56 protein-coding genes, 2 tRNA genes and 3 pseudogenes (2 of these 61 running past the window's edge) are annotated in these 55,413 nt (G+C 67.3%); 37 read left to right on the top strand and 24 right to left on the bottom strand.

Annotation, left to right across the window (positions count from 1 at the left end; genetic code table 11):
* The 3 genes from lptE to LV780_RS11940 form a co-directional block, all read left to right on the top strand.
* A protein-coding gene (lptE, locus tag LV780_RS11950; protein WP_011910079.1) for an LPS assembly lipoprotein LptE crosses the window boundary here: on the top strand, positions 1-428 show its 3' portion. It extends 61 nt beyond the left edge of the window; 428 of the gene's 489 nt are visible here — the last part of the coding sequence; its start codon lies beyond the left edge, outside the window; the stop codon is at positions 426-428.
* Positions 425-1,417: a DNA polymerase III subunit delta gene (gene holA, locus LV780_RS11945; RefSeq protein ID WP_108221427.1), complete on the top strand. Its 993-nt coding sequence runs from the start codon at positions 425-427 to the stop codon at positions 1,415-1,417. Before lptE ends, holA begins: the two co-directional genes overlap by 4 nt.
* Positions 1,418-1,524: 107 nt before the next feature.
* Positions 1,525-2,220: a hypothetical protein gene (locus LV780_RS11940; RefSeq protein WP_108221426.1), complete on the top strand. Its 696-nt coding sequence runs from the start codon at positions 1,525-1,527 to the stop codon at positions 2,218-2,220.
* Here the strand turns inward: LV780_RS11940 and LV780_RS11935 are convergent.
* From LV780_RS11935 to LV780_RS11905, 7 genes and pseudogenes are all read right to left on the bottom strand, one after another.
* Positions 2,180-3,388, bottom strand: coding sequence for a TIGR03862 family flavoprotein (locus LV780_RS11935; RefSeq protein WP_108221425.1), 1,209 nt, complete (start codon positions 3,386-3,388; stop codon positions 2,180-2,182). The genes LV780_RS11940 and LV780_RS11935 overlap by 41 nt on opposite strands.
* Before the next feature lie 117 nt (positions 3,389-3,505).
* Positions 3,506-5,932 carry a LamG domain-containing protein gene (locus LV780_RS11930; RefSeq protein ID WP_108221424.1) on the bottom strand — a complete coding sequence of 809 codons (2,427 nt, stop codon included), beginning with the start codon at positions 5,930-5,932 and terminating at the stop codon, positions 3,506-3,508.
* A 538-nt stretch (positions 5,933-6,470) separates the two neighbouring features.
* Entirely contained in the window at positions 6,471-7,235 is a 765-nt protein-coding gene (istB, locus tag LV780_RS11925) for an IS21-like element helper ATPase IstB (protein WP_117345027.1), read from the bottom strand.
* Positions 7,236-7,248: 13 nt separating this feature from the next.
* Positions 7,249-8,787, bottom strand: a complete 1,539-nt coding sequence (gene istA, locus LV780_RS11920) for an IS21 family transposase (RefSeq protein WP_117345026.1) — start codon at positions 8,785-8,787, stop codon at positions 7,249-7,251.
* A 222-nt stretch (positions 8,788-9,009) separates the two neighbouring features.
* Entirely contained in the window at positions 9,010-10,914 is a 1,905-nt protein-coding gene (locus LV780_RS11915) for an SGNH/GDSL hydrolase family protein (RefSeq protein WP_181318517.1), read from the bottom strand.
* A gap of 1 nt (position 10,915) precedes the next feature.
* A complete protein-coding gene (locus LV780_RS11910; RefSeq protein ID WP_011909536.1) occupies positions 10,916-11,176 on the bottom strand; it encodes a spike base protein, RCAP_Rcc01079 family in 261 nt (86 codons plus the stop codon).
* A 642-nt stretch (positions 11,177-11,818) separates the two neighbouring features.
* Positions 11,819-11,965, bottom strand: a pseudogene (locus tag LV780_RS11905) (transposase domain-containing protein); the annotation flags it as partial.
* Between the two features lie 171 nt (positions 11,966-12,136).
* Here LV780_RS11905 and LV780_RS11900 point away from each other — a divergent pair.
* Positions 12,137-13,575 (top strand): annotated as a pseudogene (locus LV780_RS11900) (IS1182 family transposase).
* Positions 13,576-13,785: 210 nt separating this feature from the next.
* Positions 13,786-13,914, top strand: a complete 129-nt coding sequence (locus LV780_RS21950; protein WP_267964951.1) for a hypothetical protein — start codon at positions 13,786-13,788, stop codon at positions 13,912-13,914.
* 42 nt (positions 13,915-13,956) lie between these two features.
* On the opposite strand, the gene LV780_RS11895 is transcribed toward LV780_RS21950, so the two are convergent.
* Together LV780_RS11895 and LV780_RS11890 are read right to left on the bottom strand one after the other, a co-directional pair.
* Positions 13,957-14,166 (bottom strand): hypothetical protein, encoded by a 210-nt coding sequence (locus LV780_RS11895; RefSeq protein WP_108220937.1) that lies wholly within the window; start codon positions 14,164-14,166, stop codon positions 13,957-13,959.
* 187 nt (positions 14,167-14,353) lie between these two features.
* On the bottom strand, positions 14,354-14,773 hold the full coding sequence (locus tag LV780_RS11890; RefSeq protein ID WP_233863799.1) for a hypothetical protein: 420 nt from the start codon (positions 14,771-14,773) through the stop codon (positions 14,354-14,356).
* 366 nt (positions 14,774-15,139) lie between these two features.
* Here LV780_RS11890 and LV780_RS11885 point away from each other — a divergent pair, with 366 nt between their 5' ends.
* Positions 15,140-15,592: a GNAT family N-acetyltransferase gene (locus LV780_RS11885; RefSeq protein ID WP_011909534.1), complete on the top strand. Its 453-nt coding sequence runs from the start codon at positions 15,140-15,142 to the stop codon at positions 15,590-15,592.
* 149 nt (positions 15,593-15,741) lie between these two features.
* Here LV780_RS11885 and LV780_RS11880 read toward each other — a convergent pair.
* Positions 15,742-16,287: pseudogene (locus LV780_RS11880) on the bottom strand (S49 family peptidase); the annotation flags it as partial.
* On the bottom strand, positions 16,245-16,628 hold the full coding sequence (locus LV780_RS11875) for a phage portal protein (RefSeq protein ID WP_233863797.1): 384 nt from the start codon (positions 16,626-16,628) through the stop codon (positions 16,245-16,247). The pseudogene LV780_RS11880 and the gene LV780_RS11875, both read right to left, overlap by 43 nt.
* On the opposite strand from LV780_RS11875, the gene LV780_RS11870 reads away from it, so the two are divergent.
* Positions 16,546-16,848 carry a tyrosine-type recombinase/integrase gene (locus LV780_RS11870; RefSeq protein ID WP_233863794.1) on the top strand — a complete coding sequence of 101 codons (303 nt, stop codon included), beginning with the start codon at positions 16,546-16,548 and terminating at the stop codon, positions 16,846-16,848. The two genes, LV780_RS11875 and LV780_RS11870, sit on opposite strands and share 83 nt — an antisense overlap.
* 126 nt (positions 16,849-16,974) lie before the next feature.
* On the opposite strand, the gene LV780_RS11865 is transcribed toward LV780_RS11870, so the two are convergent.
* Positions 16,975-17,050 (bottom strand) — tRNA-Arg (locus tag LV780_RS11865).
* A gap of 288 nt (positions 17,051-17,338) precedes the next feature.
* Here LV780_RS11865 and cceR point away from each other — a divergent pair.
* On the top strand, positions 17,339-18,376 hold the full coding sequence (cceR, locus tag LV780_RS11860) for a LacI family DNA-binding transcriptional regulator CceR (protein WP_108220938.1): 1,038 nt from the start codon (positions 17,339-17,341) through the stop codon (positions 18,374-18,376).
* 6 nt (positions 18,377-18,382) lie between these two features.
* Here the strand turns inward: cceR and LV780_RS11855 are convergent, their stop codons facing one another.
* The 3 genes from LV780_RS11855 to LV780_RS11845 all read right to left on the bottom strand — a co-directional run bounded on the left by LV780_RS11855 (position 18,383) and on the right by LV780_RS11845 (position 20,513).
* Positions 18,383-18,835 carry a DUF3429 domain-containing protein gene (locus LV780_RS11855; RefSeq protein WP_108220939.1) on the bottom strand — a complete coding sequence of 151 codons (453 nt, stop codon included), beginning with the start codon at positions 18,833-18,835 and terminating at the stop codon, positions 18,383-18,385.
* A 17-nt stretch (positions 18,836-18,852) separates the two neighbouring features.
* Entirely contained in the window at positions 18,853-19,812 is a 960-nt protein-coding gene (ispH, locus tag LV780_RS11850) for a 4-hydroxy-3-methylbut-2-enyl diphosphate reductase (RefSeq protein WP_108220940.1), read from the bottom strand.
* A gap of 128 nt (positions 19,813-19,940) precedes the next feature.
* On the bottom strand, positions 19,941-20,513 hold the full coding sequence (locus LV780_RS11845) for a LabA-like NYN domain-containing protein (protein ID WP_011909528.1): 573 nt from the start codon (positions 20,511-20,513) through the stop codon (positions 19,941-19,943).
* 190 nt (positions 20,514-20,703) lie between these two features.
* On the opposite strand from LV780_RS11845, the gene folK reads away from it, so the two are divergent.
* The 11 genes from folK to recO all read left to right on the top strand — a co-directional run bounded on the left by folK (position 20,704) and on the right by recO (position 29,252).
* The gene (folK, locus tag LV780_RS11840; RefSeq protein WP_108220941.1) at positions 20,704-21,240 is read left to right on the top strand and encodes a 2-amino-4-hydroxy-6-hydroxymethyldihydropteridine diphosphokinase; all 537 of its coding nucleotides are present in this window, start codon (positions 20,704-20,706) and stop codon (positions 21,238-21,240) included.
* Between the two features lie 83 nt (positions 21,241-21,323).
* Complete coding sequence (gene rpoZ / locus LV780_RS11835; protein ID WP_011909526.1) at positions 21,324-21,677, top strand: DNA-directed RNA polymerase subunit omega; 354 nt, start codon at positions 21,324-21,326, stop codon at positions 21,675-21,677.
* Positions 21,678-21,707: 30 nt separating this feature from the next.
* Positions 21,708-23,825, top strand: coding sequence for a RelA/SpoT family protein (locus LV780_RS11830; RefSeq protein ID WP_108220942.1), 2,118 nt, complete (start codon positions 21,708-21,710; stop codon positions 23,823-23,825).
* Positions 23,826-23,843: 18 nt separating this feature from the next.
* Positions 23,844-24,500: a DUF2062 domain-containing protein gene (locus LV780_RS11825; protein ID WP_011909524.1), complete on the top strand. Its 657-nt coding sequence runs from the start codon at positions 23,844-23,846 to the stop codon at positions 24,498-24,500.
* 36 nt (positions 24,501-24,536) lie between these two features.
* Positions 24,537-25,295, top strand: coding sequence for a pyridoxine 5'-phosphate synthase (locus tag LV780_RS11820; RefSeq protein ID WP_044248295.1), 759 nt, complete (start codon positions 24,537-24,539; stop codon positions 25,293-25,295).
* Between the two features lie 22 nt (positions 25,296-25,317).
* Positions 25,318-25,731, top strand: a complete 414-nt coding sequence (gene acpS / locus LV780_RS11815; RefSeq protein WP_011909522.1) for a holo-ACP synthase — start codon at positions 25,318-25,320, stop codon at positions 25,729-25,731.
* A 69-nt stretch (positions 25,732-25,800) separates the two neighbouring features.
* Positions 25,801-26,589 (top strand): signal peptidase I, encoded by a 789-nt coding sequence (gene lepB / locus LV780_RS11810; protein ID WP_011909521.1) that lies wholly within the window; start codon positions 25,801-25,803, stop codon positions 26,587-26,589.
* A complete protein-coding gene (gene rnc / locus LV780_RS11805) occupies positions 26,586-27,275 on the top strand; it encodes a ribonuclease III (protein ID WP_101341928.1) in 690 nt (229 codons plus the stop codon). The genes lepB and rnc overlap by 4 nt, the downstream gene beginning before the upstream one ends.
* Positions 27,268-28,182, top strand: coding sequence for a GTPase Era (era, locus tag LV780_RS11800; RefSeq protein WP_011909519.1), 915 nt, complete (start codon positions 27,268-27,270; stop codon positions 28,180-28,182). The genes rnc and era overlap by 8 nt, the downstream gene beginning before the upstream one ends.
* Positions 28,179-28,514: a DUF1491 family protein gene (locus LV780_RS11795; RefSeq protein WP_108220943.1), complete on the top strand. Its 336-nt coding sequence runs from the start codon at positions 28,179-28,181 to the stop codon at positions 28,512-28,514. The genes era and LV780_RS11795 overlap by 4 nt, the downstream gene beginning before the upstream one ends.
* Before the next feature lie 24 nt (positions 28,515-28,538).
* Positions 28,539-29,252: a DNA repair protein RecO gene (gene recO, locus LV780_RS11790; protein ID WP_108220944.1), complete on the top strand. Its 714-nt coding sequence runs from the start codon at positions 28,539-28,541 to the stop codon at positions 29,250-29,252.
* A 32-nt stretch (positions 29,253-29,284) separates the two neighbouring features.
* On the opposite strand, the gene LV780_RS11785 is transcribed toward recO, so the two are convergent.
* On the bottom strand, positions 29,285-30,952 hold the full coding sequence (locus LV780_RS11785; RefSeq protein WP_108220945.1) for an acyl-CoA dehydrogenase family protein: 1,668 nt from the start codon (positions 30,950-30,952) through the stop codon (positions 29,285-29,287).
* Positions 30,953-31,117: 165 nt separating this feature from the next.
* Positions 31,118-32,716, bottom strand: a complete 1,599-nt coding sequence (locus LV780_RS11780) for a phosphoenolpyruvate carboxykinase (RefSeq protein ID WP_108220946.1) — start codon at positions 32,714-32,716, stop codon at positions 31,118-31,120.
* 338 nt (positions 32,717-33,054) lie between these two features.
* Between LV780_RS11780 and LV780_RS11775 the strand changes: the two genes are divergently transcribed.
* Genes LV780_RS11775 through LV780_RS11750 form a run of 6 tightly spaced genes read left to right on the top strand, consistent with a single transcriptional unit; the run spans position 33,055 to position 37,516 of the window.
* A complete protein-coding gene (locus tag LV780_RS11775) occupies positions 33,055-33,756 on the top strand; it encodes a response regulator transcription factor (protein ID WP_044248284.1) in 702 nt (233 codons plus the stop codon).
* A 22-nt stretch (positions 33,757-33,778) separates the two neighbouring features.
* Positions 33,779-35,500, top strand: a complete 1,722-nt coding sequence (locus LV780_RS11770; protein ID WP_108220947.1) for a sensor histidine kinase — start codon at positions 33,779-33,781, stop codon at positions 35,498-35,500.
* Entirely contained in the window at positions 35,497-35,925 is a 429-nt protein-coding gene (locus tag LV780_RS11765; RefSeq protein WP_108220948.1) for an HPr kinase/phosphorylase, read from the top strand. The genes LV780_RS11770 and LV780_RS11765 overlap by 4 nt, the downstream gene beginning before the upstream one ends.
* Before the next feature lie 21 nt (positions 35,926-35,946).
* On the top strand, positions 35,947-36,855 hold the full coding sequence (gene rapZ, locus LV780_RS11760; RefSeq protein WP_011909511.1) for an RNase adapter RapZ: 909 nt from the start codon (positions 35,947-35,949) through the stop codon (positions 36,853-36,855).
* The gene (locus tag LV780_RS11755; RefSeq protein WP_011909510.1) at positions 36,852-37,250 is read left to right on the top strand and encodes a PTS sugar transporter subunit IIA; all 399 of its coding nucleotides are present in this window, start codon (positions 36,852-36,854) and stop codon (positions 37,248-37,250) included. The genes rapZ and LV780_RS11755 overlap by 4 nt, the downstream gene beginning before the upstream one ends.
* Complete coding sequence (locus tag LV780_RS11750; RefSeq protein ID WP_011909509.1) at positions 37,247-37,516, top strand: HPr family phosphocarrier protein; 270 nt, start codon at positions 37,247-37,249, stop codon at positions 37,514-37,516. Before LV780_RS11755 ends, LV780_RS11750 begins: the two co-directional genes overlap by 4 nt.
* A 12-nt stretch (positions 37,517-37,528) precedes the next feature.
* Here the strand turns inward: LV780_RS11750 and LV780_RS11745 are convergent, their stop codons facing one another.
* Positions 37,529-38,404 carry a 3-hydroxybutyryl-CoA dehydrogenase gene (locus tag LV780_RS11745; RefSeq protein ID WP_101341935.1) on the bottom strand — a complete coding sequence of 292 codons (876 nt, stop codon included), beginning with the start codon at positions 38,402-38,404 and terminating at the stop codon, positions 37,529-37,531.
* 168 nt (positions 38,405-38,572) lie between these two features.
* On the opposite strand from LV780_RS11745, the gene LV780_RS11740 reads away from it, so the two are divergent.
* On the top strand, positions 38,573-39,397 hold the full coding sequence (locus tag LV780_RS11740) for a DUF6473 family protein (RefSeq protein ID WP_011909507.1): 825 nt from the start codon (positions 38,573-38,575) through the stop codon (positions 39,395-39,397).
* A 48-nt stretch (positions 39,398-39,445) separates the two neighbouring features.
* On the opposite strand, the gene LV780_RS11735 is transcribed toward LV780_RS11740, so the two are convergent.
* The 6 genes from LV780_RS11735 to LV780_RS11710 all read right to left on the bottom strand — a co-directional run bounded on the left by LV780_RS11735 (position 39,446) and on the right by LV780_RS11710 (position 43,619).
* The gene (locus LV780_RS11735) at positions 39,446-40,372 is read right to left on the bottom strand and encodes an electron transfer flavoprotein subunit alpha/FixB family protein (protein ID WP_108220949.1); all 927 of its coding nucleotides are present in this window, start codon (positions 40,370-40,372) and stop codon (positions 39,446-39,448) included.
* On the bottom strand, positions 40,372-41,133 hold the full coding sequence (locus tag LV780_RS11730; protein ID WP_101341938.1) for an electron transfer flavoprotein subunit beta/FixA family protein: 762 nt from the start codon (positions 41,131-41,133) through the stop codon (positions 40,372-40,374). Before LV780_RS11730 ends, LV780_RS11735 begins: the two co-directional genes overlap by 1 nt.
* 130 nt (positions 41,134-41,263) lie before the next feature.
* Complete coding sequence (locus tag LV780_RS11725) at positions 41,264-41,842, bottom strand: cob(I)yrinic acid a,c-diamide adenosyltransferase (protein ID WP_108220950.1); 579 nt, start codon at positions 41,840-41,842, stop codon at positions 41,264-41,266.
* Positions 41,843-42,052, bottom strand: a complete 210-nt coding sequence (locus LV780_RS11720) for a twin transmembrane helix small protein (RefSeq protein WP_011909503.1) — start codon at positions 42,050-42,052, stop codon at positions 41,843-41,845.
* Positions 42,053-42,178: 126 nt separating this feature from the next.
* Positions 42,179-42,994, bottom strand: coding sequence for an SDR family NAD(P)-dependent oxidoreductase (locus LV780_RS11715; protein ID WP_108220951.1), 816 nt, complete (start codon positions 42,992-42,994; stop codon positions 42,179-42,181).
* An 88-nt stretch (positions 42,995-43,082) separates the two neighbouring features.
* Entirely contained in the window at positions 43,083-43,619 is a 537-nt protein-coding gene (locus LV780_RS11710) for an SH3 domain-containing protein (protein ID WP_101341942.1), read from the bottom strand.
* A 132-nt stretch (positions 43,620-43,751) separates the two neighbouring features.
* Here LV780_RS11710 and parC point away from each other — a divergent pair, with 132 nt between their 5' ends.
* From parC to rpoB, 11 genes are all read left to right on the top strand, one after another.
* Complete coding sequence (gene parC / locus LV780_RS11705; protein WP_108220952.1) at positions 43,752-46,055, top strand: DNA topoisomerase IV subunit A; 2,304 nt, start codon at positions 43,752-43,754, stop codon at positions 46,053-46,055.
* 148 nt (positions 46,056-46,203) lie between these two features.
* The gene (locus tag LV780_RS11700; protein ID WP_101341944.1) at positions 46,204-46,779 is read left to right on the top strand and encodes a hypothetical protein; all 576 of its coding nucleotides are present in this window, start codon (positions 46,204-46,206) and stop codon (positions 46,777-46,779) included.
* Positions 46,780-46,880: 101 nt separating this feature from the next.
* Positions 46,881-48,056 carry an elongation factor Tu gene (gene tuf / locus LV780_RS11695; RefSeq protein WP_011909488.1) on the top strand — a complete coding sequence of 392 codons (1,176 nt, stop codon included), beginning with the start codon at positions 46,881-46,883 and terminating at the stop codon, positions 48,054-48,056.
* 171 nt (positions 48,057-48,227) lie between these two features.
* Positions 48,228-48,303 (top strand) — tRNA-Trp (locus LV780_RS11690).
* A 93-nt stretch (positions 48,304-48,396) separates the two neighbouring features.
* Complete coding sequence (secE, locus tag LV780_RS11685; RefSeq protein ID WP_011909498.1) at positions 48,397-48,591, top strand: preprotein translocase subunit SecE; 195 nt, start codon at positions 48,397-48,399, stop codon at positions 48,589-48,591.
* A gap of 161 nt (positions 48,592-48,752) precedes the next feature.
* A complete protein-coding gene (gene nusG, locus LV780_RS11680; protein WP_011909497.1) occupies positions 48,753-49,289 on the top strand; it encodes a transcription termination/antitermination protein NusG in 537 nt (178 codons plus the stop codon).
* A 92-nt stretch (positions 49,290-49,381) separates the two neighbouring features.
* Entirely contained in the window at positions 49,382-49,834 is a 453-nt protein-coding gene (gene rplK, locus LV780_RS11675) for a 50S ribosomal protein L11 (RefSeq protein ID WP_101342165.1), read from the top strand.
* 3 nt (positions 49,835-49,837) lie between these two features.
* Positions 49,838-50,536 (top strand): 50S ribosomal protein L1, encoded by a 699-nt coding sequence (rplA, locus tag LV780_RS11670; RefSeq protein ID WP_011909495.1) that lies wholly within the window; start codon positions 49,838-49,840, stop codon positions 50,534-50,536.
* A gap of 236 nt (positions 50,537-50,772) precedes the next feature.
* Positions 50,773-51,288, top strand: coding sequence for a 50S ribosomal protein L10 (gene rplJ, locus LV780_RS11665; RefSeq protein WP_108220953.1), 516 nt, complete (start codon positions 50,773-50,775; stop codon positions 51,286-51,288).
* A 69-nt stretch (positions 51,289-51,357) separates the two neighbouring features.
* Positions 51,358-51,732 carry a 50S ribosomal protein L7/L12 gene (gene rplL, locus LV780_RS11660; RefSeq protein WP_011909493.1) on the top strand — a complete coding sequence of 125 codons (375 nt, stop codon included), beginning with the start codon at positions 51,358-51,360 and terminating at the stop codon, positions 51,730-51,732.
* Positions 51,733-51,977: 245 nt separating this feature from the next.
* Positions 51,978-55,413: the 5' portion of a DNA-directed RNA polymerase subunit beta gene (gene rpoB / locus LV780_RS11655; RefSeq protein ID WP_011909492.1), read on the top strand. It continues 698 nt past the right edge of the window; the window shows 3,436 of its 4,134 coding nt (coding positions 1-3,436); its start codon is at positions 51,978-51,980; its stop codon lies beyond the right edge, outside the window.

Below are 55,413 nucleotides of genomic sequence, written 5' to 3'. Positions count from 1 at the left end.
TCCGTCCGGCCTATGGGCCGGGCGGCCCGGCCGAGAAGCTGCAGGGCTCGATCCGCGTGGAGGATCCGACCGACAAGAACGGGTTCGACCTCGTGGAGCGGCTGGAAGAGCGGATCGGCCGCCCCGAGGCGCCGCGCTTCGACCTGCGCTACCGGATCTCGACCAGCATCGACAGCGTGGGCATCACGCCGTCGGACTCCATCACCCGCTACAACCTGACCGGCCGGATCGAGTTCACGCTTGTGGAGCGGGCCAGCGGAGAGGTCGTCCAGAGCGGGACGGTCTCCAACTTCACCTCCTGGTCGGCGACCGGATCGACCGTTGCGGCGCTGGTGGCCGAAGAGGATGCCAAATACCGCCTGATGCGCATCCTGGCCGACCAGATCGTGACGCAACTGATCGCGACGTCGGGGCGCTGGCTGGCATGATCCTGCGCGGCGCCGAGGCCGTGCGTTATCTTGCGAAGCCCGATCCGGCGCGCGCGGGGCTGCTTGTCTTCGGGCAGGATGCGATGCGGGTCGCCCTGAAACGACAGGAGGCGATCCTCGGCCTGATCGGTGCGGAGGGCGCGGCCGAGATGCGGCTGACCCGGATTCCCGCCTCGGAGCTGCGTCGGGATCCGGCGGCGCTGATGGACGCCATGACGGCGAAAGGATTTTTCGATGGCCCCCGTGCGGTGCTGCTGGAAGAGGCCACCGACGGTCTGGCGGACCTGATCGGGAAGGTGCTCAGGGAGTGGCGTCCGGGGGACGCGCAGGTGGTGGTGACGGCCGGGGGACTCACGGGCCGCTCTGCGCTGAAAAAACTGTTCGAGGCGCATCCGAACGCGGTCTGCATCGGCCTCTACGACGATCCGCCCACGCGGGAGGAGATCGACACGATGCTCCGGCAGGCCGGCCTCGGGCGCATCGACCCTGCGGCGATGGCGGGTCTCGCTGCGCTGGCCCGCGACCTCGATCCGGGCGACTTCCGGCAGACGGTGGAAAAGCTCGCGCTTTACAAGCTTGGCGATTCCGCACCGCTCTCGTCGGCGGATGTGGCTGAGATGGCGCCTGCGTCGATCGAGGCGGGCGTGGACGAGGTGATCCACGCCGTCGCCGAGGGGCGGCGCGCCGAAGTCTCGCCGCTTGTCCGCCGGCTTGAGGCGCAGGGGGTCACGGCTGTGGCCCTCTGCATCGGCGCCATGCGCCATTTCCGCAGCCTGCACCGGATCGCCGCCGGGGCGGAGCCGGGGCGGGGAGGCTTCAACCCCCGGCAGGAGCGGATGCAGCGGCAGGCCCGCCAGTGGGGCGTAAGCCGGCTGGAAGAGGCTCTCACGCTGCTGGTCGAGACGGACCTCACGCTCCGCTCGGCCAGTCGCGCCCCCGCCATGGCCGTGATGGAGCGCGCGCTGATCCGGCTCTGCACGGTCAGGTGACGGCCGATTCTCGCAGGCCCGGCCCGTGATGCCTCTACCGGGGGTGAATCCTCGCGCGGAACATGCTAGATCCTGTGGCAGGCAGAACAAGAAACTTGGAGCAGACAATGAACAGGCTATCCCTGCTCGCCCTTGGGGCGGCGCTGGCGGCATCTCCGGCGGCCGCCCAGATGACGGGTGCGACCCTCGATTTCGGCCATTCCTTCTTCACCGAGGATGCCGACGTGGCCAAGACCAGCCTTGGCGGCAGCGCCGAGATGTCGATCGGGACCAACTTCGGCGTGCAGGGCGATCTCGGCTATTCGCGGCTGCACGGGATCAAGGATGATGCGACCTCGGTGGCCGTTCATGGCCTGCTCTATGTCACGCCCGAGACCGCGCTCGGCGCCTTTTACGGGATCGAGGAACTGGCGGGCGACGGTGTGAACTTCTACGGGTTCGAGGTCGGCCAGAAGAGCGACTTCTTCGACGTCGAGGCCTATGTCGGGCGTGCGGACGATTCCGGCCTGACCGGCTCGATGATGGGGCTGGAAGGTCGCGTGTCGCTGGCCAGCGGCTTCGGGGTCGGCGCCAAGGTGAACCACCTCGATGTCGAGGGGCTCGATACCACGCGCATCGGGCTGACCGGCGACTACACGCTGCCGAACGGGCTGGCGCTGACGGCCGAGCTGGGGACGGTCAATGCGGATGATCTCGGGCTTGACGGGTCCGAGCCCTACATCGGCCTCGGTGCCCGCTTCGACTTCGGACGCGGCACGATGTTCAGCCGGCGGACCCTGACGGCGGTGGCTCCGGGGCTCTGACGCCGGGCCCGTTGAAAAAGGCTGCCGCGCGGCCGGCATGGCGTCCGGTCGCGAGGCAGGCGGTGAGGAGATAGCCCCCGGTCGGCGCCTCCCAGTCCAGCATTTCCCCGCAGGCAAAGACGCCCGGAAGCGCGCGCAGTTCGAGGCTGTCGGTCAGGCTTTCGCGGGTGATGCCCCCGGCGGTCGAGATCGCCTCGTCGAGCGGACGTGGCCCGTCCAGCGGCACCGGCAGCTCCTTGAGCCGGGCCGCCAGAACCTCGATCGGGGGGAGGGGACGCGCGAACTCCTGCACCAGCGCCACGGCTGCGGGCGCAAGGCCCAGCTTGCGCAGGCGGTTTGCGAGGCTCTCTCCGGCCCGGCCGCGGGCCAGCCGGGCGCGCACCTCATCCACTGTCAGATCCGGCAACAGATCGAGCGCAAGCGGAGCGCCTTCGCGCAGCAGGCGCGCGATGGCGTAGATGCCGCCGCCCTCGAGGCCGCGGGCCGAGATCACGAACTCGCCCCTCTCCCGACGATCCCCCGCCAGCAGGGCCACACCCTTGACGGGCGAACCGAAATGCCGGGCCATGTGCGCAGACCAGGTCACGCGGAAACCCATGTTGGCGGGGCGGAAGGGCGCGATCACGATGCCGCGGGCGGCAAGCCACGGGGCCCATGCACCGTCCGAGCCCAGCCGCGACCAGCTCGCCCCGCCGAGGGCGAGCACGGTCACGCGCGGCGCGAGTTCGACCATGCCGTCGGGCGTGCGGAAGCAAAGACCCGCGCCAAACCCTTCCCAGCGCCAGCGGGTGCGGATCTCGACGCCGAGCGAGGTCAGCCGCGCGAGCCAGGCCCGCAGCAGCGGGGACGCCTTCATGGCCTCCGGGAAGACCCGCCCGGACGAGCCGGTGAAGACCGGCTGCCCGAGCGCGCGGCACCAGTCCTGCACCTCGGCCGGCCCGAAGTCGGCGAGCATGGGCGCCAGCCAGTCCGCGGCCTCCTCATACCGGGCAAGGAAGGATGCGGCCGGCTCGTCCTTGGTGATGTTGAGGCCCGATTTGCCGGCCATCAGCAGCTTGCGCGCGACGCTGGGTTTCGCCTCGCAGATCACGGTCCGGCGTCCGGCCCGTGCAAGTTCTTCGGCCGCCATGAGGCCCGCCGGCCCGCCGCCGATCACCAGAGCGTCCATGTGTTCGTCCCGCAACTGTCTGCGGGCGCACCCTAGTCGGGGGGCAGCGAAACAGGAAGAGAGCGCGGCACCGTCTCGCGGCGCCGCGCCCGGCTGACAGCTGCAAAGGACAGCGGGTCAGTAGGTCGGATCGGGAAGCTGCTTGCCGTTCGGCCAGGGCCGCGCGTCTGTGACGGGCACGAGCGAGGCGGCCGAGGTCTCGTAGCGCGCGGCCGAGTAGATGTGCATGTCGCCGCTTCCGTCGCTGTAGGCGTAGCTGTCCGGGCTCGCGAACTTGGCGGCCACGTCGAACATCGGATAGAGCGACCAGTTCGCGTCCCAGTTCTGGTGCTTGGCGCCGTTCGGCCCGCAATAGACCTCGATGCCGTCAATGAAACAGTAGATCCGCTCCCGGGTCACGAGTACGGCGTAGTCGTGGATCTCCGAATAGGCGTCAAAGCTGTCGAATCCCAGCTTGCGAAGATCGAACTTGAGGGGCGCGCGCGTCCTGACCGAAAGCGAGCCATATTCGCCCGAGTGGACGTTGCAGGTGCTCCAGCCGCCATCGGGCCAGGATCCGTAGATGCTGTTGAAATGCTCGAAGACGTCGATCTCGGGCGGCCATCCTTCGGCGATCAGCCAGAAGGCGGGCCACGAGAACTTGCGGCTGGACGTGACGCAGCGCGCCGTCCAGATGCCGGTCTTGCCCCGCCACTCCGGCATGCGCTGGCCGATCAGCACCGAGGCCTGATGGTAGAAGATGCGGGTCGAATTGTAGGTCACCGGAGCGGGCAGGCGGCAGGAGCGGAGGCGGATCGCGGTGCGGCCCTGCCCGTCGCTCACCCTCGCATGGGGGAATGCGGACTGCGTGGGCCAGACATCCTCGTTCATGTAGAGGCCGACCTCGGCGTTGCCGTCCTGCGTGTAGCCGTGCGAGAGGCGCGAGCGCCAGCAGGGCGTGCCCGACGCACTGTTGTCGATGTAGCCCGTATCCGACCAGCGCACGTTGGCGGCATCGAGCTGCGCCGTCGGTGTGCCGGAGATGTCCAGCCGCATCGGCGGGCGGTGGCGGGGCAGGACGGCCGGCGGCTCGTTCACCGCGCCGTCCTTGATCTCGATGTAGGCCGAAACCGGGGACGCCGTGCGCCAGCCGCCCATGTCCGTGTGGAGATAGAGGAGGAACCTCTGGCCCGCGGTCCGGGTCGTGGTCCGCATGTCGATGGTGATCCACATCTCGGGATCGTCATCCGGCCGCCAGACATGCCAGTAGTCTCCGACCCAGAGCGACTGGTCGGATCCGACGTTGATGCCGCCCCCGGTCGAGTTCTGGACGAAGGGCCTCAGAATCGCGGTCATCCGCACCGGCTGATCCGCCGTCACCTTGATGTGGGCGTAGCGTTGGCCCGGAGGAACATGGACCGTTCGGGTGGCCGGATCGTCATAGGCAATCACCGGCAGGGGCAGGGTGCCCAGCAGCTCCCACGGATTGGCCTCGACCGGAGCCGGAAGGGTGCCGCCGCTGCCGGCGGGGGCGGCGACCTCGACCGGGGCGGCCGACGCACCGTCGAAGGCCCACGAGAACCGCTGGCACCGGACGGTTGCCAGCCCGTTCCCGCCCCCGGCGCAGAGGCCGGCCCAGCCGCCGGTGGTGATCGGGCTCGTGTCCGTCAGGGTTCCCGTCCAGGCGGCGGGCTCGTTCGCGGTGGCGGCCCAGGCCTTCCAGGAGAGTGTCGCACCCACCATGCGAACGCGCAGCCAGCAGTCGCCCTCGGCCGCCCGCGCGAAGGCGAGGTTCGACAGGATGGTGGCCGTGCCCTCGTTGAACCGCACGACCTGCAGCGACGGTCCCGAGCCGTTGTTGTTGAACATCACCCGGTAGCCGGTTTCACGCGCGGCCGCGCCCGCGGCCCGCACCGCAAGGCCGGCAAAGCCGCCCGCCTCGGCAAAGGTGAAGAGCGCGAGTGTCTCGATATCGACGGCGCCGTCCGCCGCGTCGCAGGCCAGGAGCGAGCGGGCCGTGCTGGTCGGCTCGGCCTGCACGCAGCCCTGCGCCTCGATCCAAGGGAGCGCGTTCCACACCTGCCGCCAGCCCTCCGGGGATCCGCCGGTGCCATCCTCGAACAGGTCGGCCATGCCGACGTCCGGTGTGGTGGTGCCTTCAAGCTGGCTGATGCGGTTCAGCGCCCCGGTCAGATGGTTCTCGAGCTGGTCGAGCGCATCCTGCACGCGCACCAGGCGGTCCGAGAGCGCCGCATCGCCGGCATCTGTCGTCCGACTGAGGGTGTTGAGCCGGTCGGACAGTTCGTTGTCGCCGCCACTGCTGCTGTCGGCCAGCCCCGGAAGCGCGGTCTCGAGCGCCGCGAGGCGCGCGAGAAGGTCGGCGGTCTCGTCCGAGGCGTGTGCGCCGAGCGCAAGGAGATCGGCCCGAACCGCAGCGAGTTGCGCGGCGAGCCCGTCGGCTTCGGCCTGCGCGTTCTGGACCTGAGCGGCCAGCTGTGTCTCGAGCCCCGCGATCCGCGCGGCGAGCGCGTCGAGGAAGGGTGTGATGTCGGGATCTATTGCCATGGCGTTTCCTCTGATGACGGGCGCCGCAGGGGCCCTTCGCAAGGTGATCGCCGCTGGAGGTTGATATTCGTGAACCAGACCGCGCGCTGCCTCTGCCCGACGACGAGCCCGTGCCGCGGCCTGATCCGCGCTGTCCGGACGACTGGAAGCGCGGTCGAATCGGACGTGCTGGAAAGCTGGAGACAGTGTGAACTGCGGGCGTTGAGCGTCACAAGAGGCTTCGGCGAGTCGAGACGCCACGCATCCAGACCTTCTGGATCAGTGTCGCCAGTGCCGTTCCGATGGATCGCGCGGGAGCCGGCTTGCGCCGTACGAACGGCGGATGCGCGAGGCACCATCAAAAGCAGCGACAACCGCCACGGCGGCCATTGTGCCGCCGGGCGGTGTCATCAGCAGGGGCACGGCGGCGGCGCTCTCGGCGATCGTGCGCATTCTACGGATGATGGGCATCGATTCCACGCGATGGTGGGCACGGATTCCACGGCATCGTGGGCAGCCGTTCCACGGCTCGGGCAGCTTGGCCGACCCGCACATGGAGTCAGGCTTGATCGGTAGGGTCAAGCGGTTTCAGCCTCGTTGCGCGCCTACGCATGCTTTCACCCGCCAGCGTCAGGCGGTGGGCATTGTGAACGAGCCGGTCCAGAATGGCGTCGGCCAGCGTCGGGTCGCCGATGGCCTCGTGCCAGTGCTCGAGCGGGAGCTGGCTGGTGACGATGGTAGCGCCGCGGCCGTGGCGGTCCTCGAGGATCTCCAGCAGGTCGCGCCTCTCGAATGATGTCAGGACGGCAAGTCCCCAGTCGTCGAGAATGAGCAGATCAGTCCGCGCCAGAGCCTTGAGCATCCGGGCGTGCCGTCCGTCGCCCCGGGCGATGGCAAGCGCTTCGAAGAGGCGCGGGACCCGGTGGTAGACTACCACTCGCCCGTCCCGGCAGGCCTTTTGGCCGAGTGCGCAGGCGATCCAGCTCTTGCCGAGGCCGGTGGGGCCGGTGATGAGCAGGTTCTCGTGGCGGGCGATCCAGGCACCGTCGACCAAGTGGGCCATCACGGTGCGGTCTATGCCGCGCGGGGTGCGCAGATCGAGATCCTCAACGCAGGCGGCCTGCCGCAAGGCGGCGAACTTGAGCCGGGCAACCAGCCGCTTGGCGTCCCGCTCGGTGGCCTCGCGATCGACCAGAAGGCCGAGCCGCTCTTCGAAGCCGAGGCTGTCGAAGGTGGCCGGGGCGTAGCGCTGCTCGTCCAGCGCCTTCGCCATGCCGGTCAACCCGAGGGCGGTGAGGCGCTCGGAAGTGGGATGGGTCAGCAAGGTCAGTCTCCTTTCAATGATAGTAGCCTTGGCCGCGGATGTTGGGGTGCTGCAGGGGAAGCTGCCCGGCCTCCTCCTCAAGAAAGGCGCGGTCGAGCCCGCTCTGCAGGATCGACCGGATCGAGGCGACCGAACGCGCGCGGATGGACAGGCCTCGCCGGCAGGCCGCGTCGAGACGCGCCGGACCGAAGCTTCTGGCGAGGGCGAGGACGCCGAGGCAGGTGCGAAATCCCTGCTCGGGGTGGGGGCGATCGGCCATCACCACCTCACAGAAGGCGGCAACCGAGGGGCCGAGCTTCGCCGCCTGCGCCAGCATGCGTGCCGGTGTCCATTCGGCGTAGCGGCGATGCGCCGAGGGCATGTGCTCGGGCACCGTGACATGGCTGCGCCGTCCGGAACTGCGGGCGTGGCTGGCAACCCGTTGGCCCTTGTGGAAGATCTCGACGGTTCCGCCGCAGATGCGGACATCCACCTCCTGGCGGATCAGCCCGAACGGCACGGAATACCAGCAGCTGTCGACCTCGACGTGGTAATCCGGTGCGATGCGGGCGCGCTTCCAGCGGGCGAACATGTAGGGCTCCGGCGGCAGCGGTTGCAGGTTCGGTCGGTCGAGGGTGGCGAAGAGATCGGCACGGCTGGCGCCGTAGCCACGCATCACGCGCATGTTCAGTTCATCGACCAGCTGCCGGATCGCAGCGTTCAGCTCGGCCAGCGAGAAGAACCGCCGATTGCGCAGACGCGCCAGGATCCAGCGCTGCGCGACCTGCACCGCGACTTCGACCTTCGCCTTGTCGCGCGGCCGGTAGGGACGCGCCGGCAGGACAGCGGTGCCGTAGTGGCCGGCCATCTCGGCGTAGGTTCGGTTCAGTCCCGGGTCGAACCGATCCGCCTTGAACACTGCCGACTTGAGGTTGTCAGGCACCACCACCTTCGGCACGCCGCCCAGGAAGGCAAACATCCGGACATGTGCGCCGATCCAGTCCTCGAGGCCCTCCGATGCCACGGCTTCCGCGTAGGTGTAGTTTGACGCTCCCATCGCGGCGACAAACAGCTTCACCGCCTGGACCTCGCCGGTCTCCGCGTCGATCAGCTCGGCCGTGTCGCCCGCGAAGTCGACGAAGACCTTCTCGCCGGCCACATGCGTCTGGCGCATCGTGGGGCGGACCCGGCCCTTCCAGGCCTCATAGTGCTCGCAGAACCAGGCGTAGCCAAACCCGAGGGGATGGGCCGCGCGGTATTCCTCCCAGAGCAAGGCCCGCGTGACGCCGGGGCGCCGCAGTTCCCTGTCGACCACGGACCAGTCAGGCACGGGACGCTCGTGATCCGGAACGGAAGGTGCCGCCGGGAACAGCAGCAACTCAAGGTCGTCGTCGGTCAATGTCTCGGGAAGCGGCCATGTCAGGCCGGCCTTCCGCGCCCGGCCCAAGTAGGCTCCCACGGTTCCCTTGCCCAGCCCGAGCGAGGCGGCGATCGCCCGCTCGCTCAGCCTCTGGGCATGCTTCAAACGCAGCACATCACGTATCAGGCGCATCGACAGTCGTTCCGTTGGCATTCAGGTTCCCTCGCTCAAACGAGGGCACCGTAGCTTCAGACTGTCGGCCAGAACTGCCCACCATCCCGTGGAACGCGCGCCCACGATCGCGTGGAATCGCTGCCCACGATCACGTGGATCCCGCGCCCATCATCCCGTGGAATCCCTGCCCACCATCCCGTGGAACACGCAGGCGATCGACCGGAGCCGGCTGTCGCGTGCGGTGTGTGCTCCTGTGGTCTGCTACAACACCCGTCTGACGCCCAGCCGGGACAGGCGCACGGTCGCGCTCACGGGCAGGTTGCCGCCCATGCAGAGGATGTTGACCTGCGCGAAGCCCTGCCGCCCGGTGGCCGCTGCCCAGTTCGCCGGGATCACGAGGTCCTGCGACATGATCTCCAGATCCGCCGCTGATCCATCCATGACGTTGGTCCCGGAGGCGTTCCAGAGCCCGGCGAAGGCCCCGAAGTAGCGCAGCTTGAAGGCGTCGGCCGGGGCGTCGAGGCCGGTCCCCTGGATGAAGCCACCCATCCTCACACCCAGCAGACCCGTGTGGCCTGCGTCGATGCGCAGCCGCCCGTGCAGGCGGATCACGCCACCGGGCGACAGGGCGCTGACGGCGGCCGTCATCGCATTGGCGAAGCGCGCACCGCAGGCGGCCGAGACGCTGGCGAACCCGCTCAGGGTGATGATCTGCTCATCGTAGCCGTCCGGGTCGGTGCCTTTGCCGGCCGTGATGGACAGCCCGTCCTGCACCCGCTCGGCCGACAGGATCCATCCCGTCGCCACGTCCCCGGTGATGACAGCCGCCGGAGTGGCCTGGATGGTCCCGGTCGCGCCGGTCATCATCGGCGCGGTGTTGAGGCATCCCTCGGCCGAGGTGGGCAGGTCCAGCCGACTCGGGAAGACCGGGTCGGGATAGAGCGGGGCCAGCGCCGCCGCGATGGTCTCCCCGAGGATACTGGACCCCGCGTAGGTCGGATGCAGCCCGTCGTAGGACAGGCCCGGCGCCCATTTGGTCGGATCCGCGGGATCGGCCAGCGCGTCCCAGCTGTTGACGCGGACATATCCCGGCCAGTCCACGGCCCGCTGCGGATCCTCGAGCCACGCCCGGCGCTCCTGATGCGCGGTAAGGTTGGCCCCGGCCAGGTTGTCACGCGGCGCCTCGTTGCAGACCACGAGCCGGATGCCCTGCGCCGCCCATGCGTTGAAGATCGCGATGTAGTTGGCGATGCTCTGGGCGCTGGTCAGGGTCGTGTCGTTCACTCCGCCCAGGAAGACGCAGACCTTGGCACCGAAGCCCGCCGCCTGCGCCGCATCCCGCTCCGCCCGCGCCGCCATCTGGGTTGTCGTCTCGGCCCCGATGGCGAAGTTTCCGCCCTTGGGAATGAGGACACGATGCGACAGCGCGGCCAGCGCGTGGGCCTGCCAGCCCGCGGCGAACGAGACCCCAGCATTTTCGAGCGGGTTGGTCTCGGCCGCCGATCCATGCGCCCGCAGCGTGGTCATGCCCGAGGCCGTGCGGCTGTCTCCGTTGATGACGAGGATGTTGTTGGCGGCCGGAGTGACCGTAGGGGCCGCCACCACCTCCACCGCGAACGTGTCGCTCGCGCTTCCGCCGGGATTGGTGACGGTCACCGTCGCCGCGGTGGTCACATGGGCCTCCGGCGCCGCGCCGGTGATCATGCCGGTGGCGGGGTTGATCGAGAGCCACTCCGGGCCGGTCAGCGAGTAGACGAGGCCCGAGCCGCTCGCGCTGACCGCGGCGTTGATGCTGATGCTCGCGCCACGGGATGCGCTCAGATCCTGCAGACCCGAGATCATAGGCGCCGCGTAGGGCACCGCCTGCGGCCCGCACGAGAACGTCCGCTGGTTGCCCGCACTGTCCGTCACCAGAACCGTGACAGAGATGACGTCACCTTCCGCGGCAACGGTTGAAGCCGTCACCGCCTCGGAGTTGCGAACGAACGTCTCCACCACGGCGGAGATCGTGCCGGCGGTCGAAGCGTAGGTTCCTGCCGTCCAGACGCTTGAAATGGTCACTCCGGGTGAGAGCGGGGCGAAGGTGGGTGCGGAAGTGGCCGTGATGGAGGAGGATGTCGCGCGCCCACGCTGCGCGGTCAGCCCGAGGCCGAGGCCGGGATGCATGTCAGATCCACCCCGTGATGTCGGTGGCGGTCGTCCCGGTGGCGCGGATGCTGGACGCGCGCAGGGCATAGGTGCCGGCGGGCAGCTCGCCGGTCGTGCAAGTCGTCCCATCCACGCCGACAAACGCGAGCGTCCCTCCCCCGCCGATGGTCACGGCCCGGATGGCGGTGGCGAGGTCGGCGCTGTCGGATGGCGTCACCGCGAGCGCGCCGAGCGCGGGGCTGTCAAGGCCGGACGAGTGGTGCTTGAACGGGTCGGACATTCGGATCTCCATGGGGCGCGTCGCGCCATTTCGGTGATGCGGCCCCCCGCTCGATCAGGGCAGCCCTTCTTCCTTGCTGGTCATGAACCTGGCCAGCCCTCAGCGGCGCAGCCGGAAGGCCGCGGCGCGCAGCAGATGTACCAGGCATGAATTGACAATCGGCAGCATCAGCGGCCGCACGCTCCCTTGGCTTCGGGCCGATCAGCGCGTCGAGCGTCGCGGCCGAGGGAGGAGGCAAGGCAGGGCACGCAGGACGGCGGCGTGGACGCAGGCGGCCACGGATCTCGATGCCGCCAGGGTGCATCCTCGACCGTCGCTGCCTGCGATCAGAACCGAGAACCGGCGCGGGCACGGGTGGTTCACGAGACACCCTAGGAGTTGCCGCGGTCCGCATCAACGACCGGCGGGATCGCCTCCGCCCCTGCAGGCCGCGCTTGAAGCACCCGTTCAGGTCCGAGCATGAGGCCCGATGCGGCGGCTTCGGCGGACCCTCGCAAGGCTGCACCAGGTTCGGGGAACCTGTGCGCGATCCTTCGGCTGTCAGTAAGAGGCGTCTCCGTCCCATTAAGGTTTCGCTTGCGCTCTCGCCCGGTGACGCCGGCGTCCGGTGGTTGTCTGAGCTTATATGAGCTCACCGGGTACTCACGGATGAGGGCATTTCCCTGGAGTTGAGGCGATCTCAGGTTTGGTCGCCGGGATGTTGGCCCAAGGCATCAGCACGTTGATTTCCTTGTGGAGGTGGCCGTTGGCGATCCGGGTGAAGAGGTCGACGGGGTAGGCGTAGGGCTCTGCGTCTCGCTCGGACCGTCCAATCCGGCGGCCTCGGCCACCCATGAGGACAGGTCCGCTGCCGCCGCGCCGGTGGCGGCCGGGACGACTCGTGCATTCCGTTAACCCAAGGCCGAGGCTGTGTGAAAACCCCTACCTGTGGTAGACTTTCTGAGGTCGGAGGGGTTCAGGATGGCGGGTTTCATCGAGGGCGTCGAGCGCAGCCAGACGGTGCTGTTTCCGGATCGGCTTGAGGATTGGATCAGCGAGGATGCCCTTGTGCGCGTCGTCGATCTTTTCGTCGACGAACTGGATCTGGCGGAACTCGGCTTCGTCCGATCGGCTGCGGCACGCACGGGTCGGCCGGGGTATCACCCGGCCGTGCTGCTCAAGCTGTTCATCTACGGGTACCTGAACCGCATCCCGTCGAGCCGCCGACTGGCCGGGAGGCCGGCCGCAACGTCGAGGTGATGTGGCTGACCGGCAAGCTGGTGCCCGACCACAAGACCATCGCCGACTTCCGGCGCGACAATGCAGCTGCCATCCGCACGACCTGCGCGCAATTCGTCGAACTCTGCCGCCGGATCGGCGTGCTGAAGGGCGACTGCGTCGCCATCGACGGGAGCAAGTTCAAGGCGGTCAACAACCGCGACAGGAACTTCACCAAGGGCAAGATCGCCAGCCGGCTGACCCATCTCGAAGCGGATGTCGCGCGCTACATCAATGAGATGGTCCGGATCGACCGGCAGGAGGAGGGCGAGGCGCGGGCGGAGAAGGTTGCCCATCTCGCCCGCCGCTACGGCCGCATCCGGCGGGAAATCGAGCGGCTGAAGGCGATGGACAAGGCCTTGGCCGACGCACCGGACGGGCAGATCTCGCTGACTGATCCTGATGCCCGTGCGATGGCGACCAGTGCCAGGAACAGCGGCCTGGTCGGATACAACGCGCAGTGCGCGGTCGATGCCGAGACGCACCTGATTGTCACCCATGATGTCACCAACCACGGCTTCGACCGCGACCAGCTGAGCCCGATGGCGACGGCGGCCAGGGAGGCTCTTGGTCACGACGACCTGCACGCAATCGCTGACAAGGGCTATTTCAGCGGCACCGAGATCCTCGCCTGCCATGAGGCCGGCATCACCACGACCGTGCCGCGGCCCCTGACCTCCGGCAACGAGGCCAAGGGCATGTTCGTGAAGAGGGACTTTCTCTACGACCCGGAGCGCGACATCTACACCTGCCCGGCCGGCAACGGGTTGACCTACCGCGGCACCCGCGAGGAAGGCGGCCTGCAGGTCCGCCGATACTGGGTCAACGACTGCCAGACCTGTCCCATCCAGCGCCGCTGCAAGAGCGGCACGGAGCGGCGGATCACCCGTTGGGAGCACGAGCACCTGATCGACGCGATGCGGGAACGCCTCGCCCGCGATCCCGACCCGATGACGCTCCGGCGCTGCACGGTCGAGCATGTCTTCGGCACCCTCAAGGCCTGGATGGGCACGACCCATTTCCTGACGCGGCGTCTGAAGAACGTCCGGACGGAGATGGCGCTGAACGTCCTGGCTTACAACATGAAGCGGATGATCTCGTTGATCGGTGCCCGGCGCCTGATGGAGGCGATTCCCGGCTGATCGGCGGAAACGAGCGCCGCTATTTGCAACGAGGAGCCCCACGCGGCTCCTGCCGCCGCCGAACCATCCCCCAGATCCGCTTGCCGGAAATCCCACCCTACAGGGCGCAGGGCCGTTCCTAACGAACGTCAGGCCGGGAGTTTCCACACAGCCTCGGCCGATCCCGTCCAGCGTTACGCCATCACCGACATCCGCGAGCCGGTGTTCCGTATGCTTGTCGATGCTCTCGATTTTTGCCTCGAGGACACGGGCGACGGGACCGACCCGAGCTTCGACCACGAAGCCGCCGCCGAGCTGACCGCCATCCTCCAGCAGGCGCGGGAGGCGCTCGGTCAATGACCGACGTCACTCCCGCCGACATCGAGACCATTGCCAACGCCATCATTGCGGCCATGCCTGCGCAGGTGGATCAGACGCTCTTCGGCGGATCCGTTGGTGCGGCCGCCATGGTTTGCGCCGGCGGCGACCGTCTGGCCGGTACGGCACGGCATGGACACCGATCAGGCCCGCGGCCGTCGCGGGGTTGAAGCCTGCGGTCTCGCCGCGGTTGTAGCGGTTCCAGGGGCGGATGAAGGTCACGATGGTCTTCATGGATCTCTCCGGTAGATGAATGTGGTTCGGCCCCGGGGAGCGCCGGGGCCGAGGAGGGAGGCGGAGGAGGAGAGGCGGTCGTGAGGCGGTCCGGGGCGTCAGAGGGTCCAGCCCGAGGCGTTGAAGCCGGCGAAGGCCTCGTCATGGGCGAGCGCGAAGTCGTGCTCGGAGATCGCCCGCATGAGGGTCAGGTTCGTTCTGGAAGGCCGAGACGGTGGCCCCGCTGCCGTCGACGAAGGAGGCGTCGGTCGAGGAGCCCACGACGAGCGCCATGCTGTCGCCGATCATCGCCTCGTCGAACCGGATCGGAGGCCACGGCGGGCACGACATCGGCACCGGCGGCACCCGTCCCGCTCCCGCCGCCCGCGCCATCGCCCTGCGCCGCAGCTGCCTGCGCAGCCTCCACGGCCGCCGCGCGGGTCACGGCGGCATCGGCCCTGGCGAAGGCAGCTTCCGCGGCGGCGAAGGCCGCGGTCTCGGTCTCGAGGGCGGCGGCGTCCGGCGTCTCGGCCGCCTCGAGCGCGCCGATGCGGGCGGCCACCGCGGCCATCGTGTCGGCCGCGGCCTTCCGGGCGCGGCGCAGGTCGTCGAGGTTCTGTCGTGCCATGGGATCCTCTCTTGGCAGGGCTGCATCCGCGCAGCCGAACGGCCCCGCCACGGGCGGGGGATGGGAATGGGTGAAGGGGAGGGTGGAGACTGGCAGCGGCCCCGCGGCTGCGGGCGGCTCGGCTCAGGTCAGAGGTGGGTCAGGTGCCGACCGGTTGCGGCGAATGGCCGAGGAGCGCGATGACCTAGCCCGGAGGGCCACGTCCTTCCGCGCCCATGGCCGCCGTTGAAGCAAATTCCCTGTGAAGCTATAGGAAAGCCATCACAGAAGGAGATCCATGCACAGAGGAATCGATTGAACCGCATCTGGCGGTATCGCTCGGCACCTGAGTGCCGATCCTTTTTGCATGCCTTCGTTGGAGTTCTCATGGAGACCCTGAACACAGTGATCCGGCCGTATGATGCGGCAACGGATCTCAAGAGACTGTCCGATATCTGGTTCGACGCGTCGTTGAAGGCGCATTCCTTCATCGGGCAGGCGAGACTGGTGGAGCAACGCCAGCTGATCGAGGAAGAATACCTGCCAAGAGCAGAGACCTGGGTTGCTTGCCATGGAAGGGAAGCTGTCGGCTTCATCAGCCTGCTGGGCAGTTTCATCGGCGGGATATTCATCGCACCTGACCGGCAGGGCATGGGTGTGGGGCGCAAGCTGATTTCCCATGCCCTCGACCGGCATGGGGAACTTTCCCTTGAGGTCTATACTGCGAACGAGCAGGCCGTGCGCTTCTACACCTCGCTCGGCTTTCGCGAGGTGTCCCGGCGCGATGTGGATGATTTCGGTTATCCGTTCCCGAACGCGGCTTTGCACCTGAAAGCCTGAGGGCTGACCGGGCAGAATTTCTGCCCGGTCCACCAATACTCATCGAAGCAGGACATCCTCGTCAGTTCTGCCCGTAGCCGAGTCCCTTCCGCAGGCATTCTCCCCTGCAGGAGGAACAGTTGCTCGGGCAGGATGGAGGGACGTGCCGATCAGCTCCGCGCGACCGCCTTTGCCGCGGCGGCGCGGGCGGCGAAGGCGCGGCTGGGGCTGCGGGACTTCGGCGCGGTGCGGGCGGTGAGGCGGGCGTAGAAGGCGGCGCGGGTCTCGGTGCGGTCGGCGAGGCCGCGGCGGATGGCCTCGGCGGCGCGGAAGGCGGCGGCGCCGTCCTGCGGATCGTCGGTGACGCTGAGGCGCGCGGCGAGCTCGGCCGCGGGGATGGCGTGGAAGGCGGCCTCGGCCTCGTCGAGGCTGCGCTGGAGCTCGGCGCGGCCGGCTTCGGTCGAGGCGTCGGGGCGCTTGGTGCGGGCATGGCGGGAGCTCATCTCGAAGATCTGCGCGCCGTTGGCGCCGGGCTGGACGTGGGCCGCGGCGGTCAGGGCCACACCGATGGAGCCCGCGACGGCGCCGGGCGTCATCACGATCTCGGTGGCCTGGGAGGCGAACCAATAGGCCGCCGAGGCTGCGAGCGGCGAGACGAGGGCATGGACCGGCTTCACGACCGCCGCGGCGGCGATGGTCTCGGCCGCGGCCTCGATATCGGCGCCGGGTTCAGCCGGTCGCCGCCTTCGATCCGATCGTAGCCGTCGATGCGCCGCGCCTCGTTCGGGGTCAGGATCGGGCCGCCCACCGCCATGGCGAGCGCCTCGTAGCGCTCGCGCGTCGTGGGCCGAAGCAGGGCGCCGAAGTCATGTTTGAGGTAGAATCCGGCCCGGCGCTCGGCCTCGGTGAGCACCCCGAGCGCAAGCTGGTCCTCGACCTGCTTCGCCCAATGGAGGAGGCAGTCGGTCAGATATGTGCCCTGGACCTGCGCGCTTCCTTCCTGGGCGCTTCCGTGGGAGGAGGAGCGCGAGGCGGTGCGCGCGGCGGTGATGGCCACGGCCGGCTTCACCCTGCTTGAGACGAGCTACGGGAAGGCGCGGTCGGTGAAGGGTCTCTCGAACTTCATCACCGCTGCCGCGGCCGAGGCGGGGATCGAGGGGCGCACGCCGCACGGCTTGCGCAAATTCCGGCTCACGGCCATCGCGGAAGCGGGCGGTCCTGCCCATGCGATCATGGCCTGGGGCGGGCATGCGAGCCTCTCGGAGGCCGAGGCTTAGACCCGCGCGGCCAGCCGGCGCGGCCTCGTGATGGGGCTGGAACAGGAACAGAACGATGTAAACGGCCCCGCGAATTCCTGTAAACGCGCCAATTAGGCGCGCCATTTCAACGGCTTGCGGGAGACATGGTGACCCCGGCAGGACTTGAACCTGCAACCTATCCCTTAGGAGGGGATCGCTCTATCCGTTGAGCTACGGGGCCGGCTGCCACTCGGGCTCGACCTTAATGGAGCCATTCGCAGCCCGTTGCAAGCCACGAGGGCGCAGGAGAGGGGAGACTGTGGGGAGGGAGAGCTGGGGGAGTGACTCTTGGCCCACCACTCCCCCATGGGTCCGTCGCGTCCGTCTTGGAGAGCTTGCACGACGCTCAGGATCAACCGGGCCGATGTTCTCGGCCGTTAACGCTAACATGCCACAGGAAGAGCCCTTGGACAAGCCCCCCTTTGGCGCTAACAAGAAAAGGTAAGATCATTGCACGAGAGATGTTTCCGTGGCCAAAGAGCCGGCTTCCGCCCCGCAGCGGCGTCCCCTGACCTTGCGCGACGTCTCGGATGCCTCGGGGGTGTCCGAGATGACCGTCAGCCGGGTGCTGCGCAATCGTGGCGACGTGTCGGGCGCCACGCGCGAGCGGGTGCTCGCCGCCGCGCGCGAGCTGGGATATGTGCCCAACCGCATTGCCGGCGCCCTGGCCAGCCAGCGGGTGAATCTCGTGGCGGTCATCATCCCGTCGCTGTCCAACATGGTCTTCCCCGAGGTGCTGACCGGCGTGTCGGAGGTGCTCGAGGATACCGGGCTCCAGCCGGTCGTGGGGGTCACCAACTACTCGCCCGAGCGTGAGGAGAAGGTCCTCTACGAGATGCTCTCGTGGCGGCCTTCGGGCATCATCATCGCCGGGCTCGAGCGGAGCCCCGCCGCGCGGGCGATGCTCGAGAATGCGGGCATCCCGATCGTCGAGATCATGGATGTGGACGGAACACCGGTGGACAATGCGGTGGGCATTTCGCACCGCCGCGCCGGCCGGCACATTGCCGAGGCGATCATTGCGGCCGGATACCGGCGGATCGGCTTCCTCGGAACGATGATGCCGCATGATCACCGGGCCCGGAAGCGGCTCGAGGGCTTCGAGGAGGCGCTGGCCGCCGCCGGACTGCATGTCGAAGACCGCGAGTTCTACTCGGGCGGGTCGGCCCTGCTCAAGGGGCGCGAGATGACCGAAGCCATTCTCGCACGCTCGCCGGATCTCGATTTCCTCTATTACTCCAATGACATGATCGGGGCCGGTGGGCTCTTGTGGTGCCTGCACCACGGCATCGATGTGCCGGCAAAGGTTGGGCTCGCCGGCTTCAACGGGGTGGAACTGGTGCAGGGCCTGCCTTGCCACCTGGCGACCATGGATGCCTGCCGGCTCGAGATCGGGCGCAAGGCCGCGGAGATCGTGGCGGGCAAGCGCCTGGATGGCGTCACCTCGGGGCTCGTGATCGAACTCGAGCCCAAGCTCGAGCCCGGGGACACGATCCGCAGGGTCTGACGCGGGTCAGGTGAGGATCGTCACCGAAAGGCAGGCCAGCACGACGGCTGTCAGCGGGATGCGCAGCCGCATCCACCACTCGGGTGCGAGGCCGTGGCTCCAGAAGTTCCAGTCGAGAGCGAGGAGACCCGCGAACCCGGTCGCGAGATAGATCGCCGAGGAGGTCGGCCCGCCGCCCACGAAAAAGAAGGCCCAGAGCGCGGGAATCACCGACAGCGCGTAGCCGGTGAAGGCTTCGCGCCCGCTCGTCCTCGTGGCAAAGCCCCAGAGCACGCCCGACATGAACGACAGGATCACCGTTCCGTAAGCGAGGCCCGCATAGGGCCCCACGAATCGCGGACCGAGGGTTCGGGCGCCCCAGTCGGCCAGATCGGGCTGGAGTTCGGTGGCGGCGCTCCAGACAAAGGGGATGAGCCCGGCCAGTCCGAGGAGCAGGGCCGAGCGGGGGACGCGCGTCATCCGTTCCCGCCCCCGGCTCACGGAGTTTCGGCGGCTTCGCGCAGGATGCGCGGCACCTTGAACTCGACCCGCTCCTTCACGGTCTCGACCAGCTCGACCGTCGTGTCGAACCGCTCGCGGAAGGCCGCGATCACCTCGTCCACCAGCACTTCGGGCGCCGAGGCGCCTGCGGCAACCCCCACGGCCGTCACCCCCTGAAGCGAGTCCCAGTCGATCTCGGTCGCCCGCTGCACGAGCTGCGCCACGCGGCAGCCGGCCGCGCGCCCGACCTCGACCAGACGCCGGGAGTTCGACGAGTTCGGCGCGCCAATCACGAGGAGGGCCTCGATCCGGTCCGAAAGCGCCTTGACCGCTCCCTGACGGTTGGTGGTCGCGTAGCAGATGTCTTCCTTGCGCGGGATGTTGATGGCCGGGAAACGCTCGCGCAGCGCCGCCACGATCGCCGCCGTGTCGTCGATCGACAGCGTCGTCTGGGTGATGTAGGCCAACCGCCCGGGGTCGCGCACCTCTAGCCCCGCCACATCCTCGACCGTCTCGACCAGCAGCACCTCGCCTTCGGGAAGCTGGCCCATCGTCCCGATCGTCTCGGGGTGGCCGGCGTGCCCGATCATGATCATCTGCAGGCCGTTCTCATGGTGGCGCTCGGCCTCGAGATGGACCTTGCTGACCAGCGGGCAGGTGGCGTCGACATAGACCATGTTGCGCCGCTCGGCCTCGGCCGGGACCGACTTGGGCACACCATGCGCCGAGAAGATCACCGGGCGGTCCGTCGGCGCCTCGTCGAGCTCCTCGACGAAGACGGCGCCCATGTCGCGCAGCCGATCCACGACGAACTTGTTGTGGACGATCTCATGGCGGACATAGACCGGCGCCCCCCATTTCTCGAGCGCCATCTCGACAATCTTGATCGCGCGATCCACGCCCGCGCAGAAGCCGCGCGGCGCGGCCAGATAGAGGGTGAGGGGGGGCTTGGTCATGGCCGGCTCTCTTCGTCCTGTGCAGCCCAGACCTAGTCCGATCGGGCGCTCAGGTCCAGCCCCGGCCGGGTGGCCGCCTCAGGATGCCGCATGGACCGGCCGGCGCGCCGCCCGCGCGCGCCGACAGGTCACTTGGCTTCGACGGCGATCTCTTCACGCTCTATCCGCGGCTCTCGCGGGGGGCGGCCGATCACCTCGCGCAGCTCGTCCAGTTCGATGAAATTGTCGGCCTGACGGCGCAACTCGTCGGCGATCATCGGCGGCTGACTGCGGATGGTCGAGACCACCGAAACGCGCACGCCCTGCCGCTGCAGGCTCTCGACCAGCGGCCGGAAATCGCCGTCGCCCGAGAAGAGCACGATGTGGTCCACGCGCGGCGCGAGTTCCATGGCATCGACCGTAAGCTCGATGTCCATGTTGCCCTTGACCTTGCGTCGCCCCTGGCTGTCCGTGTATTCCTTGGCCGGTTTCGTCACCATGGTGAAGCCGTTGTAGTGCAGCCAGTCCACCAGCGGCCGGATGGGCGAGTAATCGTCGTTCTCGAGAAGTGCGGTGTAGTAGAATGCCCGCAGCAGCTTGCCGCGGCGCATGAACTCCTGGCGCAGCAGCTTGTAATCTATGTCGAAACCCAGCGCCTTGGCGGCGGCATAGAGGTTCGAACCGTCGATGAACAGCGCCAGCCGTTCGTCCTTGTAGAACATTATCCTTGTCCCCTGCGAGAACCCTTGCCCCGGTCAATCTGCTGTCTTCGAGAATAGATTTCGGCTAGCAAAAATCGACAAGGGGTCGGATATCAGTGTAATACATCTACCGGCAAGCGGGCCTCATCAGAAACTTATACCATTGGACAGGCCACCTGGAAAGCAAGCTCTGGTTGCACTCGGCTCAAACATGCCGTTTGCGGGAAGGTTCCCCGAGGGAACCGTTCGCGATGCGATTGCTGCGGTCGCAAAGGCGTTTGGTGCCAATTTTCAAGCCAGCAGACTCTATCTTACCCCTTTTTTTCCTGCAGGTGACGCACCGGATTTTGTCAATGCGGCCATGACACTGCACCTATCGGATGAAGTGGGTCCAGAGGCGGTTCTGCGCCGCCTGCATGAGGTTGAGGCGGATTTCGGCCGATCGCGGTCGAGGCGGTGGGCGAGCCGCACCCTCGACCTCGATCTGATCGCGCTGGGTGATTCGGTCTGGCCCGACGCCGACACGCAGGGGCTGTGGAGAAACCTGCCCCCTGAAGACCAGGCCCGGCGGGTGCCCGATGGCCTGATCCTCCCCCATCCCCGGCTTCAGGATCGCGCCTTCGTCCTCGTGCCGCTCGCCGATGTGGCGCCGGAATGGCGTCATCCGCTGCTGGGCCGCACCGTCCTCGAGATGCTGGCGGCGCTTCCCGCGGCCGAGCGGGCGGCGGTGGTGCCGCTCGAGGCCTGAGGAGCGGGAATCCGCCCTTGTCAAGAGGCCGGGCGACCGTTACATAGGCCGCTCCATGCCCCCTGTCCGAAACGGAGACTCCCATGGCCCGCGTGACGGTTGAAGACTGCGTTGACAAGGTCCCGAACCGGTTCGAACTGGTGATGCTGGCCGCCCATCGCGCACGCGAGATCGCCTCGGGTTCGGCCCTGACGATCGACCGCGACAACGACAAGAACCCGGTCGTGGCCCTGCGCGAGATCGCGGAGGAAACCCAGAGCGCCGAGTCGCTGCGCGAGCGGATGATCGAAAGCCACCAGACCCAGATCGAGGTGGACGAACCGGAAGAGGATCAGATGGCGCTGCTCATGGGCAGCGAGGTCGATCGCCCGGTGCAGGACGACATGTCCGAGGAAAAGCTGCTGCGCGCCCTGATGGAAGCGCAGGGGCAGAACTGATTACGTGGTGAATCTGTTGCGGCCGGGGCCATGATCGACGTCGAAGACCTGATCGCCCTGGTCCGCAATTACAACCCGCGCACCAATGCCGACCTCATTCGCCGGGCCTATGCCTATGGCCGGCAGATGCACGAGGGCCAGTTCCGCCACTCGGGCGAGCCCTATTTCACCCATCCCGTCGCCGTCGCCGCCATTCTGACCGAGCAGCGGCTGGATGATGCGACGATCGTGACCGCGCTGCTGCACGACACGATCGAGGACACCAAGTCCACCTACACGGAGGTTGCGCGTCTTTTCGGCGAGGACATCGCCGAACTGGTGAACGGCGTGACCAAGCTCACCAATCTCGAACTGTCCTCGGCGCAGTCGAAGCAGGCCGAGAACTTCCGCAAGCTGTTCATGGCGATGTCCAAGGACCTGCGGGTGATCCTCGTCAAGCTTGCCGACCGTCTGCACAACATGCGCACGATCAAGTCGATGCGCCCCGAGAAGCAGGCCCAGAAGGCGCGCGAGACGATGGAGATCTTCGCCCCTCTCGCTGGCCGCATGGGCATGCAGTGGATGCGCGAGGAGTTGGAAGACCTCGCCTTCCGCGTGCTGAACCCCGAGGCGCGCAACTCGATCATCCGCCGCTTCATCACGCTGCAGCGCGAGACGGGCGACGTGGTCCACAAGATCACCGCCGACATCCGGCTGGAGCTGGAAAAGGCCCAGATCGAGGCCGACGTCTATGGCCGCGCCAAGAAGCCCTATTCGATCTGGCGCAAGATGCAGGAGAAGGACCTCGCCTTCTCGCGGCTGTCGGACATCTACGGCTTCCGCGTGATCTGCAAGGACGTGGCCGACTGTTACCGCATCCTCGGCGTGATCCACCAGCGGTGGCGCGCGGTGCCGGGGCGGTTCAAGGACTATGTGAGCCAGCCGAAGTCGAACGGCTACCGCTCGATCCACACGACGGTCTCGGGGCGCGACGGCAAGCGGGTCGAGGTGCAGATCCGCACCCGCCAGATGCACGAGGTGGCCGAGGCGGGCGTCGCGGCGCACTGGAGCTACCGCGAGGGTGTGCGGGTCCACAACCCCTTCGCCGTCGATCCCGCCAAGTGGATCGCGAGCCTGACGGAACGGCTCGACGAGGACGACCACGACGAGTTCATGGAGAACGTGAAGCTCGAGATGTACACCGACCAGGTGTTCTGCTTCACGCCCAAGGGCGACGTGATCCAGCTGCCTCGGGGGGCGACGCCGCTGGATTTTGCCTATGCCATCCATACAAGGATCGGCCATTCCACGGTCTCGGCCAAGATCGACGGCATCCGCGTGCCGCTCTGGACGCGGCTGAAGAACGGCCAGTCCGTCGAGATCATCACCGCCGAGGGCCAGCGTCCGCAGGCCTCCTGGATCGACATCGCCACGACGGGCCGGGCCAAGGCCGCGATCCGCCGCAGCCTGCGCGAGGAAGACCGGGGCCGCTTCGTCAAGCTGGGGCAGGAGCTGGCCCGCGCGGCCTTCGATCATGTGGGCCGCAAGGCGACCGACAAGGCGCTCAGGACCGCGGCCAAGATGCTCGGACTGCCGGACGAGACCGAGCTTCTGGCGCAGCTCGGTTCGGCCGAGCTGACGGCGCGCAAGGTGGTCGAGACCCTCTATCCCGAACTCGCGCGCTCGAGCGGCCCCGAGGTGGATGTGCGGCGGCCCGTCGTGGGCCTGTCCGACGACCAGCAGTTCCGTCGGGCGAAATGCTGTCAGCCGGTGCCCGGCGAGCGGATCGTGGGCATCACCTACCGCGGGCAGGGCGTGGTCATCCATGCCATCGACTGCCCCGCGCTGGAGGAGTTCGAAGAGCAACCGTCGCGCTGGATCGACCTGCACTGGCACACCGGCCGCCATGCGGCGGTGCATACCGTGACGCTCGATCTGACCATATCCAACGACGCGGGCGTGCTTGGCCGGATCTGCACCTTGATCGGCGAGCAGAAGGCCAATATCTCCGACCTGAGGTTCACGGATCGCAAGCCCGACTTCTACCGTCTTCTGGTTGATGTGGATCTGCGCGACGTCGAGCATCTGCATACGCTGATGACGGCTCTCGAGGCCGAAACGGACGTGGCGCAGATCACGAGGCACCGCGATCTGAGCAGGAAACCCTGACCGGGGACGAGGCACGTTTTGGTCTTCAAGCGACGCACTCCACGCACATGGCGGCAGCTTGCGCAGGAGGCCGTCTGGCCCCGCGGCGGCTGGTCGCGCGCCGCGCAATATGTCAAGCACCGTCTGACGCGCCTGCCCGACGAGCCGCATCGCATCGCGCGCGGCGTCTTCGCCGGGGTCTTCATCTCGTTCACGCCGCTCTTCGGCTTTCACTTCGTCGGAGCGGCGCTGCTCGCGTGGATCCTGCGCGGCAATATTCTCGCGGCCCTGCTGGCGACCTTCGTCGGCAACCCGGTCACCATGCCGCTGATCGCCTTCGGTTCGGTCGAGATCGGCCACTGGATGCTTGGCATCGACGCGCCGCTGACGATGGTTAACATCTTCAAGGCCTTTTCGGACGCCGGGACAGAACTGTGGGCGAACTTCCTGGCCATCTTCACCGAAGATGTGGCGCATTGGCGCAACCTCGCGCGGTTCTTTGAGACGATCTATCTTCCCTATCTCGTCGGCGGGATCCTTCCGGGGCTCGTCACGGGCTTCGGCTTCTACTATCTCACCATCCCCGTGATCCGCGCCTACCAGAAGCTGCGTTCCATGAAGGCCGAGGCCCGCCGGGCCCGCCTGCGCCGCCGTGGCCTCTCGGAGGCAGATGACGGCGAGGCCGGAAGCCAATAGGATGGGCAGGACAATCTGGCAACGGGCGGATGAGGAATGAGAGCTTTGGGTCGGCTGCGGCTTGGCGTGAACATCGACCATGTGGCGACGGTGCGCAACGCGCGCGGGACCGCCTATCCTGATCCGCTGCGCGCGGCGCTGCTGGCCGAGGCTGCCGGGGCGGACGGAATCACCGCGCACCTGCGCGAGGATCGCCGCCACATCCGCGACGAGGACATCACCGCGCTCATGCAGGGGCTGCGCGTGCCGCTGAACCTCGAGATGGCCACCACACCCGAGATGCAGGCGATCGCGCTGCGCCACAAGCCGCACGCGGTCTGCCTCGTGCCCGAGCGGCGCGAGGAACGCACGACCGAGGGCGGGATCGACGTGGCCGGCGACATCCCCCGCCTGACCGATTTCGTGGCGCCCCTGCGCGAGGCGGGCTGCCGCGTCTCGATGTTCATCGGCCATGACGTGCGCCAGATCGAGGCCTCGGCCGGGATCGGCGCCGCGGTGGTGGAACTGCACACCGGCCATTACTGCGATCTCATGGCCGAGGGGCGCAGCGCCGAAGCCGCCCGCGAGCTCGAGGCCCTGCGCGAAGGGGCGGCGCTGGCTCATTCGCTGGGTCTCGAGGTCCATGCCGGCCACGGGATCAGCTACGACACGGTGGCCGAGATCGCGGCCTTCCCGCAGGTGATGGAGCTGAACATCGGCCATTTCCTGATCGGTGAGGCGATTTTCCGCGGCCTCGGCAGCGCGATCGAGGGGATGCGGCGGCGAATGGACGCGGCACGCGAGGCGATGGCTTGAGCCTGCCGGAGCGAACTGCGGCATGATCCTCGGCATCGGCACCGACCTCGCCAACATCGAGCGGGTGGAGAAGACGCTGGCCCGCTTCGGCGACAGGTTCCGCAACCGCGTCTTCACACCGCTCGAACAGGCCAGAGCCGAGCGGCGGGCGGATGTGGCGGGTACCTATGCCAAGCGGTGGGCGGCCAAGGAGGCCTGTTCCAAGGCGCTCGGCACGGGCCTGCGCATGGGCATTGCCTGGAAGGACATGAGCGTGGCGAACCTCGTTACCGGGCAGCCTGTCATGGAGCTGACCGGCTGGGCGGCCGAGCGGCTGGCCGCCATGACCCCTCCGGGGCACGAGGCGATCGTGCATGTCAGCCTTACGGACGATCATCCCTGGGCGCAGGCCTTCGTGGTGATCGAGGCCCGGCCGCTGGCAGCCCCGCCAGCTTGACTCATCCCGCACCGGCGCGCATGAAGCGCCGGATTGGGCAGCCGGCCCGCAAACAGACAGGCAGAGACCATGGCGAGCAAGGCGAAAACCGAAGGCGGCATCCTCGAGACGATCAAGACAGTCGTCTATGCGCTGCTGATCGCGGGCGTGTTCCGCACGCTCTTCTTCCAGCCCTTCTGGATCCCGTCGGGGTCGATGAAGGACACGCTGCTGATCGGCGACTTTCTCTTCGTCAACAAGATGGCCTATGGCTATTCGCAATATTCCTGCCCCTTCGGCCTCTGCCCCTTTTCGGGCCGCATCCTCTCGTCCGAGCCCGAGCGCGGCGATGTGGTGGTCTTCCGCCACCCGGTGAACGGCTCGGATTTCATCAAGCGGCTGATCGGCCTGCCGGGCGACACGGTGCAGATGAGGAACGGCGTTCTCTTCCTGAACGGTCAGGAAGTCCCGCAAGAGCCCGTCGGGACCTTCGACGAGGTCTATGAGCAGCAGGGCCCGATGGGCAACCTGCCGCGCTGCGAGAACGGCCCCGTGGGCGAGGGCGGCATCTGCACCAAGAGCCGCTTCTCCGAGACCCTGCCCGGCGGCCGCACCCATCATGTGCTGAACATCGACACCAACGGCTTCGGCGACAACACCGACGTCTTCACCGTGCCCGCCGGCCATTACTTCTTCATGGGCGACAACCGCGACAACAGCCAGGACAGCCGCTACGGCCAGGCGGTGGGTGGCGTGGGCTTCGTTCCGGCCGAGAACCTGATCGGCCGCGCGGACCGGATCATGTTCTCTTCGGCCGGCCGCTCGATGCTCTATTTCTGGACCTGGCGGGCCGACCGCTTCTTCAAGGCGATCGAGTGAAACTCTCCACGGATCTCCGGGCCTTCGAGAGCCGGATCGGGCACGAGTTCCGCGAGCCCGATCGGCTGCTGCGCGCGGTCACCCACGCCTCGCTCTCGTCCGCGACCCGGCCCGACAACCAGCGGCTCGAGTTTCTGGGCGACCGGGTGCTCGGCCTCGTGATGGCCGAGGCGCTGCTCGCCGCCGACAAGGCCGCGACCGAAGGTCAGCTCGCCCCTCGCTTCAACGCGCTCGTGCGCAAGGAAACCTGTGCGGCGGTCGCGCGCGAGGTGGGCCTGGGCGACGTGCTGAAGCTCGGCCGGTCCGAGATGATGTCGGGCGGGCGCCGGAAGGAGGCCCTTCTGGGCGATGCCCTGGAAGCGGTGATCGCTGCGGTCTATCTCGATGCGGGGTTCGAGGCCGCGCGCCGGCTGGTGCTTCGGCTCTGGGGCGAGCGGATCGCGCAGGTCGAGGCCGACGCCCGCGACGCCAAGACGGCGCTTCAGGAATGGGCGCAGGCGCGCGGCCTGCCGCCGCCGTGCTATGAGGCCGTCGATCGGTCGGGGCCCGATCACGCTCCGATCTTCACGGTCGAGGTGCGGTTGGGCAACGGCGAGACGGAACGTTCGGCGGCCGGCACCAAGCGCGTGGCGGAACAGGCGGCGGCGCGGGCGCTTCTCGCGCGGATGGAGGCGAGAGATGACTGACACCACCCGCGCAGGCTTCGTGGCCCTGATCGGCGAGCCGAACGCCGGCAAATCCACCCTTCTGAACCGCATGGTCGGGGCCAAGGTCTCGATCGTGACCCACAAGGTCCAGACCACCCGCGCCCGCATCCGCGGCGTCGCGATGGAAGGCGAGACGCAGATCGTCTTCGTGGACACGCCCGGCCTCTTCCGCCCGCGCCGGCGGCTCGACCGGGCGATGGTCGCCGCCGCCTGGGGCGGGGCGGCGGATGCCGACGTGATCGTGCTGCTGGTCGAGGCGCACCGCGGCCTGACCGAGGGCACGCAGGCCATCATCGACGCGATGCGCGACCGCATCCCGCAGGGTCAGGCGGTGGCGCTCGCCATCAACAAGATCGACCGCGTGAAGGCCGAGGTGCTGCTGGGCCTCGCGCAGGAGTTGAACGCAGCCTTCCCCTTCGCCGAAACCTTCATGATCTCGGCCGAGAAGGGATATGGCGTGGACAAGCTGCGCCAGTGGCTGGCGGGCGTCCTGCCCGAAGGCCCCTGGTTCTACCCCGAGGATCAGATCGCCGATGTGCCGATGCGGGCCATCGCCGCCGAGATCACCCGCGAGAAGCTGACCCTGCGGCTGCACGAGGAGCTGCCCTACCAGCTCACCGTCGAGACCGAGGCCTGGGAGGATCGCCCCGATGGCTCGACCCGGATCGACCAGGTGGTCTATGTCGCGCGTGACGGGCACAAGGGCATCGTGCTCGGCAACAAGGGCGAGACGATCAAGCAGATCGGTCAGGCGGCCCGCGCCGAGATCGCGGCCTTCCTCGAACGCCCCGTGCATCTCTTCCTGCAGGTGAAGGTGCGGCCGAACTGGCTGGAAGAGCCCGAGCGCTATTCCGAGATGGGCCTCGACTTCAAGGACGGAGATTGACGCCGCGGCTGACGGCCGACTTCTGGGTCCGCGCCTATCTGGCGCGTCTGCGGCTGGCCGACATTCCCGCCTACGTCACCGCGAAAGGCGACGCGACCGCCGGCACCGTGCTGGTGAAATGCGCGACGCTGGACGGTCAGGCGCGGGCGTGGCACCGCTCGTTCGACCTGATGACGGGGGAGCGGACCTGGGTGGCGCTGGCCGAGGGCTCCGAGGCCGATGTGGACGCCTCGATCGCGCGGCAGCGGCGCTTCGACCCCGACCTCTGGGTGATCGAGATCGAGGACCGGCAGGGCCGCACTCTGCTGGATCAGCCGGGGCTTGCCGACTGAGCCGCCCGGCGGGATAGTGGCGTCATGCTGGAATGGCGGGACGAGGGCGCGCTTCTGTCGGTGCGCCGCCACGGCGAGAGCGCCGCGATCATCGAGGTCTTCACGGCCGCCCACGGCCGCCACCTGGGCGTGGTGCGCGGGGGTGCCTCGCGCCGGCACGCGCCGGTGTTGCAACCGGGGGCGCAGCTTGATCTGACGTGGAAGGCGCGGCTCGACGACCATATGGGCGCCTTCACGGTCGAGCCGCTGCGGGCGCGCACGGGGATCTTTGGCGATCGGCTGGCGCTGGCGGGGCTGAACGCGATCTGCGCCATGCTGCATGTGGTGCTGCCCGAGCGCGAGCCGCATGTCGGCCTCTGGCGCGAAAGCATCGAACTGATGGATGCGCTTGCGGCGCCGGGCTGGCCCGCGGCCTATCTGCGCTGGGAGATGCGGCTTCTGGAGGAGGCGGGCTTCGGCCTGGACCTGACCCGCTGCGCCGTGACCGGCAGCCGCGAGGATCTGGCCTTTGTCAGCCCCAAGACGGGCCGCGCCGTCGGTCGCGCGGCGGCGGGCGACTGGGCAGATCGGCTGTTTCCGTTGCCACTGGCGCTGTTGGGGCAGGGGCCGGCATCAAACCCGGAGGTGCGGCAGGGCTTGGCCATCACCGGCCATTTCCTCGCGCGCGAACTGCCGCTGGCGGGCCGGCCGCTGCCCGAGGCGCGGGCGAGGCTGATCGACCTCCTCGCCCGCGGCTGATGTCATTCACGAAGCGCGAATGGCGGGCGCGCTCAGTCGAGCAGGCGCCGCGCGATCACCTGCGCCTGGATCTCGGCCGCGCCCTCGAAGATGTTGAGGATCCGCGCATCGCAGAGGATGCGGCTGACCTGATATTCCAGCGCAAAGCCGTTGCCGCCGTGGATCTGCAGCGCGTTGTCGGCCGAGGCCCAGGCCACGCGGGCGCCGAGCAGCTTCGCCATCCCGGCCTCAAGGTCACAGCGCTGGCCGTGGTCCTTCTCCCATGCCGAGAAATAGGTGAGCTGCCGCGCCACCATGATCTCGACCGCCATCATGGCGAGCTTGCCGGCCACGCGCGGGAACTCGATCAGCGACTTGCCGAACTGCTTGCGGTCCTCCGCATATTGCATCCCCACTTCCAGCGCGCTCTGCGCCACGCCGATGGCTCGGGCGGCGGTCTGGATGCGGGCGCTTTCGAAGGTCTGCATCAGCTGCTTGAAGCCCTGCCCCTCGACCCCGCCCAGCAGGTTCGCGCCCTTCACGCGGAAGCCGTCGAAGCCGATTTCATATTCCTTCATGCCGCGGTAGCCGAGCACCTCGATCTCGCCGCCGGTCATGCCGGGGGTGGGGAAGGGGTTCTCGTCGGTGCCGGGCATCTTCTCGGCGAGGAACATCGACAGGCCCCGGTAGTCGGTCGTCTCGGGGTCGGTGCGGGCCAGCAGCGTCATCACATGGGTGCGCGCGGCGTGGGTGATCCAGGTCTTGTTGCCGTTCACCACCCAGTCATCGCCCTCCTTCACCGCCCGGGTGCGCAGGCTGCCAAGGTCCGAGCCGGTGTTCGGTTCGGTGAAGACCGCGGTGGGCAGGATCTCGGCGCTCGCGATCTTCGGCAGCCATTCCGCCTTCTGTTCCGGTGTGCCGCCGCAGAGGATCAGCTCGGCCGCGATCTCGGAGCGGGTGCCCAGCGAGCCCACGCCGATATAGCCGCGCGACAGTTCCTCGGAGACCACCACCATCGAGGCTTTCGACAGGCCAAAGCCGCCGAACTCCTCGGGGATGGTCAGGCCGAAGACGCCCATCTCGGCGAGCGACTCGATGATCTCCATCGGGATCAGCTCGTCCTTCATGTGCCAGCCGTGGGCGTGGGGCGCCACGCGCTCGTCGGCAAAGCGGCGGAACTGGTCGCGGATCATCTCCAGTTCCTCGTCGAGCCCGGTCGCGCCGAAGGTCGCGCGACCGTGGTTGTCGCGCATGAGGGCGACCAGCGCCGCGCGGGCGGCCGGCGTGTTGCCGGTGCGGATCAGGGTCTTCACCGCCTCGCCCGGATGGCCGAGGTCCACGCCGATGTCCTGCACCCGCGCGGTTTCGTTCTGGCTCATCGGGATGCCGCCGCGGATCTGGGCCAGATACTCGCCGAAGGCGATCTGCAGGATCAGCGCCTCGATCTCGCCAAAGCGGCCCTCGGTCTCCAGTCGTCCGGCCCAGGCGCGCATCTGGCGCAGCGACTCGACGTAGGTCGCCAGCCACGACAGCGCGTGGGCGGCATACTGGTCCTTCTCCAACGCCGCCGAGGAGACCTTGCCGTTGACCGTGACCCGCTCCTTCAGGCTGGCGCGGGCGGTTTCCAGAAGCGCCTCGACCTCCGGCAGCGCCTCGGCCGTCAGCGACAGAAGATCGGCGAGAAGCGGCTGTTCGGTCATAGTCGATCCGTCCTTCGGCATGGCGTGACTCCTCATTCTGCGACTGCGTTGACCTAATCACTTTGCAGGCGCAGCGCAACAAAAATGCGCGTGGGTGTTCAGGGGCGTAAGAAAATGGCCCACCCAATCGGGCTTCATGAAAAAGGGGCGCCGAAGCGCCCCTTGGGTTCGTCCTGCCGGGCGGGATCAGCCGATGGCCGCCGCCTTCACGTCCGCGTCGATATAGGGGACATACTGGGCGAAGTTGTTGGCGAACATCTCGACCAGCTTCTTCGCCTGTGCGTCGTAGGCCGCGGGATCCGCCCAGGTCGAGCGCGGGTCGAGCAGAGACGAGTCAACGCCGTGCAGTTCCGTCGGAACTTCGAAGCCGAAGTTCGGGTCCTTGCGGAAGGTGACGTTCGCCAGCGAACCGTCGAGCGCGGCGGTCAGCAGCGCGCGGGTGGCCTTGATCGGCATCCGCTTGCCGGTGCCGTAGGCGCCGCCGGTCCAGCCGGTGTTCACGAGCCAGCAGGTCGCGCCGAGGCTGGTGATCTTTTCCTGCAGCAGCTTGCCATAGACTTCCGGCCGGCGCGGCATGAAGGGGGCGCCGAAGCAGGTCGAGAAGGTCGGTTGCGGCTCGGTCACGCCACGCTCGGTGCCGGCGACCTTCGAGGTGAAGCCCGAGAGGAAGTGATACATCGCCTGCGCCGGGGTCAGCCGCGCGATCGGCGGCAGCACGCCGAAGGCGTCACAGGTCAGCATGATCACGTTCTTCGGGTGGCCACCCATCCCGGTCGCCGAGGCGTTGGAAATGTATTCCAGAGGATAGGCGCAGCGGGTGTTGGCCGTCAGGCTGTCGTCGTCGAAGTCGAGTTCCAGCGTTTCCTCGTTGTAGACCATGTTCTCGACCACGGTCGCGAACTTCGAGGTGGTCGCGTAGATCTCGGGCTCGGCTTCGGGCGAGAGGTTGATGGTCTTGGCGTAGCAGCCGCCCTCGAAGTTGAAGGTGCCCTTGTCCGACCAGCCATGCTCGTCGTCGCCGATCAGCGTGCGCGAGGGATCGGCCGAGAGCGTGGTCTTGCCGGTGCCCGACAGGCCGAAGAACACGGCGGCGTCGTCGGTGTTGCCAATGGCGTGGTTGGCCGAGCAGTGCATCGCCATCACGCCCTTGCCGGGCAGGATGTAGTTCAGCAGCGTGAAGACCGACTTCTTGTTCTCGCCGGCGTATTCGGTGTTGGCGATCAGGATCAGCTTCTTGTCAAAGTTGAGCGTGATCACCGTGTCGGTGCGGCAGCCGTGGCGGGCCGGATCGGCCTTGAACGACGGGCAGTTGATGACCGTCCATTCCGGCACGAAGCTGTCGAGTTCGGTGCGCTCGGGGCGGCGCAGCATGTGGCGGATGAAGAGGCCGTGCCAGGCAAGCTCGGTCACCATGCGGACGTCAAGGCGCAGCTCGGGGTCAGCGCCTGCGAACAGGTCCTGCACGAAATAGGTGCGGCCCTTCATGTGCTCGAGCATGTCGGCATGGAGGCGGTCGAAGGCCGCCGGATCCATGGGAGCGTTGTTCTCCCACCAGATCGTGTCCTCAACCGAGGGCGTGCGCACGACGAACTTGTCCTTGGGCGAGCGGCCCGTGAAGGCCCCGGTCGAGCAGAGGAAGGCGCCCCCGCGACCGAGACGGCCTTCGCCGCGCGTCACCGCGGCCTCGACCAGCGCCGGCTCGATGAGGTTGTAATGAACCTCTCCAAGTCCGGTGATGCCTTGTGCGTCCAGCGTCTGGGCTGGGTTCACGCGTCCAAAATTCATACTGCAAGCTCCCCGATGCCGCCCGAGCGGCTGTTTCCGGTCCTCCAACGGCATCCCGGGCCAATAGGATACCGGTCAGCCCCCGGAGACGGGAGCCGACAGCAAAGGTATAGCATGTCCCGGCCAAGCGACAACAGAGTGACAGCAAGGCGTTAGCGCAACCAGCGACAGGTTGGCGCAACTGATGGGCAATGACCGAGGCAAATTAGTCATTCCTTTGCATAATCGACCTCATCGTGAGGTGCGGGAGGCCCCCGATTCGCAGAAGCCTATTGATTCCTTCGGCGGAAATCTGATCATGCAGCGCATTTCGGTCACAGGCAGTTGGAGTTAAGAATATGTCCAGGATCGCCCTCGTCGATGACGACCGCAATATCCTGACTTCGGTTGCCATGACGCTCGAGGCCGAAGGGTTCGAGGTCGAGACCTACAATGACGGTCAGTCGGCGCTCGATGCCTTCAACAAGCGGATGCCGGACATGGCGGTGCTCGACATCAAGATGCCGCGCATGGATGGGATGGACCTCCTCCAGCGCCTTCGGCAGAAGACGGCGATGCCGGTGATCTTCCTCACCTCGAAGGATGACGAGATCGACGAGGTGCTCGGCCTGCGCATGGGGGCCGACGACTATGTCAAGAAGCCCTTCTCGCAGCGCCTTCTGGTCGAGCGGATCCGCGCGCTCCTGCGTCGGCAGGATGCGCTTGCCGGTGGCGAGGCGGACGTTCAGGAAGAGAACCGCATCCTGGAGCGCGGCAACCTGCGCATGGATCCGCTGCGCCATGCCGTCAGCTGGAAGGGCATCGACGTTTCGCTCACGGTGACCGAGTTCCTGCTGCTTCAGGCGCTCGCCCAGCGGCCGGGCTTCGTCAAGAGCCGGGACCAGCTGATGGATGTGGCCTATGACGATCAGGTCTATGTCGATGACCGGACCATCGACAGCCACATCAAGCGCCTGCGCAAGAAGATGCGCACGGCCGACCCGGATTTCGCCGCGATCGAGACGCTCTACGGCATCGGCTACCGCTACAACGAGGAGTGAGGGTGCGCGAAGGGGCGGGGCCATGACCGTCACGCCGACCCTGGGCCGTCCCGAGCCGGAACGCGCGCAGTCCCGGCCGCGGCCCGGAGACGTGCTTCTTGGAGAAGACTGGATCGCGCCCGACGTCGAGGGCGATCCCCTGCTTCAGAAGACAAGGGGGCGGCGCGGCATCGTCTCGCTGAACCGCTCGCCCCTTGCGCGCAAGATCATCATCTTCAACCTGCTCGCGCTGGTGATCCAGGTGTCGGGCGTGCTCTTCACCAATCCGTTCCGCGAAAATCTCGTCCTCCAGCGTGAGCAGGCCCTCGTGTCCGAGGCGCGCCTCGTGGCCAATGTCTTCGAGGCGCGGCTGGCCGCCGTGCCGGGTGCGACGCTCGACGCGCCGATGGGGATCGACATACCGGCGGCCCTCGCCTCTCTTGCGGTCGATCCGTCCATCGATCTCTTCATCCTGGACACGGTCGGCGAGGTCGTGGCGGCGGACCGCGGAACGCGGCAGCCGGATGTGGGCGAGCAGCACTCGACCCTCATCACGGACTTCCTCAACGGTGTCTGGGAAGCGGTGTCCAGCGCCTTGTCCTGGCAGGAGGAGCCGCAGACCGAGATCGACGCCGTGGCGCTGGCGCGGCAGGTCTTCGCGGGTGCGCGCGAGGGGCGCGTCAGCATCAACACGGGCCGGGACCGGAATGGGGGGGCGCTCTTTTCGGTGGCGGCGCCGATCCGGGATGGCGACCGCGTGATCGGGGTGGTGGCGATCACCTCGGCTGCGGGCGAGATCGACCGGCTCGTCCGCCATGAGCGCGAGCAGATCCTGCAGATGTTCGTGGTCGCGCTCTTTGTCTCCATCGGGCTCAGTCTCGTGCTGGCCTCGACCATCGCCAACCCGCTGGCCGACCTCGCAGCGGCGGCGGAACTGGGACGCGACCGGGACGCGCGCAAGATGGCGCCCGGCCGGGTGCGCATTCCCGACCTGACCGCCCGTCCCGACGAGATCGGGCGCCTCTCCATCGCGATGCGCGGCATGGTGGCCGCACTTTATGACCGGATCGACGCGAACGAGCAGTTCGCCTCGGACGTGGCGCACGAGATCAAGAACCCGCTCGCCTCGCTGCGCTCGGCCGTGGGAACCCTCCGGCTGGCGAAGCGCGACGAGCAGCGCGAAAGGCTGCTGGATGTGATCGAACATGATGTGCGTCGGCTGGACCGTCTGGTCAGCGACATTTCCAACGCCTCGCGGCTGGACAGCGAACTGGTCAAGGAAGAGGAGGAGGAGTTCGACCTTCTGCGCACCCTCTCGAACCTCGGGGAATATCTCGGCAAGCAGGCGGCCGAGAAGGGGGTGGATTTCATCGCCGATCTGCCGGCCGAGCCTATCCGCATCCGGGGGCTCGAGGCGCGGCTTGCGCAGGTGTTCGTCAATCTCATCACGAACGCGCTCTCCTTCTGCGAAGAGGGGGATGCAGTGAGGGTCTGGGCGCGCCGCCGCGAGAACCGCGTTCTGGTGGTGGTCGAGGATACCGGGCCGGGCGTGCCCGAACAGGCGCTCACCAAGATCTTCCGCCGCTTCTACTCGGAACGTCCGGCGGGCCAGTTCGGCAATCACTCGGGGCTCGGGCTTGCCATCTCCAAGCAGATCGTCGAATCGCATGGGGGCGTGATCTGGGCCGAGAACATCCGTCCGACCAGCGCCGACATCACCTCCGAGCCGCTGGGCGCGCGCTTCGTGGTCGGTCTGCCGCTGTGAGCGGGCAGGGCCGCACGATCCTCCATGCCAGTTGCGTCGCGCTGGACGGGCGGGCGCTGCTGATCCTCGGGCCGTCGGGTGCCGGCAAGTCGTCGCTCGCGCTCGAGATGATCGGGCTGGGCGCGCGGCTGGTGGCCGACGACCGGACGGAGCTTGAGCGTCAGGGCGAGGCTCTGATCGCCCGCAGCCCGCCCGCGCTTGCCGGCCTGATCGAGGCGCGGGGTCTGGGCATCCTGCGCGCCCCGTTCATTCACGAAGCGCGAGTGGCATTGGCTGTCGATATGGGCAGGCGCGAGACGGAGCGTTTGCCACAGATCCATAACATTCAGGTGCTCGGAGTGCCTCTCGACCTTGTGCTCGGGCAGGAAGGCAGCCATTTTTCCTCTGCGCTTCTGCTCCGACTCCGATCGGGGCGTGTCGCCTGAACGCAACTGATCTTGGACCTTATGTCAGAGCCTGCGCAGGAATACCGGCTCGTGTTGGTGACCGGCCCTTCGGGAGCGGGTCGCACGACGGCGGTCAATGCGCTCGAGGACATGGGCTACGAGGTCATCGACAACCTGCCCCTCTCCTTCGTTCCCCGACTGATCGAAGGGCCCGCAATCGGGCCGCCGATCGCGCTGGGGCTTGACGTGCGCAACCGCGACTTCAACGCCACCGCCCTGATCGAGCTGATCGACGGGCTGACGCAGGATGCCCGCGTCCAGCTCGAGGTGCTCTATGTGGACTGCTCCGCCTCGGAGCTGATCCGCCGTTACAGCCAGACGCGGCGGCGGCATCCGCTCGCCCCGGCGGAAACGCCGGCCGAAGGGGTGGAGCGCGAGATCGACCTGCTCGCGCCCGTTCGCGCGCGCGCCGACCACCTGATCGACACCTCCGAGATGTCGCCCCACGACCTCAAGGCCGAGCTGGCCCGCTGGTTCGATCGGGGTGCGGCAACCCGTCTTGCGGTATCGGTGCAGTCCTTCTCCTACAAGCGGGGCGTTCCGCGGGGGGTGGACATGATCTTTGACTGCCGGTTTCTGAGAAATCCCTACTGGGTCGAAAGCCTGCGCGCGCTCGACGGGCGAGATGCCGCCGTTGAGGACTACATCCGCTCGGATCCGCGTTTCGCCCCGTTCCTCGAGAAGCTGCGCGAGCTTGTCCTGTTCCTGCTGCCGGCGCAGCTTGAGGAGGGAAAGGCGCATCTCTCCATCGGCTTCGGCTGCACGGGCGGGCAGCACCGCTCGGTTGCGGTGGCCGAGATCCTGGGCAAGGCGCTTGCGGAGGCCGGCTGGCCGGTGTCAAAACGGCACAGGGAACTGGAACGCAGGGCAGCCGCGGTGCTCCCCACGCATCAGGGTGAGAAGGCGTGATCGGTATCGTCATCGTTGCGCACGGCGGTCTGGCCAGGGAGTATCTCGCGGCGGTCGAGCATGTGGTGGGCAAGCAGGAGGCGATGGCCGCCATCGCGATCGAGGACGATCATGACCGCGCCGCAAAGCAGGCCGAGATCAGCGCCGCCGCCCGCTCGGTCGATCGGGGGGCGGGCGTGGTCGTGGTGACGGACATGTTCGGCGGCTCGCCCTCGAATCTGTCGCTGCCGGCCTGCACCGCCCGTGACCGGCGGATCATCTACGGCGCCAACCTGCCCATGCTCATCAAACTGGCGAAGTCGCGCGAGCTGGCCGTGCCCGAGGCGGTGGCGCTGGCGCTGGATGCGGGCCGGAAATACATCAACAGCCTCGATCTTGGCGGCGGGATGGAATGATTGAACGCGAACTTCTGATTGTGAATGAAAAGGGCCTGCACGCGCGGGCCTCGGCGAAGTTCGTCGAGGTGGTCGAGCGGCATGACGCGCAGGCCGAGGTGTCCAAGGACGGCATGGTGGTGTCGGGGGACTCCATCATGGGGCTCCTGATGCTCGCCGCGTCGCGCGGGACCTCGATCCGGGTCAAGACCATGGGGACCGAGGCCGCCGCTCTGGCCGATGCGCTTTCGACGCTGGTCGCGGACCGCTTCGGCGAGGATATGTAGCCGGGCGGCGGATCAGCGCGTCGGCACCGGCGTTTCGCCCCGATAGTCGTAGAACCCCCGGTCGGTCTTGCGGCCGAGCCAGCCGGCCTCGACATATTTCACCAGAAGCGGGCAGGGCCGGTATTTCGTATCCGCAAGCCCGTCGTGCAGGACGTTCATGATGGCCAGGCAGGTGTCGAGCCCGATGAAATCGGCCAGCTCCAGCGGCCCCATCGGATGGTTCGCCCCGAGCTTCATCGACTCATCGATCGATCGGACCGAGCCCACCCCTTCATAGAGCGTATAGACCGCCTCGTTGATCATCGGCATCAGGATGCGGTTGACGATGAAGGCCGGGAAGTCCTCGGCGCTGGCGGCGGTCTTGCCGAGGCTCTGCACCACCTTCAGCAGCGCCTGATAGGTCGGATCGTCGGTCGCAATGCCCCGGATCAGCTCGACGAGCTGCATGACCGGCACGGGGTTCATGAAGTGGAAGCCCATGAACTTCTCGGGCCGATCCGTGCGCGAGGCCAGCCGCGTGATCGAGATCGAGGAGGTGTTCGAGGTCAGGATCGTGTGCGGCAGCAGGTGGGGCACCAGATCCTCGAAGATCGCCTGCTTGACCGTCTCTCGCTCGGTCGCGGCCTCGATCACGAGATCGCTTTTCGCGATGTCGGTGAGGGTCAGCGTGGTGCGGATGCGCGAGAGGGCGGCGGTCTTTTCTTCCTCGGTGATCTTTCCGCGCGAGACCTGCCGCTCCATGTTGCGGCCGATGATCGAGAGGGCCTTGTTCAGACCTTCGGCGCTGATGTCGTTCAGCAGAACGTCGTAACCGGCCAGCGAGAAGACATGCGCGATGCCGCTGCCCATCTGTCCCGCGCCAACGACGCCGACCTTGCGGATCTCCATGATGTCCCTCCTGCTGACCCGGGCGAACAATAGGCGCGGTGCCGCGGCGCACGCAAGGGCGGCGCCGGTCCGCAAGCTGGTGAAACTTCGCGTCGAATGCAGCTCTTAGGCATTTGGCAACGCGTCGCCGCCATCCTTGCGGGTGGGTGAACTATCAAGGTGGGTGTCATGGCGTTCGCATATCAGGGCGAAGGCGCGCTGGACTATTTTCCGTGCCGGTATGGCGCGTCGAAACTGCTGTTCCGTGGGCCGCGTCGAAGTCTGGAAGGGAGCTTTTGTGCCGTTCTCGGGGGGACCGAGACCTACGGGAAATTCGTGCCGCGGCCCTTTCCCGATCTGCTGGAGGAGGCGACGGGGCTGCGCATGGTCAACCTTGGCTGCATGAACGCCGGGATCGACGTCTTTCTGAACGACCCGACGGTGGTGCAGATCGCCAGTCGGTCGTCGCTCGCCATCGTTCAGGTGGTGGGCGCGGCGAACCTGACGAACCGGCTCTACGCGGTGCATCCTCGGCGGAACGATCGGTTCCTGTCGGCCTCGGCGGTGCTGCAGGCCATGTATCGCGAGGTGGACTTCGCCGATTTCTCCTTTACCCGGCACATGATGCAGACGCTTCACGCCGTCTCTCCGGGCAAGTTCGAGCAGGTGGCGGCCGAGTTGCGGGCGGCATGGGTGGCCCGGATGCACACGCTTCTGGGTCGGATCACCGCGCCCACCCTGCTTCTGTGGATCGCCAACCATGCTCCGCCGCACGGTCAGCCCCTGACGCCGGATGTCTCGCCGCTGCTGATCGACGCCGACATGATCGCGGCGGTGCGGCCCCATGCGACGCATTACCTCGAGGTGGTCACCTCGCCCGAGGCCGGCGCCGCAGGCACGGCGGGGATGCGCTTTCCGCCCCTCGATGCGGCCGTTGCGGCCGAGGTGCCGGGGCTCGCGGTCCATGCCGAGGTGGCGGCGGCGCTCGCCCCGGTTCTGATGCGGCTGATATGAAACGGGCGCCCCTTGGGGCGCCCGCCGACAGCTCCGGTTCCGCGAGGGTCAGAGTTTGCCGGTCAGTTCCGGCACGAGGGTGAAGAGGTCGCCCACGAGTCCGTAGTCGGCCACCTGGAAGATCGGGGCCTCCTCGTCCTTGTTGATGGCGACGATGACCTTCGAGTCCTTCATCCCCGCGAGGTGCTGGATCGCGCCCGAGATGCCGACCGCAATGTAAAGCTGGGGCGCCACGACCTTGCCGGTCTGGCCCACCTGCCAGTCGTTCGGCGCATAGCCCGAGTCGACCGCCGCCCGCGAGGCACCGACCGCCGCGCCGAGCTTGTCGGCCAACTGCTCGATCATGGCGAAGTTCTCTTCCGAACCGATGCCGCGACCGCCCGAGACCACGATCCTGGCCGAGGTCAGCTCGGGGCGGTCCGAGGCCGCCACCTTGTCCTCGACCCACGACGACAGACCCTTGTCGCCGGTGGCCGCGATCGTCTCGACCGGGGCCGAGCCGCCCTTGCCGGTGGCCTCGAAGGTCGCCGTCCGCACGGTGGCGACCTTGGTTGCGTCCGCGCTCTTGACCGTCTGGACCGCGTTGCCGGCGTAGATCGGGCGCTCGAACGTGTCGGCATCCACGACCGCCGTGATCTCCGAGATCACCATCACGTCGAGCAGGGCGGCCACCCGCGGCATCACGTTCTTGGCGGCCGAGGTGGCCGGGGCCAGAATGTGGCTGTAGGAGGGGGCGAGGCTCAGGATCAGGTCGGCGAGCGGCTCGGCCAGACCATTGCCATAGGCCGCATCATCGGCCGCCAGCACCTTGGCCACGCCCTCGAACGACGCGGCTTCGGCGGCCGCCCCGTCCACGCCGGTTCCCGCGACGAGCACCGTCACGTCGCCCAGGGCCCTGGCCGCGCTCAGGGCCTTGGCGGTCGAGTCCGCGCCCAGCGTGCCGCCGGTCACTTCGGCAATCAGGAGAACGGCCATCAGATCACCCCCGCTTCGTCTTTCAGTTTCACGATCAGCTCATCCACCGAGCCGACCTTGACCCCCGCCTTGCGCCCGGCCGGCTCCGAGGTCTTCACCACGGTCAGCCGCGGCGTCACGTCCACGCCGAAGTCGGCCGCGCTCTTTTCCTCGAGCGGTTTTTTCTTGGCCTTCATGATGTTGGGAAGCGACGCATAGCGCGGCTCGTTCATCCGCAGGTCCACGGTGACGATGGTGGGCATCGTGACCCGGATCGTCTGCATGCCGCCGTCCACCTCGCGGGTGACGATGGCCGCGTCGCCCTCGATCGCGAGGTCCGAGGCGAAGGTGGCCTGGCTCCAGCCAAGCAGCGCGGACAGCATCTGGCCGGTGGCGTTCATGTCATTGTCGATGGCCTGCTTGCCGCAGATCACGAGGCCGGGCTGTTCGGCCTCGACCACGCCCTTGAGGATCTTGGCCACCGCCAGCGGCTCGATGTCCTGATGGACGTCCGAGGCCGCCTCGACGAGGATCGCGCGGTCGGCGCCCATCGCGAGCGCCGTGCGCAGCGTCTCCTGCGCCTGTTTGACGCCGATCGAGACAACCACCACTTCGGTCGCCGTGCCGGCCTCGCGCAGACGGATCGCCGCTTCGACCGCGATTTCGTCGAACGGGTTCATCGACATCTTCACGTTCGCAAGATCGACCCCGCTTCCGTCCGCCTTCACGCGGACCTTCACGTTGTAGTCGATCACGCGCTTGACAGGCACCAGAACCTTCATCAGTGGCAATCTCCCTTCTCATCCGCCCTCGCGGGCTAGCTCTCCGCAACTTTGTTAGCCGCATCGATCCAGCGACAACAGATCAAAACCGACGATCGGACCGCGTCCGACGCCGCGTCCTCATGCGTCCTTATGCCTCACGCGTGAGGCCGGGAACCCACAGGACATCGGAACGGCCGTCGTCATTGGCGATGCGGCCGGCCACGAAGAACCAGTCGGACAGCCGGTTCAGGTAGCGCAGCGCCTCGGGGTTGACCGATTCCACCGCGGCCAGTTCGACCACCTTGCGCTCCGCCCGCCGGCAGACCGTCCGGCAGAGATGGAGCTGTGCGGCCAGCGCCGTGCCGCCGGGCAGGATGAAGCTGCGCAGAGGCTCGAGCCGCGCGTTCATCGCGTCGATCTCGCGTTCGAGGCGGGCGACCTGCGCGGCGATGATGCGGAGCGGCGTGTAGTCCGCCTCGTGGTCGCGCTCCATCTCGGGGCGGCAGAGATCGGCGCCCAGATCGAAGAGGTCGTTCGAGATCCGGGCAAGCGCCGCCTGCAGCTCGCCCTCGGCATGGAGCCGGGCGAGGCCGACGGTGGCGTTGGTCTCGTCAACCGTACCGTAGGCGGTGACGCGGGACGAATGCTTGGCCACCCGCGCGCCGTTGCCCAGGGCGGTGTCGCCGGCGTCGCCGGTCCGCGTGTAGATCCTCGACAGGACAACCATTCAGAAACCTCCGGTTTGGCGGAATGCGACGAAAAGCAGGATCAGGACGACGGCGATGGCCTGCGCGATGATGCGCCAGCGCATGAGCCGGTTGGAGTGCTTGCGATTGAACTCGCCTCCACGGGCAAAGCCGCCGATCCCGATCATCAGGATCACCAGCACCCCCAGCACGGCAAGGACGACGACGACGAACAGCGGGTCCTGCAGCATGGCTTCCCTCTCGATTGCCGGCGTGATGTAGGCGCTCAGACGCGGAAATCGACCTATTTGTGATGCGAGTTTTAGTGCGGGGGGCGGGGCAGACGCAAGCGGCCGATCCCGATCGGCGTGGCGCCCTCAGTTCCGCAGCACCCGGTCGAGCATCCGCGTGGGCAGCAGCCGGCGCAGGATCCAGGCGGTGCGGCTTGGCACCGTGATCCGGTAGCGTGCCCGCGGTGAGGGGCTTTCCAGCGCCAGCGCCAGTTGCGCGGTCACGGCCGAGGCCGGCAGTTGCCAGCGGTCCTCGCCGCCCTCGTAGAGCCGCCCGAGAAGCGAGCGGTACTGGTCGGCCCGCGCCGAGCCCCTCCAGTCGATCCACCGCTCGAAATGCGGGATCGAATTCTCGCGGATGCGCGAGGCGATGGGGCCGGGCTCGAGCAGGATCACCCGGATCGGCGTGTCGGCCATCTCGATCCGCAGCACGTCCGTCAGCCCCTCCATGGCGAACTTCGAGGCGACATAGGCGCCGCGCCACGGGTAGCCCACGAAACCGAGCACCGACGAGCAGTTGACGATCCGCCCGTATCCCTGCCGCCGCATGATCGGGATCACCCGGCGGGTCAGGTCGTGCACGCCCACGATGTTGGTTTCCAGCACCGCCCGCAGCGCCTCGCGCGGGAGATCCTCGACCGCGCCGGGGCAGGCAAAGGCGCCGTTGTTGTAGAGCGCGTCGAGCGTGCCGCCGGTGCGCCGCGTGGCTTCCTCGACGGCCGAGGCAAGACTGTCGGGATCGTCATAGTCGAGCCGGAAGCTCTCGAGCCCTTCGACCCGGCGGGCCTCGCAATCCTCTTCCTTCCGGCAGGTCGCAAAGACCCGCCAGCCGCGCGCCTTCAGGCCGTGGGCCGCGTCGAGGCCGATGCCCGAGGAACAGCCGGTGATCAGTACGCTTTTCATCCATCGGCCCCGCTCTGTGCAGCCCTCCTCTAGGCGAGAACGGTGCGGATGGCCACGGGTCTCGGGAGATGCCGGCGAGGGGCGGCGCCTACTGGGGCGCGGGCCTGAGGAAGCGGGTGGCCATGTAGCCTTCCAGCCCGTCGCCCTCGATGCGGATCGGGGCCCAGCCCTTCGCGTCCGAGGCAACGACGAGGACGGCCTCGCCCCGGGTCAGACGCCCGACGACCGGAAAGGCCGTCGAGGGGCCGCTGCGCACGTTGACGGCATCGGCCGTCACCAGCCGCACGTCGCCCCGCACCTCGAGGATCTCGCGCGGGGCTGCGGGCATCGGCTGCGGGGTGGGTGCCCGACGCGCGGGCAGGGGCAAGACCTCCAGCCGGTCGCCGCGTGTCCGCAGGGTCGGAAGCGTCACGGGGTCGGGCGCGGACTGGGCTTCGGCCGCGACGGTGAGTGCCGGGCCCGTGCCGTCGAGGGAGGCCATCTCGACCGGCGTCACCAAGGGTTGGGGATCGGGCTCGAGGCGCGCCGCCGCCGCCAGCCCCGGCCGCATCTGGCCGCCGTCCCGGCCACCGATCAGCAGGACAAGGAAGAGGGTGCAGCAAAGAAGCAACGTCAGGCGCAGCATGGGAAATATCTCCGGGCTCAATCGGGGGACCGGGGCAATGGTCCCCTGCCGAACGAACATCTTTCCGCCGCGGCAGGTTCCCGTTTTCCTTTCCGTCTGGACCGGGGCCGCGGCCGGGACTAGACACGCGCCATGACCGACACGCCCGAAGATCCGACCGAAGAGCCGCTCACGACCTCGGAACCGCTCCGCCGTGCCATCGGCGAGCGTTACCTGACCTATGCGCTCTCGACCATCATGCACCGCGCGCTGCCCGATGCGCGCGACGGGCTGAAGCCCGTCCACCGCCGCATCCTGTTCGCGATGCGCGAACTGCGCCTGACGCCGACGGGCGGCTTCCGCAAGTCGGCCAAGATCGCAGGCGACGTGATGGGCAACTATCACCCGCACGGCGACGCCGCGATCTACGATGCGATGGCGCGGCTGGCGCAGGATTTCAACGTCCGTTATCCGCTGGTGGACGGGCAGGGGAACTTCGGCAACATCGACGGGGACAACCCGGCCGCCAGCCGCTACACCGAGGCCCGCCTGACGCCCATCGCGGAACTGCTGATGGAAGGGCTGGCAGAGAACGCCGTCGACTTCCGCCCGAACTATGACGGCACGCTGGAAGAGCCGATCGTCATGCCCGCGGCCTTTCCGCATCTGCTGGCCAACGGGGCCTCGGGGATCGCGGTGGGGATGGCAACGAACATCCCGCCGCACAATCTGGACGAGCTGATCGAGGGTTGTCTTGCGATGATCCGCGATCCCGCCATCGCCGACGAGGCGCTGGTGGGCCTGATCCCCGGCCCCGACTTCCCCACAGGCGGCGTGATCGTCGAGCCGAAGGAGTCGATCCTCGAGGGCTACCGCACCGGCCGCGGCGCCTTCCGGCTGCGCGCGAAGTGGCAGACCGAGGATCTCGGTCGCGGCACCTGGCAGATCGTCGTGACCGAGATCCCCTATCAGGTGCAGAAGTCCAAGCTGATCGAGCGGCTGGCCGAGCTGATCCAGACCAAGAAGGTCCCTGCTCTGGCCGACGTCCGCGACGAAAGCGCCGACGACGTGCGCATCGTGCTGGAACCTCGTGCGCGGACGGTCGATCCCGAGATGCTGATGGGGATGCTCTTCCGGAACTCGGATCTGGAAGTCCGCTTCTCGATGAACATGAACGTGCTGATCGACGGGCGCACGCCCAAGGTCTGCTCGCTCAAGGAGGTGCTGCGCGCCTTCCTCGACCACCGCCGCGAGGTGCTGATCCGCCGCTCGGAGCACCGGATGGAAAAGATCGACCACCGGCTCGAGGTGCTGGGCGGGCTGATCGTGGCCTTCCTGAACCTCGACCGGGTGATCGACATCATCCGCTACGACGAAGAGCCCAAGCGGGCCCTGATGGCCGAGACCTGGGGACGCAAGTTCAAGCGCGCGACCTCGGAAAAGGACTATGTGGGGCCGGGCGCGGGGCCGGGAGAACTGACCGAGGTGCAGGCCGAGGCGATCCTCAACATGCGCCTGCGCTCGTTGCGGCGGCTCGAGGAGATGGAGTTGCTGGCCGAACGCGACGCCCTGACCGCGGAACGGGCGGATCTGGCCGATCTGGTCGGGTCCGAGCCGCGGCAGTGGGAGCGGATCGGCGCGGATCTGGGCGAGATCCGCAAGCTCTTTGGCAAGTGGACCGTGGCGGGCGCCCGCCGGACCCAGTTCGCCGAGGCCGGCGAGGTCGAGGAAGTGCCGCTGGAGGCGATGATCGAGCGCGAGCCGATCACGGTGATCTGCTCGAAGATGGGCTGGATCCGGGCGATGAAGGGCCACCAGCCGCTCGGCTCGGAGGTGAAGTTCAAGGACGGCGACGGGCCGCGCTTCATGTTCCACGCCGAAACGACCGACCGGCTGCTGCTCGTGGGCTCGAACGGCAGGTTCTACACGTTAACCGGAGCGAGCCTGCCCGGCGGGCGCGGCATGGGCGAGCCGGTGCGGCTGATGGTCGATCTGCCGAACGAGGCCGAGATTGCCGATCTGATCATCTGGCGACCGGGCGAGAAGCTGCTGCTGGCGTCTTCGGCCGGGGACGGCTTCGTGGTTCCCTCGGAAGAGGTGCTGGCCCAGACGCGGGCCGGCAAGGCGGTGCTCTCGATGAAGGACGGCGTGACGACGGCCGTCTGCCGCCCGATCCGCGGCGATCACGTCGCGGTGGTGGGGCAGAACCGCAAGCTCCTCGTCTTCCCGCTGAGCGAGTTGCCCGAGATGGCGCGCGGGAAGGGCGTGCGGCTGCAGAAATACAAGGACGGCGGTCTCTCGGATGCGATCACCTTCGAACTGGCGCGGGGGTTGAGCTGGAAGGATCCGGCCGGGCGCACCCGGACCGAGACCGACCTGGCCGAATGGACCGGCGCGCGAGCGGGCGCGGGCAAGATGGCGCCGCGCGGGTTCCCGCGCGACAACCGCTTCAACTAGGGCCGCCGCCGGGGGCTTCGCGCCCCCGGACCCCCGCGGGATATTTTCGCCAGAATGAAAGCCGGCCGGGGTCGCCTGCTGTGGGTGCCGGCGGTTGCGCGCGCCGGCGGGGCGGGCTAAGGCGGGGCGCCGTCTTCCGGAGGAGCCCATGATCGCGCGCATTGCTGTCCTCTGTCTCGGGGCTCTTCTCGTCGCCGCTTGCCAGCGCAATGACCTTGCGGATCCTCCGGCCGATCTGGGGGATTTTGCCCTGGGTCTGAACATCGTGGTGGCAGATCACGCTCAGAAGGTGCCGATCTCGCGCGAGGCTTCGGTCGAGGAGTGGGAGGCGGTGATGAAGAAGGCGATCGACGACCGCTTCGGGCGCTACGAGGGGACGAAGCTCTACAATCTCGGGATCAGCGTGGACGGATATGCGCTGGCGCCGCCCGGGATCCCGGTGGTGGTGGCGCCGAAGTCCGTGGTGGCCATCACGGCCAACATCTGGGACGATGCGGCCGGACGGAAGCTGAACGAAACCGGCGAGAAGATGACGGTCTTCGAAAGCCTCACCGGCGGGTCGATCGTCGGCAGCGGCTACACGATGAGCAAGGACGAGCAGATGGAGGCGCTGGCCTACAATGCCGCCAAGCGGGTCGAGGGCTGGCTGCTCGGGCATCCCGAGTGGTTCGGCCTGCCGCCCCGGCCGCCGGAACCTCGTGCGGCGCGGGCGTCGGACAAGTGATACTTGATTTTCCCCTTGCCAGCCGATAACTCCGCCGCGGTGTAGAACAGGGCTGTCCGGCCGTTCCTGGGCCGCCCCCCAATCCGCGAGGCGCTCCGCCAATGGCAAAGGCAAAGTTTGAACGTAACAAACCGCACGTCAACATCGGCACGATCGGCCACGTTGACCACGGCAAGACGACGCTGACGGCCGCGATCACGAAGTATTTCGGCGAGTTCCGGGCCTATGACCAGATCGACGGCGCGCCGGAAGAGCGGGCCCGCGGCATCACGATCTCGACCGCGCACGTGGAATACGAGTCGGAGTCGCGTCACTATGCGCACGTCGACTGCCCCGGCCACGCTGACTATGTGAAGAACATGATCACCGGCGCCGCGCAGATGGACGGCGCGATCCTCGTGGTGAACGCGGCCGACGGCCCGATGCCGCAGACGCGCGAGCACATCCTGCTCGGCCGTCAGGTGGGCATCCCCTACATGGTCGTCTACATGAACAAGGTCGACCAGGTGGACGATCCGGAACTTCTCGAACTGGTCGAGATGGAGATCCGTGAACTTCTGTCGTCCTACGACTACCCCGGCGACGACATTCCGATCATCAAGGGCTCGGCTCTGGCCGCGATGAACGGCACCGACAAGGAAATCGGCGAGGATTCGATCCGCGCGCTGATCGCGGCGGTGGACGAATACATCCCGACCCCGGCGCGCGCCGTGGACCAGCCGTTCCTGATGCCGGTCGAGGACGTGTTCTCGATCTCGGGCCGCGGCACCGTGGCCACCGGCCGGATCGAGCGTGGCGTGGTGAAGGTGGGTGAGGAACTCGAGATCGTCGGCATCCGCCCGTCGAAGAAGACGGTCTGCACCGGCGTCGAGATGTTCCGCAAGCTGCTCGACCAGGGCGAGGCGGGCGACAACGTGGGCCTTCTGCTGCGCGGCGTGGACCGCGACGGGATCGAGCGCGGCCAGGTGCTGTGCAAGCCCGGCTCGGTGAAGCCGCACACGAAGTTCGAGGCCGAGGCCTACATCCTGACGAAAGAGGAAGGCGGCCGTCACACGCCGTTCTTCGCGAACTACCGTCCGCAGTTCTACTTCCGCACGACCGACGTGACGGGCACGGTGGAACTGCCGGAAGGCACCGAGATGGTGATGCCGGGCGACAACCTGAAGTTCAACGTCGAACTGATCGCGCCGATCGCCATGGAAGAGAAGCTCCGCTTCGCCATCCGTGAAGGCGGCCGCACCGTCGGCGCCGGCGTCGTCTCGAAAATCATCGCCTGATCCGGCGTCGGATCGGCAGCGGGGGGCGCGCGGGGGATCCTGCGCGCCCCTTTTCCATGGCTGGTGCCGTGGGCCCTTGGGCGGAGGCGTGCGCTGGTGCCGCACCCGATGCGGGACACGCAATTTTGTCCTTGCGGTCGGGCGCTGCCTGCCGTATCTCGCGGCTGGCCTAGGGGTATAGCTCAGTTGGTAGAGCATCGGTCTCCAAAACCGAGGGTCGGGGGTTCGAGTCCCTCTGCCCCTGCCAGGCCCTTCCCGAAACAGCCGTTCTCCCGGCGGGAGCCTTGAAGTTCCACGCCCGAGGGCGTATGTGCCGCACGACGCTTCTTGAGGACTGACGATGGCCAAGGCGAATCCCTTCACGTTCATCTCGCAGGTGCGCAGCGAAGTCGGCAAGGTCGTCTGGCCGGGCCGGCGTGAGGTGCTGCTGACCACCGTCATGGTCTTCGTGATGGCCGCGCTCACGGCGACCTTCTTTTCGCTCGTGGATTTCGTGATCCGGCAGGGTCTCAGCCTGCTGCTCAACAGCTTCTGACATTTTCGCTTGAACGCGAGGGGGGCTGCCTGTAAGCGGGCGGTCACAGGGAAGAGGCCGGCGCGCAGCGATTCGGGTTGCGCGCTGTTTTTTGTTCTGGGGCGGATCAAGGTCCGCCGGAGGAGCGGGGAATGCCCCGCGCGAAGAGGTAAGGCTGAGGCATGGCGAAGCGTTGGTATTCGGTGAGCGTTCTCTCGAACTTCGAGAAGAAGGTCGCCGAGCAGATCCGGACCGCCGTGGCGGATGCCGGGCTCGAGGAAGAGATCGACGAGGTGCTGGTCCCCACTGAAGAGGTGATCGAGGTCCGGCGCGGCAAGAAGGTCACGTCCGAGCGCCGCTTCATGCCGGGTTATGTGCTCGTCCACATGGAAATGTCGAACCGCGGCTATCACCTGATCTCCTCGATCAACCGGGTCACGGGGTTCCTCGGGCCGCAGGGCAAGCCGATGCCGATGCGCGACTCGGAAGTGAACACGATCCTGAACCGCGTCGAGGAAGGTGAGGCGCAGCCGCGCAGCCTGATCCGCTACGACATCGGCGAGACGGTGAAGGTGACGGACGGCCCGTTCGAGGGCTTCTCGGGCATGGTCGAGGATGTGGATGAAGAGCATTCGCGCCTCAAGGTGACCGTCTCGATCTTCGGCCGGGCGACCCCGGTCGAGCTGGAATTCACGCAGGTCGCCAAGGGTGGCATCTGACGTGCATCGCGTGGGAGGCGAGCGCGCCCGCGGGGCGTGACGGACCGGACCACTAAACTCGCCCCTCGGGGCAGTGACAGAGGAGAGGCCACATGGCCAAGAAGATTATCGGCAGCCTCAAGCTGCAAGTGAAGGCGGGGCAAGCCAACCCGTCCCCGCCGGTCGGTCCCGCGCTGGGTCAGCGCGGCCTGAACATCATGGCCTTCGTGAAGGAGTTCAACGCGAAGACCGCCGATCTCGAGCCGGGCACGCCGACGCCGGTCATCATCACCTACTACCAGGACAAGTCGTTCAGCCTCGAGCTGAAGACGCCGCCGGCGTCGTTCCTGCTGAAGAAGGCCGCGGGCCTGGCTCCGGTGGGCAAGCGGAACCGTCCGAAGGGCTCGGCCAAGCCGGGCCGCGAAGTCGCGGGCACGGTGACCGTGGCGCAGATCCGCAAGATCGCCGAGGCGAAAATGAAGGATCTGAACGCCAACGACGTCGAGGCGGCGATGCAGATCATCCTTGGCTCGGCCAAGTCCTGCGGCATCGAGGTCAAGGGGTAAGTCATGGCCAAGGTTGGAAAACGGACGCGCGCGGCGCGGGAGGCCTTCGTTGGCAAGGACATGGTCTCGGTCGAGGATGCGGTGGCTCTGATCAAGGGCGCGGCCTCGGCGAAGTTCGACGAGACGCTGGAAGTGGCGATGAACCTGGGCGTTGACCCGCGTCACGCCGACCAGATGGTGCGTGGCGTCGTCACCCTGCCGAACGGCACGGGCAAGACGGTGCGCGTGGCGGTCTTTGCCCGTGGCGCCAAGGCGGACGAGGCGAAAGCCGCCGGTGCCGACATCGTTGGCGCCGAAGACCTGATGGAGACCATCCAGTCCGGCAAGATCGAGTTCGACCGCTGCATCGCGACCCCGGACATGATGCCGCTCGTCGGCCGTCTGGGCAAGATCCTCGGGCCGCGCAACCTGATGCCGAACCCCAAGGTCGGCACCGTGACGATGGACGTGGCCGGCGCCGTTGGCAATGCCAAGGGCGGCGAGGTCCAGTTCAAGGTCGAGAAGGCGGGCGTCATCCATGCCGGCGTCGGCAAGATCTCGTTCGACGCTGAAAAGCTGGCGCAGAACGTGCGCGCCTTCGTCGATGCCGTGAACCGCGCCAAGCCCGCCGGGGCAAAGGGCACCTACCTCAAGAAGGTGTCGCTGTCCTCGACCATGGGCCCGGGCGTCTCGGTCGATCTGGCCTCGGCCACCAGCCACTGAGGCTGGACGTGCGAATTTCCGCGCGGCGACGCGCGGAATGACGGGGCGGAGACGCCCCGTCCTGTCCGAGACGGCGGGTGGGGGAAACCTCTTAATATCCTGCCTGAGATGGGGAACGAGACGGATTTTCGCGGGAGACCGCCGGATCTTGGCTCGCGACCGCATCGCGGACCCGAACGCCCCGCTTGCGGGGCAGAAGTGAGCCGGGGGGAAACCCCCAAACTTGGAGTGAAACTGTGGATAGAGCCCAGAAAGAGAAAGTGGTCGAGGAACTCGCCCAGATCTTCGAAAGCTCTGGCGTGGTCGTGGTTGCACACTACGCAGGCGTCACGGTTGCTCAGATGCAGGAGCTGCGCGCGCAGATGCGCGACGTCGGCGGCTCCGTACGCGTTGCCAAGAACAGGCTCGCCAAGATCGCCCTCGCCGGGAAGCCCTCTGAAAAGATGGGCGACCTGCTGACGGGCATGACCGTGATGGCCTATTCCGAGGACCCCGTCGCTGCGGCGAAGGTTGCGGAAGCCTATGCCAAGAAGAACGACAAGTTCGTGATCCTTGGCGGGGCAATGGGCGACACGATCCTGGACCCGGCCGGTGTCAAGACCGTCGCCGCCATGCCGTCGCGCGAAGAGCTCATCGCTCAGATCGTGTCGTGCATCGGTGCGCCCGCGTCGAGCATCGCCGGTGCCATTGGCGCACCTGCTTCGAACATCGCCGGCATCCTCTCCACCCTGGAGGAGCGGGAAGCCGCTTGAGCAATCTCGTCGACCTGCGTGGGTTGTTGCCCACCATGTTGGACCCCATCTAACTGAACGGAACAGAAAATGGCTGATCTGAACAAACTCGCCGAAGACATCGTCGGTCTGACCCTGCTCGAAGCCCAAGAGCTGAAGACGATCCTCAAGGACAAGTACGGCATCGAGCCGGCCGCCGGCGGCGCCGTCATGGTTGCCGGCCCGGCCGCTGCCGCGGCTCCGGCCGAGGAAGAAAAGACCGAGTTCGACGTCGTCCTGACCGACGCCGGCGCCAACAAGATCAACGTGATCAAGGAAGTGCGCGCGATCACCGGTCTCGGCCTGAAAGAAGCCAAGGACCTGGTGGAAGCCGGTGGCAAGGTGAAAGAGGCCGCTTCGAAGGCCGACGCCGAAGCCATGAAGAAGAAGCTCGAAGAAGCTGGCGCGAAAGTCGAGCTGAAGTAATCGGACGGATGCCCAAGGCATCCTGCGGTTGAAATCGGGCTGGGTCCGGCGGATAGTCGGGCCCAGCCGAACCTGTCTCGGAAGGGGCTTCCAGCCCGAAGCCCCTTCCAAGGCGTGGTTCGAGGTTCGGGAGCCCTCCGGTGGGACGGCGGGCGTGAATGGAACCTCACCCCCTTCTTCGCAAGCGGCGCATGCCCGTGGCCCGACGGTCCATGCGCCCGCGAAAACGAAAGGTGACTTCGAGCATGGCTCAGAGCTACGTTGGCCAGAAACGTATCCGCAGGTACTACGGCAAGATCCGCGAAGTGCTGGAGATGCCGAACCTGATCGAGGTTCAGAAATCCTCCTACGATCTGTTCCTGAAGTCCGGCGAGGGCCCGAAGGCGGCCGATGGCGAAGGCATCCAGGGTGTCTTCCAGTCGGTCTTCCCGATCAAGGACTTCAACGAGACCGCCGTGCTCGAGTTCGTGAAATACGAGCTGGAGAAGCCGAAGTACGACGTGGACGAGTGCCAGCAGCGCGACATGACCTATGCCGCGCCGCTGAAGGTGACCCTGCGTCTGATCGTGTTCGATGTGGACGAGACCACGGGCGCCCGCTCGGTCAAGGACATCAAGGAGCAGGACGTCTACATGGGCGACATGCCCCTGATGACCGCGAACGGCACGTTCATCGTGAACGGCACCGAGCGCGTGATCGTCAGCCAGATGCACCGTTCCCCGGGCGTCTTCTTCGACCATGACAAGGGCAAGACCCATTCCTCGGGCAAGCTGCTCTTTGCCTGCCGGATCATTCCCTACCGCGGCTCGTGGCTCGACTTCGAGTTCGACGCCAAGGACATCGTCTTCGCCCGGATCGACCGCCGCCGGAAGCTGCCGGTGACGACGCTGCTCTATGCCCTCGGCATGGATCAGGAAGGCATCATGGATGCCTACTACGACACGGTGGACTTCAAGTATCAGAAGAACCGCGGCTGGGTCACGCGCTTCTTCCCCGAGCGCGTGCGCGGCACCCGCCCGACCTATGATCTGGTCGATGCGGCCACCGGCGAGGTCATCCTGAAGGCGGGCGAGAAAGCCACGCCGCGGATGGTCAAGAAGTGGATTGACGACGCCCAGATCACCGAGCTTCTGGTGCCGTTCGACCATATCGTCGGCCGCTATGTCGCCCGCGACATCATCAACGAGGAAACCGGCGAGATCTGGGTCGAAGCCGGCGACGAACTCACGATGGAGTATGACCGCGACGGCGAGGTGAAGGGCGGGACGCTGAAGCTCTTGCTCGACCAGGGCATCACCGACATTCCGGTGCTCGACATCGACAACGTGAACGTCGGCCCCTACATCCGCAACACCATGGCGGCGGACAAGAACATGGGCCGCGATACCGCGCTCATGGACATCTACCGCGTGATGCGTCCGGGCGAGCCGCCGACCGTCGAGGCCGCGGCGGCGCTCTTCGACACGCTGTTCTTCGACAGCGAGCGCTATGACCTGTCCGCCGTCGGCCGGGTCAAGATGAACATGCGTCTGGATCTCGGCAAGCCCGACACCCAGCGCACGCTCGACCGCGACGACATCATCGCCTGCATCAAGGCGCTGACCGAACTTCGCGACGGCAAGGGCGAGATCGACGACATCGACCACCTCGGCAACCGCCGGGTGCGTTCGGTCGGCGAACTGATGGAGAACCAGTATCGCGTGGGTCTCCTGCGGATGGAGCGGGCGATCAAGGAACGCATGTCCTCGGTCGAGATCGACACGATCATGCCGCAGGACCTGATCAACGCGAAGCCGGCCGCGGCCGCGGTGCGCGAGTTCTTCGGCTCGTCGCAGCTGTCGCAGTTCATGGACCAGACCAACCCGCTGTCGGAAGTCACCCACAAGCGGCGTCTCTCGGCCCTCGGGCCGGGCGGTCTGACGCGTGAGCGTGCGGGCTTCGAGGTGCGCGACGTTCACCCGACCCACTACGGCCGGATGTGCCCGATCGAGACGCCGGAAGGCCAGAACATCGGTCTGATCAACTCGCTCGCGACCTTCGCCCGCGTGAACAAGTACGGCTTCATCGAGACCCCCTACCGCAAGGTGATCGAGGGGCAGGTGACCGACGACGTGGTCTACATGTCGGCGACCGAAGAGATGCGCCACACCGTGGCGCAGGCCAACGCGACGCTCGACGAGGAAGGCCGATTCGTCTCGGACCTGATCTCGTCGCGCAAGGCGGGCGAGTTCATGCTGAACCCGCCGGATGCCATCGACCTGATCGACGTGTCGCCGAAGCAGCTCGTGTCGGTCGCGGCCTCGCTGATCCCGTTCCTCGAGAACGACGACGCGAACCGCGCTCTGATGGGCTCGAACATGCAGCGTCAGGCCGTGCCGCTCCTGCAATCCGACGCGCCCTTCGTGGGCACGGGGATCGAGGCCGTGGTGGCGCGTGACTCGGGCGCCGCCATCATGGCGCGCCGCGCCGGCGTGATCGACCAGGTGGACGCAACGCGTATCGTCGTGCGCGCCACCGAGATGCTGGAGCCGGGCGAGCCGGGTGTCGACATCTACCGTCTGCGCAAGTTCAAGCGCTCGAACCAGTCGTCCTGCATCAACCAGCGTCCGCTGGTGAAGGTGGGCGACGTGGTGCACCGCGGCGAGGTGGTGGCCGACGGTCCCTGCACCGACATGGGCGAACTCGCCCTTGGTCGGAACGTGGTCGTGGCCTTCATGCCCTGGAACGGCTACAACTACGAGGACTCGATCCTGATCTCCGAGCGCATCCTGCGCGATGACGTCTACACCTCGATCCACATCGAGGAATACGAGGTCGCCGCCCGTGACACCAAGCTCGGGCCGGAAGAGATCACCCGCGACATTCCGAACGTCGGCGAGGAAGCCCTGCGCAACCTCGACGAGGCGGGCATCGTCTATATCGGCGCCGAAGTGCAGCCGGGCGACATCCTCGTGGGCAAGATCACGCCGAAGGGCGAAAGCCCGATGACGCCCGAGGAAAAGCTCCTCCGCGCCATCTTCGGCGAGAAGGCGTCGGACGTGCGGGATACCTCGCTGCGCCTGCCGCCGGGGGCTTACGGCACCATCGTGGAAGTGCGGGTCTTCAACCGCCACGGTGTCGACAAGGACGAGCGTGCGTTGCAGATCGAGCGCGAAGAGGTCGAACGCCTTGCCCGCGACCGGGACGACGAGCTGGCGATCCTTGAGCGCAACATCTATTCGCGCCTCAAGACGCTGATCATGGGCAAGGTCGCCGTGAAGGGCCCGAAGGGCATCAAGGCGGGCTCCGAGATCAACGACGAGCTGCTGTCCACGCTCTCGCGCGGGCAGTGGTGGCAGCTGGCGCTGGGTGAGGAAGCCGACGCGAAGGAAGTCGAGGCCCTCCACGAGCAGTTCGAGGCGCAGAAACGCGCGCTCGATCACCGCTTCGAGGACAAGGTCGAGAAGGTCCGCCGCGGCGACGACCTGCCTCCGGGCGTGATGAAGATGGTCAAGGTGTTCGTCGCGGTGAAGCGCAAGCTGCAGCCTGGCGACAAGATGGCCGGCCGTCACGGCAACAAGGGCGTCATCTCGAAGGTGGTGCCGATCGAGGACATGCCGTTCCTTGCGGACGGCACGCATGTCGACCTCGTGCTCAACCCGCTGGGCGTGCCCTCGCGGATGAACGTGGGTCAGATCCTCG

This window comes from Cereibacter azotoformans (assembly GCF_021391315.1).
Lineage (GTDB): Bacteria > Pseudomonadota > Alphaproteobacteria > Rhodobacterales > Rhodobacteraceae > Cereibacter_A > Cereibacter_A azotoformans.
Note: the sequence above shows the minus strand (reverse complement) of the source record. Positions and strands in the feature narration are given on the sequence as shown.

What these genes read in the sequence shown, in the direction of transcription:
- LV780_RS11735 (WP_108220949.1), bottom strand. Translation starts at nt 40,372, where the DNA reads ATGGCCGTTCTCCTGATTGCCGAAGTGACCGGCGGCACGCTGGGCGCG.
- LV780_RS11930 (WP_108221424.1), bottom strand. Translation starts at nt 5,932, where the DNA reads ATGGCAATAGATCCCGACATCACACCCTTCCTCGACGCGCTCGCCGCG.
- LV780_RS11855 (WP_108220939.1), bottom strand. Translation starts at nt 18,835, where the DNA reads ATGACGCGCGTCCCCCGCTCGGCCCTGCTCCTCGGACTGGCCGGGCTC.
- LV780_RS11710 (WP_101341942.1), bottom strand. Translation starts at nt 43,619, where the DNA reads ATGCTGCGCCTGACGTTGCTTCTTTGCTGCACCCTCTTCCTTGTCCTG.
- acpS (WP_011909522.1), top strand. Translation starts at nt 25,318, where the DNA reads ATGATCCTCGGCATCGGCACCGACCTCGCCAACATCGAGCGGGTGGAG.
- nusG (WP_011909497.1), top strand. Translation starts at nt 48,753, where the DNA reads ATGGCGAAGCGTTGGTATTCGGTGAGCGTTCTCTCGAACTTCGAGAAG.
- era (WP_011909519.1), top strand. Translation starts at nt 27,268, where the DNA reads ATGACTGACACCACCCGCGCAGGCTTCGTGGCCCTGATCGGCGAGCCG.
- rplK (WP_101342165.1), top strand. Translation starts at nt 49,382, where the DNA reads ATGGCCAAGAAGATTATCGGCAGCCTCAAGCTGCAAGTGAAGGCGGGG.
- LV780_RS11730 (WP_101341938.1), bottom strand. Translation starts at nt 41,133, where the DNA reads ATGAAGGTTCTGGTGCCTGTCAAGCGCGTGATCGACTACAACGTGAAG.
- rplL (WP_011909493.1), top strand. Translation starts at nt 51,358, where the DNA reads ATGGCTGATCTGAACAAACTCGCCGAAGACATCGTCGGTCTGACCCTG.
- LV780_RS11740 (WP_011909507.1), top strand. Translation starts at nt 38,573, where the DNA reads ATGGCGTTCGCATATCAGGGCGAAGGCGCGCTGGACTATTTTCCGTGC.
- LV780_RS11725 (WP_108220950.1), bottom strand. Translation starts at nt 41,842, where the DNA reads ATGGTTGTCCTGTCGAGGATCTACACGCGGACCGGCGACGCCGGCGAC.
- LV780_RS11910 (WP_011909536.1), bottom strand. Translation starts at nt 11,176, where the DNA reads ATGTCCGACCCGTTCAAGCACCACTCGTCCGGCCTTGACAGCCCCGCG.
- holA (WP_108221427.1), top strand. Translation starts at nt 425, where the DNA reads ATGATCCTGCGCGGCGCCGAGGCCGTGCGTTATCTTGCGAAGCCCGAT.
- LV780_RS21950 (WP_267964951.1), top strand. Translation starts at nt 13,786, where the DNA reads ATGCTTGTCGATGCTCTCGATTTTTGCCTCGAGGACACGGGCGACGGG.
- istA (WP_117345026.1), bottom strand. Translation starts at nt 8,787, where the DNA reads ATGCCAACGGAACGACTGTCGATGCGCCTGATACGTGATGTGCTGCGT.
- ispH (WP_108220940.1), bottom strand. Translation starts at nt 19,812, where the DNA reads ATGACCAAGCCCCCCCTCACCCTCTATCTGGCCGCGCCGCGCGGCTTC.
- LV780_RS11820 (WP_044248295.1), top strand. Translation starts at nt 24,537, where the DNA reads ATGAGAGCTTTGGGTCGGCTGCGGCTTGGCGTGAACATCGACCATGTG.
- LV780_RS11845 (WP_011909528.1), bottom strand. Translation starts at nt 20,513, where the DNA reads ATGTTCTACAAGGACGAACGGCTGGCGCTGTTCATCGACGGTTCGAAC.
- LV780_RS11915 (WP_181318517.1), bottom strand. Translation starts at nt 10,914, where the DNA reads ATGCATCCCGGCCTCGGCCTCGGGCTGACCGCGCAGCGTGGGCGCGCG.
- LV780_RS11750 (WP_011909509.1), top strand. Translation starts at nt 37,247, where the DNA reads ATGATTGAACGCGAACTTCTGATTGTGAATGAAAAGGGCCTGCACGCG.
- LV780_RS11940 (WP_108221426.1), top strand. Translation starts at nt 1,525, where the DNA reads ATGAACAGGCTATCCCTGCTCGCCCTTGGGGCGGCGCTGGCGGCATCT.
- LV780_RS11745 (WP_101341935.1), bottom strand. Translation starts at nt 38,404, where the DNA reads ATGGAGATCCGCAAGGTCGGCGTCGTTGGCGCGGGACAGATGGGCAGC.
- LV780_RS11935 (WP_108221425.1), bottom strand. Translation starts at nt 3,388, where the DNA reads ATGGACGCTCTGGTGATCGGCGGCGGGCCGGCGGGCCTCATGGCGGCC.
- LV780_RS11770 (WP_108220947.1), top strand. Translation starts at nt 33,779, where the DNA reads ATGACCGTCACGCCGACCCTGGGCCGTCCCGAGCCGGAACGCGCGCAG.
- LV780_RS11720 (WP_011909503.1), bottom strand. Translation starts at nt 42,052, where the DNA reads ATGCTGCAGGACCCGCTGTTCGTCGTCGTCGTCCTTGCCGTGCTGGGG.
- secE (WP_011909498.1), top strand. Translation starts at nt 48,397, where the DNA reads ATGGCCAAGGCGAATCCCTTCACGTTCATCTCGCAGGTGCGCAGCGAA.
- parC (WP_108220952.1), top strand. Translation starts at nt 43,752, where the DNA reads ATGACCGACACGCCCGAAGATCCGACCGAAGAGCCGCTCACGACCTCG.
- LV780_RS11715 (WP_108220951.1), bottom strand. Translation starts at nt 42,994, where the DNA reads ATGAAAAGCGTACTGATCACCGGCTGTTCCTCGGGCATCGGCCTCGAC.
- rpoZ (WP_011909526.1), top strand. Translation starts at nt 21,324, where the DNA reads ATGGCCCGCGTGACGGTTGAAGACTGCGTTGACAAGGTCCCGAACCGG.
- LV780_RS11785 (WP_108220945.1), bottom strand. Translation starts at nt 30,952, where the DNA reads ATGCCGAAGGACGGATCGACTATGACCGAACAGCCGCTTCTCGCCGAT.
- LV780_RS11700 (WP_101341944.1), top strand. Translation starts at nt 46,204, where the DNA reads ATGATCGCGCGCATTGCTGTCCTCTGTCTCGGGGCTCTTCTCGTCGCC.
- LV780_RS11775 (WP_044248284.1), top strand. Translation starts at nt 33,055, where the DNA reads ATGTCCAGGATCGCCCTCGTCGATGACGACCGCAATATCCTGACTTCG.
- folK (WP_108220941.1), top strand. Translation starts at nt 20,704, where the DNA reads ATGCCGTTTGCGGGAAGGTTCCCCGAGGGAACCGTTCGCGATGCGATT.
- LV780_RS11895 (WP_108220937.1), bottom strand. Translation starts at nt 14,166, where the DNA reads ATGAAGACCATCGTGACCTTCATCCGCCCCTGGAACCGCTACAACCGC.
- recO (WP_108220944.1), top strand. Translation starts at nt 28,539, where the DNA reads ATGCTGGAATGGCGGGACGAGGGCGCGCTTCTGTCGGTGCGCCGCCAC.
- tuf (WP_011909488.1), top strand. Translation starts at nt 46,881, where the DNA reads ATGGCAAAGGCAAAGTTTGAACGTAACAAACCGCACGTCAACATCGGC.
- rplA (WP_011909495.1), top strand. Translation starts at nt 49,838, where the DNA reads ATGGCCAAGGTTGGAAAACGGACGCGCGCGGCGCGGGAGGCCTTCGTT.
- LV780_RS11780 (WP_108220946.1), bottom strand. Translation starts at nt 32,716, where the DNA reads ATGAATTTTGGACGCGTGAACCCAGCCCAGACGCTGGACGCACAAGGC.
- LV780_RS11890 (WP_233863799.1), bottom strand. Translation starts at nt 14,773, where the DNA reads ATGGCACGACAGAACCTCGACGACCTGCGCCGCGCCCGGAAGGCCGCG.
- lepB (WP_011909521.1), top strand. Translation starts at nt 25,801, where the DNA reads ATGGCGAGCAAGGCGAAAACCGAAGGCGGCATCCTCGAGACGATCAAG.
- rapZ (WP_011909511.1), top strand. Translation starts at nt 35,947, where the DNA reads ATGTCAGAGCCTGCGCAGGAATACCGGCTCGTGTTGGTGACCGGCCCT.
- LV780_RS11885 (WP_011909534.1), top strand. Translation starts at nt 15,140, where the DNA reads ATGGAGACCCTGAACACAGTGATCCGGCCGTATGATGCGGCAACGGAT.
- LV780_RS11830 (WP_108220942.1), top strand. Translation starts at nt 21,708, where the DNA reads ATGATCGACGTCGAAGACCTGATCGCCCTGGTCCGCAATTACAACCCG.